Source organism: Streptomyces sp. NPDC051219, from assembly GCF_040682335.1.
GTDB lineage: Bacteria > Actinomycetota > Actinomycetes > Streptomycetales > Streptomycetaceae > Streptomyces.
The window spans coordinates 1-55,235 of the sequence record NZ_JBFBAS010000002.1; the positions used below are offsets into that span (position 1 = coordinate 1).

The 55,235-nt window shown below is 69.9% G+C and carries 58 protein-coding genes and 2 pseudogenes (1 of these 60 running past the window's edge); 27 read left to right on the top strand and 33 right to left on the bottom strand.

Annotated features, from left to right (window positions below; genetic code table 11):
- Positions 1–435: 435 nt before the first annotated feature.
- A pseudogene (locus AB0M62_RS02685) lies at positions 436–792 on the bottom strand (DNA-3-methyladenine glycosylase); the annotation flags it as partial.
- Between AB0M62_RS02685 and AB0M62_RS02690 the strand changes: the two are divergent.
- Positions 722–1,942, top strand: coding sequence for a recombinase family protein (locus tag AB0M62_RS02690; RefSeq protein WP_366072264.1), 1,221 nt, complete (start codon positions 722–724; stop codon positions 1,940–1,942). The pseudogene AB0M62_RS02685 and the gene AB0M62_RS02690 overlap by 71 nt on opposite strands.
- Before the next feature lie 88 nt (positions 1,943–2,030).
- Here the strand turns inward: AB0M62_RS02690 and AB0M62_RS02695 are convergent, their stop codons facing one another.
- Positions 2,031–2,282, bottom strand: a complete 252-nt coding sequence (locus AB0M62_RS02695) for a hypothetical protein (protein WP_366072265.1) — start codon at positions 2,280–2,282, stop codon at positions 2,031–2,033.
- 194 nt (positions 2,283–2,476) lie between these two features.
- Here AB0M62_RS02695 and AB0M62_RS02700 point away from each other — a divergent pair, with 194 nt between their 5' ends.
- Positions 2,477–2,656, top strand: a complete 180-nt coding sequence (locus AB0M62_RS02700; RefSeq protein WP_366072266.1) for a hypothetical protein — start codon at positions 2,477–2,479, stop codon at positions 2,654–2,656.
- A 221-nt stretch (positions 2,657–2,877) separates the two neighbouring features.
- Here the strand turns inward: AB0M62_RS02700 and AB0M62_RS02705 are convergent, their stop codons facing one another.
- The gene (locus AB0M62_RS02705; RefSeq protein WP_366072267.1) at positions 2,878–3,489 is read right to left on the bottom strand and encodes a DNA-3-methyladenine glycosylase; all 612 of its coding nucleotides are present in this window, start codon (positions 3,487–3,489) and stop codon (positions 2,878–2,880) included.
- A gap of 20 nt (positions 3,490–3,509) precedes the next feature.
- Positions 3,510–3,677, bottom strand: a pseudogene (locus AB0M62_RS02710) (DNA-3-methyladenine glycosylase); the annotation flags it as partial.
- 135 nt (positions 3,678–3,812) lie between these two features.
- Here AB0M62_RS02710 and AB0M62_RS02715 point away from each other — a divergent pair.
- From AB0M62_RS02715 to AB0M62_RS02725, 3 genes are all read left to right on the top strand, one after another.
- On the top strand, positions 3,813–4,595 hold the full coding sequence (locus AB0M62_RS02715; RefSeq protein ID WP_366072268.1) for a sporulation protein: 783 nt from the start codon (positions 3,813–3,815) through the stop codon (positions 4,593–4,595).
- 48 nt (positions 4,596–4,643) lie between these two features.
- Entirely contained in the window at positions 4,644–5,180 is a 537-nt protein-coding gene (locus AB0M62_RS02720) for a YbhB/YbcL family Raf kinase inhibitor-like protein (RefSeq protein ID WP_366072269.1), read from the top strand.
- A 191-nt stretch (positions 5,181–5,371) separates the two neighbouring features.
- Positions 5,372–5,875: an HNH endonuclease gene (locus AB0M62_RS02725; protein WP_366072270.1), complete on the top strand. Its 504-nt coding sequence runs from the start codon at positions 5,372–5,374 to the stop codon at positions 5,873–5,875.
- 89 nt (positions 5,876–5,964) lie between these two features.
- On the opposite strand, the gene AB0M62_RS02730 is transcribed toward AB0M62_RS02725, so the two are convergent.
- The 6 genes from AB0M62_RS02730 to AB0M62_RS02755 all read right to left on the bottom strand — a co-directional run bounded on the left by AB0M62_RS02730 (position 5,965) and on the right by AB0M62_RS02755 (position 10,952).
- The gene (locus AB0M62_RS02730) at positions 5,965–6,732 is read right to left on the bottom strand and encodes a sulfite exporter TauE/SafE family protein (RefSeq protein WP_366072271.1); all 768 of its coding nucleotides are present in this window, start codon (positions 6,730–6,732) and stop codon (positions 5,965–5,967) included.
- Between the two features lie 84 nt (positions 6,733–6,816).
- Complete coding sequence (locus tag AB0M62_RS02735; RefSeq protein WP_366072272.1) at positions 6,817–7,770, bottom strand: SPFH domain-containing protein; 954 nt, start codon at positions 7,768–7,770, stop codon at positions 6,817–6,819.
- Positions 7,771–7,863: 93 nt separating this feature from the next.
- Positions 7,864–8,292 (bottom strand): NfeD family protein, encoded by a 429-nt coding sequence (locus tag AB0M62_RS02740; protein ID WP_366072274.1) that lies wholly within the window; start codon positions 8,290–8,292, stop codon positions 7,864–7,866.
- A 99-nt stretch (positions 8,293–8,391) separates the two neighbouring features.
- Entirely contained in the window at positions 8,392–9,183 is a 792-nt protein-coding gene (locus AB0M62_RS02745) for an ABC transporter ATP-binding protein (RefSeq protein WP_366072275.1), read from the bottom strand.
- A gap of 179 nt (positions 9,184–9,362) precedes the next feature.
- Entirely contained in the window at positions 9,363–9,962 is a 600-nt protein-coding gene (locus AB0M62_RS02750; protein WP_366072276.1) for a helix-turn-helix domain-containing protein, read from the bottom strand.
- Positions 9,963–10,199: 237 nt separating this feature from the next.
- Positions 10,200–10,952 (bottom strand): SDR family oxidoreductase, encoded by a 753-nt coding sequence (locus AB0M62_RS02755; protein ID WP_366072278.1) that lies wholly within the window; start codon positions 10,950–10,952, stop codon positions 10,200–10,202.
- A 146-nt stretch (positions 10,953–11,098) separates the two neighbouring features.
- Between AB0M62_RS02755 and AB0M62_RS02760 the strand changes: the two genes are divergently transcribed.
- Together AB0M62_RS02760 and AB0M62_RS02765 are read left to right on the top strand one after the other, a co-directional pair.
- Positions 11,099–11,689, top strand: a complete 591-nt coding sequence (locus AB0M62_RS02760) for a TetR/AcrR family transcriptional regulator (RefSeq protein WP_366072279.1) — start codon at positions 11,099–11,101, stop codon at positions 11,687–11,689.
- Between the two features lie 99 nt (positions 11,690–11,788).
- The gene (locus AB0M62_RS02765) at positions 11,789–12,577 is read left to right on the top strand and encodes a hypothetical protein (RefSeq protein ID WP_366072280.1); all 789 of its coding nucleotides are present in this window, start codon (positions 11,789–11,791) and stop codon (positions 12,575–12,577) included.
- Between the two features lie 296 nt (positions 12,578–12,873).
- On the opposite strand, the gene AB0M62_RS02770 is transcribed toward AB0M62_RS02765, so the two are convergent.
- The 3 genes from AB0M62_RS02770 to AB0M62_RS02780 form a co-directional block, all read right to left on the bottom strand.
- Positions 12,874–13,119: a chaplin gene (locus AB0M62_RS02770; RefSeq protein ID WP_366072673.1), complete on the bottom strand. Its 246-nt coding sequence runs from the start codon at positions 13,117–13,119 to the stop codon at positions 12,874–12,876.
- A gap of 139 nt (positions 13,120–13,258) precedes the next feature.
- Positions 13,259–13,903, bottom strand: a complete 645-nt coding sequence (locus AB0M62_RS02775) for a response regulator transcription factor (RefSeq protein WP_366072281.1) — start codon at positions 13,901–13,903, stop codon at positions 13,259–13,261.
- Positions 13,896–15,041 (bottom strand): GAF domain-containing sensor histidine kinase, encoded by a 1,146-nt coding sequence (locus AB0M62_RS02780; protein WP_366072282.1) that lies wholly within the window; start codon positions 15,039–15,041, stop codon positions 13,896–13,898. Before AB0M62_RS02780 ends, AB0M62_RS02775 begins: the two co-directional genes overlap by 8 nt.
- Positions 15,042–15,222: 181 nt before the next feature.
- Here AB0M62_RS02780 and AB0M62_RS02785 point away from each other — a divergent pair, with 181 nt between their 5' ends.
- The 3 genes from AB0M62_RS02785 to AB0M62_RS02795 all read left to right on the top strand — a co-directional run bounded on the left by AB0M62_RS02785 (position 15,223) and on the right by AB0M62_RS02795 (position 18,145).
- On the top strand, positions 15,223–15,930 hold the full coding sequence (locus AB0M62_RS02785; protein WP_366072283.1) for an SDR family oxidoreductase: 708 nt from the start codon (positions 15,223–15,225) through the stop codon (positions 15,928–15,930).
- Positions 15,927–17,048 carry an S-adenosylmethionine:tRNA ribosyltransferase-isomerase gene (locus AB0M62_RS02790; RefSeq protein WP_366072284.1) on the top strand — a complete coding sequence of 374 codons (1,122 nt, stop codon included), beginning with the start codon at positions 15,927–15,929 and terminating at the stop codon, positions 17,046–17,048. The genes AB0M62_RS02785 and AB0M62_RS02790 overlap by 4 nt, the downstream gene beginning before the upstream one ends.
- Before the next feature lie 299 nt (positions 17,049–17,347).
- Positions 17,348–18,145 carry a transglycosylase SLT domain-containing protein gene (locus tag AB0M62_RS02795; RefSeq protein ID WP_366072285.1) on the top strand — a complete coding sequence of 266 codons (798 nt, stop codon included), beginning with the start codon at positions 17,348–17,350 and terminating at the stop codon, positions 18,143–18,145.
- A gap of 116 nt (positions 18,146–18,261) precedes the next feature.
- Here AB0M62_RS02795 and AB0M62_RS02800 read toward each other — a convergent pair whose 3' ends face one another.
- Positions 18,262–20,826: an FHA domain-containing protein gene (locus AB0M62_RS02800; protein ID WP_366072286.1), complete on the bottom strand. Its 2,565-nt coding sequence runs from the start codon at positions 20,824–20,826 to the stop codon at positions 18,262–18,264.
- 233 nt (positions 20,827–21,059) lie between these two features.
- Between AB0M62_RS02800 and AB0M62_RS02805 the strand changes: the two genes are divergently transcribed.
- Both AB0M62_RS02805 and serB read left to right on the top strand, forming a co-directional pair.
- Entirely contained in the window at positions 21,060–22,775 is a 1,716-nt protein-coding gene (locus AB0M62_RS02805; protein ID WP_366072287.1) for a streptophobe family protein, read from the top strand.
- Between the two features lie 203 nt (positions 22,776–22,978).
- Positions 22,979–24,184: a phosphoserine phosphatase SerB gene (gene serB, locus AB0M62_RS02810; protein ID WP_366072288.1), complete on the top strand. Its 1,206-nt coding sequence runs from the start codon at positions 22,979–22,981 to the stop codon at positions 24,182–24,184.
- A 79-nt stretch (positions 24,185–24,263) separates the two neighbouring features.
- Here the strand turns inward: serB and AB0M62_RS02815 are convergent, their stop codons facing one another.
- The 4 genes from AB0M62_RS02815 to AB0M62_RS02830 form a co-directional block, all read right to left on the bottom strand.
- Positions 24,264–24,782 (bottom strand): histidine phosphatase family protein, encoded by a 519-nt coding sequence (locus AB0M62_RS02815; RefSeq protein WP_366072289.1) that lies wholly within the window; start codon positions 24,780–24,782, stop codon positions 24,264–24,266.
- Positions 24,783–24,908: 126 nt separating this feature from the next.
- Entirely contained in the window at positions 24,909–25,112 is a 204-nt protein-coding gene (locus AB0M62_RS02820) for a hypothetical protein (RefSeq protein ID WP_366072290.1), read from the bottom strand.
- Between the two features lie 148 nt (positions 25,113–25,260).
- Positions 25,261–25,377, bottom strand: a complete 117-nt coding sequence (locus AB0M62_RS02825; protein WP_366072291.1) for an SGM_5486 family transporter-associated protein — start codon at positions 25,375–25,377, stop codon at positions 25,261–25,263.
- Positions 25,378–25,381: 4 nt separating this feature from the next.
- Positions 25,382–26,668 (bottom strand): MFS transporter, encoded by a 1,287-nt coding sequence (locus AB0M62_RS02830; protein ID WP_366072292.1) that lies wholly within the window; start codon positions 26,666–26,668, stop codon positions 25,382–25,384.
- Positions 26,669–26,749: 81 nt separating this feature from the next.
- Here AB0M62_RS02830 and AB0M62_RS02835 point away from each other — a divergent pair, with 81 nt between their 5' ends.
- Entirely contained in the window at positions 26,750–27,427 is a 678-nt protein-coding gene (locus tag AB0M62_RS02835) for a FadR/GntR family transcriptional regulator (RefSeq protein WP_366072293.1), read from the top strand.
- Here the strand turns inward: AB0M62_RS02835 and AB0M62_RS02840 are convergent.
- The 4 genes from AB0M62_RS02840 to AB0M62_RS02855 form a co-directional block, all read right to left on the bottom strand.
- Positions 27,399–27,806, bottom strand: a complete 408-nt coding sequence (locus tag AB0M62_RS02840) for a hypothetical protein (protein ID WP_366072294.1) — start codon at positions 27,804–27,806, stop codon at positions 27,399–27,401. The two genes, AB0M62_RS02835 and AB0M62_RS02840, sit on opposite strands and share 29 nt — an antisense overlap.
- 153 nt (positions 27,807–27,959) lie before the next feature.
- On the bottom strand, positions 27,960–28,727 hold the full coding sequence (fabI, locus tag AB0M62_RS02845) for an enoyl-ACP reductase FabI (RefSeq protein WP_366072295.1): 768 nt from the start codon (positions 28,725–28,727) through the stop codon (positions 27,960–27,962).
- 5 nt (positions 28,728–28,732) lie between these two features.
- Positions 28,733–29,437: a 3-oxoacyl-[acyl-carrier-protein] reductase gene (gene fabG, locus AB0M62_RS02850; RefSeq protein ID WP_366072296.1), complete on the bottom strand. Its 705-nt coding sequence runs from the start codon at positions 29,435–29,437 to the stop codon at positions 28,733–28,735.
- A gap of 128 nt (positions 29,438–29,565) precedes the next feature.
- A complete protein-coding gene (locus tag AB0M62_RS02855; protein ID WP_366072297.1) occupies positions 29,566–29,937 on the bottom strand; it encodes a hypothetical protein in 372 nt (123 codons plus the stop codon).
- 200 nt (positions 29,938–30,137) lie between these two features.
- Between AB0M62_RS02855 and AB0M62_RS02860 the strand changes: the two genes are divergently transcribed.
- The 3 genes from AB0M62_RS02860 (at position 30,138) to tyrS (ending at position 34,388) form a co-directional block, all read left to right on the top strand.
- On the top strand, positions 30,138–31,661 hold the full coding sequence (locus AB0M62_RS02860) for a TldD/PmbA family protein (RefSeq protein ID WP_366072298.1): 1,524 nt from the start codon (positions 30,138–30,140) through the stop codon (positions 31,659–31,661).
- A complete protein-coding gene (locus AB0M62_RS02865; protein WP_366072299.1) occupies positions 31,658–33,049 on the top strand; it encodes a metallopeptidase TldD-related protein in 1,392 nt (463 codons plus the stop codon). The genes AB0M62_RS02860 and AB0M62_RS02865 overlap by 4 nt, the downstream gene beginning before the upstream one ends.
- A gap of 70 nt (positions 33,050–33,119) precedes the next feature.
- Positions 33,120–34,388: a tyrosine--tRNA ligase gene (gene tyrS, locus AB0M62_RS02870; RefSeq protein ID WP_366072300.1), complete on the top strand. Its 1,269-nt coding sequence runs from the start codon at positions 33,120–33,122 to the stop codon at positions 34,386–34,388.
- A 59-nt stretch (positions 34,389–34,447) separates the two neighbouring features.
- On the opposite strand, the gene AB0M62_RS02875 is transcribed toward tyrS, so the two are convergent.
- Positions 34,448–34,726, bottom strand: a complete 279-nt coding sequence (locus AB0M62_RS02875) for a GlsB/YeaQ/YmgE family stress response membrane protein (protein WP_366072301.1) — start codon at positions 34,724–34,726, stop codon at positions 34,448–34,450.
- Between the two features lie 211 nt (positions 34,727–34,937).
- Between AB0M62_RS02875 and AB0M62_RS02880 the strand changes: the two genes are divergently transcribed.
- Positions 34,938–35,312: a DUF3099 domain-containing protein gene (locus AB0M62_RS02880; RefSeq protein WP_366072302.1), complete on the top strand. Its 375-nt coding sequence runs from the start codon at positions 34,938–34,940 to the stop codon at positions 35,310–35,312.
- A 185-nt stretch (positions 35,313–35,497) separates the two neighbouring features.
- Positions 35,498–35,722 carry a hypothetical protein gene (locus tag AB0M62_RS02885; protein ID WP_366072303.1) on the top strand — a complete coding sequence of 75 codons (225 nt, stop codon included), beginning with the start codon at positions 35,498–35,500 and terminating at the stop codon, positions 35,720–35,722.
- A 48-nt stretch (positions 35,723–35,770) separates the two neighbouring features.
- On the opposite strand, the gene moaA is transcribed toward AB0M62_RS02885, so the two are convergent.
- The 3 genes from moaA to AB0M62_RS02900 form a co-directional block, all read right to left on the bottom strand.
- Positions 35,771–36,760: a GTP 3',8-cyclase MoaA gene (gene moaA / locus AB0M62_RS02890; protein ID WP_366072304.1), complete on the bottom strand. Its 990-nt coding sequence runs from the start codon at positions 36,758–36,760 to the stop codon at positions 35,771–35,773.
- 154 nt (positions 36,761–36,914) lie between these two features.
- Entirely contained in the window at positions 36,915–38,537 is a 1,623-nt protein-coding gene (locus tag AB0M62_RS02895; protein WP_366072305.1) for a cation acetate symporter, read from the bottom strand.
- A complete protein-coding gene (locus AB0M62_RS02900; RefSeq protein WP_366072306.1) occupies positions 38,534–38,902 on the bottom strand; it encodes a DUF485 domain-containing protein in 369 nt (122 codons plus the stop codon). The genes AB0M62_RS02895 and AB0M62_RS02900 overlap by 4 nt, the downstream gene beginning before the upstream one ends.
- Before the next feature lie 236 nt (positions 38,903–39,138).
- Here AB0M62_RS02900 and AB0M62_RS02905 point away from each other — a divergent pair, with 236 nt between their 5' ends.
- Entirely contained in the window at positions 39,139–40,659 is a 1,521-nt protein-coding gene (locus AB0M62_RS02905) for a S8 family serine peptidase (protein ID WP_366072307.1), read from the top strand.
- A gap of 40 nt (positions 40,660–40,699) precedes the next feature.
- Positions 40,700–42,244, top strand: coding sequence for a S8 family serine peptidase (locus tag AB0M62_RS02910; RefSeq protein WP_366072308.1), 1,545 nt, complete (start codon positions 40,700–40,702; stop codon positions 42,242–42,244).
- A 54-nt stretch (positions 42,245–42,298) separates the two neighbouring features.
- Here AB0M62_RS02910 and AB0M62_RS02915 read toward each other — a convergent pair whose 3' ends face one another.
- On the bottom strand, positions 42,299–43,342 hold the full coding sequence (locus AB0M62_RS02915; protein WP_366072309.1) for a zinc-dependent alcohol dehydrogenase family protein: 1,044 nt from the start codon (positions 43,340–43,342) through the stop codon (positions 42,299–42,301).
- 123 nt (positions 43,343–43,465) lie between these two features.
- Positions 43,466–44,353: a sterol desaturase family protein gene (locus tag AB0M62_RS02920; protein ID WP_366072310.1), complete on the bottom strand. Its 888-nt coding sequence runs from the start codon at positions 44,351–44,353 to the stop codon at positions 43,466–43,468.
- A gap of 145 nt (positions 44,354–44,498) precedes the next feature.
- Between AB0M62_RS02920 and AB0M62_RS02925 the strand changes: the two genes are divergently transcribed.
- The 6 genes from AB0M62_RS02925 to AB0M62_RS02950 all read left to right on the top strand — a co-directional run bounded on the left by AB0M62_RS02925 (position 44,499) and on the right by AB0M62_RS02950 (position 52,577).
- Positions 44,499–47,642 carry an NACHT domain-containing protein gene (locus AB0M62_RS02925; protein WP_366072311.1) on the top strand — a complete coding sequence of 1,048 codons (3,144 nt, stop codon included), beginning with the start codon at positions 44,499–44,501 and terminating at the stop codon, positions 47,640–47,642.
- Between the two features lie 145 nt (positions 47,643–47,787).
- Positions 47,788–48,762, top strand: coding sequence for a DEDDh family exonuclease (locus tag AB0M62_RS02930; protein WP_366072313.1), 975 nt, complete (start codon positions 47,788–47,790; stop codon positions 48,760–48,762).
- 64 nt (positions 48,763–48,826) lie between these two features.
- On the top strand, positions 48,827–49,060 hold the full coding sequence (locus AB0M62_RS02935) for a hypothetical protein (protein WP_366072314.1): 234 nt from the start codon (positions 48,827–48,829) through the stop codon (positions 49,058–49,060).
- Between the two features lie 116 nt (positions 49,061–49,176).
- Positions 49,177–49,974: an SURF1 family protein gene (locus AB0M62_RS02940; protein WP_366072674.1), complete on the top strand. Its 798-nt coding sequence runs from the start codon at positions 49,177–49,179 to the stop codon at positions 49,972–49,974.
- A 46-nt stretch (positions 49,975–50,020) separates the two neighbouring features.
- Entirely contained in the window at positions 50,021–51,817 is a 1,797-nt protein-coding gene (locus AB0M62_RS02945; RefSeq protein ID WP_366072315.1) for a glycoside hydrolase family 15 protein, read from the top strand.
- A gap of 4 nt (positions 51,818–51,821) precedes the next feature.
- Positions 51,822–52,577, top strand: a complete 756-nt coding sequence (locus AB0M62_RS02950) for an SDR family oxidoreductase (protein ID WP_366072316.1) — start codon at positions 51,822–51,824, stop codon at positions 52,575–52,577.
- A 153-nt stretch (positions 52,578–52,730) separates the two neighbouring features.
- On the opposite strand, the gene amaP is transcribed toward AB0M62_RS02950, so the two are convergent.
- Genes amaP through AB0M62_RS02975 form a run of 5 tightly spaced genes read right to left on the bottom strand, consistent with a single transcriptional unit; the run spans position 52,731 to position 54,991 of the window.
- Positions 52,731–53,345: an alkaline shock response membrane anchor protein AmaP gene (gene amaP / locus AB0M62_RS02955; protein ID WP_366072317.1), complete on the bottom strand. Its 615-nt coding sequence runs from the start codon at positions 53,343–53,345 to the stop codon at positions 52,731–52,733.
- A complete protein-coding gene (locus AB0M62_RS02960) occupies positions 53,317–53,955 on the bottom strand; it encodes a DUF6286 domain-containing protein (RefSeq protein WP_366072318.1) in 639 nt (212 codons plus the stop codon). The genes amaP and AB0M62_RS02960 overlap by 29 nt, the downstream gene beginning before the upstream one ends.
- Positions 53,952–54,311 carry a hypothetical protein gene (locus AB0M62_RS02965; RefSeq protein ID WP_366072319.1) on the bottom strand — a complete coding sequence of 120 codons (360 nt, stop codon included), beginning with the start codon at positions 54,309–54,311 and terminating at the stop codon, positions 53,952–53,954. The genes AB0M62_RS02960 and AB0M62_RS02965 overlap by 4 nt, the downstream gene beginning before the upstream one ends.
- A complete protein-coding gene (locus AB0M62_RS02970; protein ID WP_366072320.1) occupies positions 54,308–54,499 on the bottom strand; it encodes a hypothetical protein in 192 nt (63 codons plus the stop codon). Before AB0M62_RS02970 ends, AB0M62_RS02965 begins: the two co-directional genes overlap by 4 nt.
- Positions 54,500–54,526: 27 nt before the next feature.
- The gene (locus AB0M62_RS02975; RefSeq protein ID WP_366072321.1) at positions 54,527–54,991 is read right to left on the bottom strand and encodes an Asp23/Gls24 family envelope stress response protein; all 465 of its coding nucleotides are present in this window, start codon (positions 54,989–54,991) and stop codon (positions 54,527–54,529) included.
- A gap of 92 nt (positions 54,992–55,083) precedes the next feature.
- Here AB0M62_RS02975 and AB0M62_RS02980 point away from each other — a divergent pair, with 92 nt between their 5' ends.
- On the top strand, positions 55,084–55,235 hold the start of the coding sequence (locus tag AB0M62_RS02980) for a hypothetical protein (protein ID WP_366072322.1). Its footprint extends 547 nt past the window's final position; only the first 152 of its 699 coding nucleotides appear in the window; it begins with the start codon at positions 55,084–55,086; the stop codon falls past the right edge of the window.

A 55,235-nucleotide genomic window follows, 5' to 3' on the forward strand; every position in this document is an offset into this window, starting at 1 on the left:
AAGGAACCTCGCCATCCGAAGATGGACGGGGTATCAACATATCTGGCGTTGACTTTTGGCACGCTGTTGAGTTCTCAAGGAACGGACGCTTCCTTCGGTCCCTTTTCACGGGGCCCTCCGGGCGCTTCCCTTCGGTGTTTCCAAGCTTACCAGATCGTTTTCCGTACCGATTCCGGTTCGGATTCTGATTCTGATTCCAGCGGCCTTTGGAGTGGCCTTTGCCTTTCGGCGTGTTCACTACGTTAGCGGATTTCCCTTGTGGCTCATAATCGAGCCGCTGAGTCAGAATTCGGGCACGCCGAATTCATCCCCGCCAGGGTGAATCGTAGGTAGTTGGCCGCTTCGAGTTGCCTCTGGTCCGGCCCGATGGGCTGTACCGACAGCAGTGCCCGGTCCAAGCGGCTCGGGCTACGTTAGGCGTCCCGCAGGGCCGAGTCAAGTCGCCCGGCGCCTCGGTACGCGGGCCCTGTACGGACTGACTGTGGGGTCGTCCGAAAACCAGAAGCGCCAGGGGCGATGGGCGCCGTCGCCGGCCACCCCTGTCCGGGGGCCGTTCCTCACCAGGTCAGGAAGTACGGGCGTCCCCTGGAGCAGGGACAGCGGGGCGTCGGGGCCGGCGCACACGTCCGTTCCGACGAGGGTGCGGTCGACGTCTAGGGCCGTCGCGAGGCGTGCCGGGCCTTTGGCCAGTTCCGTGTCCCTGCGGGCCGAGAGTCGTCGTTTGCGCGCCAGTTCTTGGCCGATGGTCACCTCGCCCGCTCTCAGCAGCACACCGCTTGCCGTGCCCTTGGGGGCCGAGGAGACCGGCGTTCATCTGGCCGCCGCACAGGCTCAGGGCGTCCTGGACTTGGCGACCCCTTCCGGTCGTCTGGCTGCTCGCATCGGCGCTGCAGTGGCCGAGAACGAGACCGAGATGCGAGTAGAGCGTCAAGTGCTCGGTCATCAGCGCCGCAGGGAGTCGGGCAGGCCCTTCTGGAGCACTCGCCCCTTCGGCTTCGAGCGCGACGGCACGCATCGCGACGAGGAGGCGGAAGCCCTGCAGCAGGCGTACCGGGATGTCCTGGCCGGTGTCTCCCTGTGGTCCATCGCGAAGGACTGGAACGCTCGCGAGCCGCTCTCGCCGCACGGCAAGGAGTGGCGTAGCTCGAACCTCCGGGGCGTCCTCTTGAAGCCGAGGAACGCGGGCATCCAGACGTACTCCCAGTGGGTCGAGAAGCCGGATGGGAGACGCGTACGCGTGACCGAGGAGACCGGCACAGCCAATTGGGAGCCGCTCGTCTCCGAGGGCATGTTCCGGGCCCTGGCGCGCTACCTGAGCGACCCTGAGCGCAACACGGGCGGCGGAGGGAAGCGCAAGGCTCTGTTCTCCGGCGTGGTCCGCTGCTCGAAGTGTCAGGCCGTCGTGACGCAGGGGTGGAGCAAGAAGAACGCGACAGGCGAGCGATACAGGATCTACACCTGCTCAGGTGGCCGGTGCATCACATGCCCGGCAGACCCCCTTGACTCCTTCGTGGTCCGCAAGGTCATCAACAGGGCCGAGGAGTGGAACCAGGCTCCGGCCACGGATGCCGCAGACGAGGAGCGCGAGGCCGAGCTACTGGCCGAGGAGGTGGCCACATCCGAGAGGCGTACCGCCCTGGCGGAGATGTTCGCCGTAGGGGACATCGACGCATCGACCATGCGTGCAGGCATCGGCAGGTGTGATGCCGACCTGGCGAGGGTCCGGACCGAGCTGGCAGACCTGGCAGCGAAGCGGGTGCGGGTAGATCTGGGGGACGTCGAGTACCTGTGGGAGGAGCTGGACTACGAAGACCCCGACCGGATCGACTACGTGCGGACGGTCGTCATGCAGGTCTGCGAACTCGTCGAGCTGATGCCGAGAGGTCGAGGAGTCCGAGGGTTCAAGCCGGACCACTGCCGGATCAGCTTCCGGAACCCGTGAGCGATGCGCGACGGCTGGCCGAGCGGACGGGTAGCCAACGACAGGGGCGCCGCCCTACGGGGGCGCCCTTCTGTGGACGATCACGTCGTTATTCCCCAGGGCGTGACCGTGTGAGGCTCGTTCCGATCCGGTCCAGCATCTGACCGAGCAGGTGGAGAGCTCGGGCTCGTGTCGGTGCTCCGCGGGAGGTGGCCCGCCAGTAGTCGTCGGTGAACGTTTCGAGGGTGACGAGGGTCTGGTGTTCGTCGTCTGCGGCCAGTACCAGGACGAACCGCACATAATCGCCGATGTCGGTGCCCCGTGGATGCTGCTCGACGAAGCCCCGAAGCCGTGGAGTCAAGGCGGGCAGCGTGCGGGTGGTAGGGAACACCACAGCGAGACCCGCGAGGGCCAGCCGGACACCCGGACATTCGGCTGCCCATCGGGCGAGCAGTACCGGACCGCCTCTCGGGCCCGCTTTTCGCTCTCCGGATCTGTATGCCGCGGAGCGTTGGGCCAGCAATCGGCCAAGTGCCGGCCTGCGACAGTGGCGGCGTGGAGCAGCAGGTCAACCGCTTCGAACCGCTGCTGTGGTGGCACCCGGTCATCGACGGCCAGGGTCGCCAGCAGGGGGACGCCGTCGGCGGTGTCCGGCTGGCAGGTGTCCTGGTGGAGGATCTCGTTGTAGAAGTCGCCGAGGAAGAACCTGTCGTCCGTCCAGAACGGGTCAACTGAGGACTGGAACAACATCGCGGCCTGCGGCGGCTGCGGGCCCGCCAGACGATCGGTGATGACGTCCCGGAAGAGCCGCCTGATCGGCGGCTCGACGACGCGACCGGTTCTCCAAGCCTCGTAAAGCTCGGTGCCGGTCGCGCCACGCTCGCGAGCGGTCACGCATCTTCGGGCCCAACTCCGCGCCGACTCATCGGCGAGCCGCGAGCGAGGCGCACAGCGGCTCAGGCTCCGGCGGACGGCTTGGCTCTCGGGCTCAGTCGGTACGCCGAGACCGTTGGATCCCCCGCGAGGTAGAAGCGGTGCTGCCAGTCGTGGGCTTTGCTCACGCCTACCCGAGGACCAACCCGGATGAGTGCGGCGGGTACTGGCTCGCCCTCGGACAGCGCGACCGAGGCGCCTGTCAGTAGGTCTGTGCCGTTGTGCTCTGCCGTGATGCCGAGCGCTTGGCAGAAGTTCCCCGGACCCTGCGCGAGACGTGGGCTCTCGACCTTGCCCCCTCGCCGCTTGCGTGCCAGGTCTTCCCCTTCGATGACCCTGCCTGCCCGGATGAGGACAGCTGTAGCGATGCCGTCTGCCCCGGTGACGATGTTGGCGCACCAGTGGAGACCGTGGGACCGGTAGACGTACAGGTGTCCCGCGGGTCCGAACATGACGGCGTTTCGGGGTGTCCTGCCTCGGTAGGCGTGGGAGGCAGGGTCGGCCGAACCGGAGTACGCCTCGGTCTCCGTGATGGTGATGCTCACGGTTCCCTCGGGGGTCTCGTGGGTGAGGATGGCACCGAGCAGCTTGGGGGCGACTTCTTCAGCGGGGTGAGCAAGATCCATGACGGTCATGCTGACCGCCTTGACATGGTCACCGCGTTGCGTGGCGTCCGGCCGCGGAAGGCGTGGGAGCCGGGGTCGCCCGGGCCGTCGTATGCCTCTACCTCTGTGATGCGGCCGAGGAGATCAGGGGCGACGGCAAGGACCGGCCGGTCGAAGAAGGCGTGGGTGAGAGGCGTACGGTCGGGGCTCGCGATCATCCGTACGAGCGTACTGGAACCCATAGGTACGGGTAGGTGGTCAGCGGTCACCCGGTTTGCCAGGGTGAGAGCGCGGAACCGGGCAGGTCTGTTCCGCGTTTGTAGAGGTCAGGATCGAGTGATGGGGAGAGACGCATGGGCTTCAAGAGGCTGCTTGCGAGCATGGGTGCCGGTGGCGCGTCGGTGGAGACGGTGCTGACGGAGGTCAACGTCGTACCCGGTGGTGTCGTCCAGGGCGAGGTGCGTATCCAGGGCGGGTCGGTGGACCAGCAGATCGAGGGGCTCTCCGTCGGTCTGCAGGCGCGCGTCGAGGTCGAAGGCGGTGACCAGGAGGTCAAGCAGGACATCGAGTTCACCAAGCAGCGTCTGGGCGGTGCCGTCGAGATCAAGGCCGGGGCGGTGCACGTCGTGCCGTTCGGGCTTGAGATTCCCTGGGAGACGCCGGTCACGAGCTTCGCCGGGCACCAGCTGCCCGGGATGAACATCGGGGTCACGACCGAGCTGGAGATCGCGCGTGCGGTCGACGCGGGCGACCTGGACCCCATCAACGTGCACCCGCTGCCGGCGCAGCAGGCAATTCTGGACGCCTTCGGGCAGCTGGGCTTCCGGTTCAGGAGTGCGGACATGGAGCGGGGTCACATCCGCGGTACGCGTCAGCGCCTCCCCTTCTACCAGGAGATCGAGTTCGTGCCTCCGCAGCAGTACCGCGGGCTGAACCAGGTCGAGCTCACCTTCGTCGCCGACGACCGTGAGATGGACGTGGTACTGGAGATGGACAAGAAGCCGGGGCTCTTCTCGGAGGGCAGCGACTCGTACCGGGCGTTCAAGGTGGGGCTCAACTCCTTCCAGGACACCGACTGGGCCGCCTACCTCAACCAGTGGCTCGCCGCTGTCGGTGGCAAGCGGAACTGGGCGTAGGGCCTAGGCTCGCGTCCGTAGCCACTCTCGCGATCAGGAGGTTCCGTCGTGACCGAGCTCAACAGGCCGCCACTCCCCCATGACTTCCTGCCGCCGGTGCCGTCGTTCACAGTGGTGAGCGAGGACGTCGCGCCGGAGGCCGGCCTGGGTCAGGCGCAGGTGAAGTCGGGTGGGAACAGTTCGCCGCACCTGCGGTGGGAGGGTTTCCCGGCCGGGACGAAGAGCTTCGCCGTGACCTGCTTCGACCCCGACGCCCCCACGGGCAGCGGGTTCTGGCACTGGGTGCTGTTCGACATCCCCGCTTCTGTCACCGAGCTGTCACCCGGTGCGGGCGGCGGGAAGTTCGAGGGGCTGCCGGCGGGCGCCGTCCATGCGCGGAACGACTACGGGACCAAGGACTTCGGCGGGGCGGCTCCGCCGCCCGGCGAGCGGCACCGCTATGTGTTCACCGTGTATGCCCTGGACCGGGAGAAGCTGGGCCCGGACGAGGACGCCTCACCAGCGGTCGTCGGTTTCAATCTGCGCTTCCACACCCTTGCCCGCGCACAGCTGATCGGTGAGTACGAGTCGCCCGCCCACAGCTGAACGTTCGTCGGTTGTTTGCCCTGCCCTGGTCTTGGAGAGATCAGGGCAGGGCAATTTTTATGCCTGGGTCCGGTGGCGGGCCCGGGAAGGCACAGATATTGCGTTGTCCATCTCGGCGCGCCCGGCCAGAGTTGATCCAAGCCCAAGCCCGCCGACAGGGGTGGGGGGCCGGCACACGGGAGGTGGGCGATATGCGGGACACGCTGGTACTGAATGCGAGCTTCGAGCCGCTGTCGACGGTGACACTCAACCGCGCAGTGGTGCTTGTCCTGCAGGACAAGGCCGTTGTCGAGCAGGCCCACCCCGGACTACGTATGCGCGGCGCCGCCGTCGATCTTCCGGTACCGCGGGTGATCCGGCTCTGCAGGTACGTACGCGTGCCCTTTCGAAGACAGGCTCCGTGGTCGAGGCGGGGTGTGCTGGTCCGGGACCAGCACCGGTGCGCGTACTGCGGGCGGCGGGCGTCGACCGTGGACCACGTCGTGCCGCGGGCTCAGGGCGGTCAGGACACTTGGCTGAACACGGTTGCCTCGTGCGCGGAGGACAATCACCGCAAAGCGGACCGCACTCCGGAGCAGGCGGGGATGCCGCTGCTTCGCAGGCCATTCGTGCCGACGCCCGCCGACGCGATGCTGCTGGCGCTCGGTGCGGGTGACCGTCAGGCTCTGCCGGAGTGGCTCGCGCAGTCCGCGTAATCTCGCACGGTCCGCGTGGTACCCAGTCGCACGCTGTGAGGCCCGCCTTCCGACGGAGGCGGGCCTCGTTCAGTTCGGCACAGCGGTGTTCAGCCCGTCACAAGCTGGATGATCGCGACGATGCCGACGGCGACGATCACCGCGCGCAGCGCCGCCGGTGGCAGGCGGCGGCCGACCTTGGCGCCCAGCTGGCCGCCCAGTGCCGAGCCGACGGCGATCAGCAGGACCGCGGTCCAGTCGAATTCGGCTACGAAGAGGAAGAAGGCGGCGGCCACGCCGTTGACGATCGCGCCGAGGACGTTCTTGACGGCGTTGATGCGCTGGAGGTCGTCGTTGAGCAGCAACCCCATCAGGGAGAGGTAGAGGACGCCCTGCGCCGCGCCGAAGTAGCCGCCGTACGCGCTGGACAGGAGCAGGCCGGCGAGAAGTACCGGCCCGCCGTCCGGGTGGGTGTCGGCGTCCTTGCGCGCGCGTCGGCTCTGGATCGCCCGGGACAGCCGGGGCTGGGCGATGACGAGGACCAGGGCGATGCCGATCAGTACGGGGACGATCGTGTCGAAGGCGTTCGAGGGCAGGGCGAGCAGCAGGATGGCGCCGCTCAGTCCGCCGATGAGGGCGGTGAGGCCGAGGCGGAGCACGCGGGGCCACTGGCCGCGCAGTTCCTTGCGGTAGCCGATGGCGCCGCTGATCGAGCCGGGTACCAGGCCCAGGGTGTTGGAGACGTTCGCGGTGATCGGCGGCAGGCCGGTGGCGAGGAGCACGGGGAAGGTGATCAGAGTGCCGGAGCCGACGATGGTGTTGATCGTGCCGGCGCAGATGCCGGCCACGAGCACCGCGAGTGATTCCCAGATGGACACGCCATCTCCTTCACCTTCAGTGAGATGCCTCCCCGCCATGAAGGTCGAGGGGCCTCACTGATCATGCATGAAGGTGCCTGGCCGTCAGTCGATGGGGGGCTGTTCGCGGCGCTCTGTGCCGGTGGCCTGACGGCCAATGGTACTGCCGCCTCCACCGCCGCCCAGGGGCCCGAAGTTGCCCATGGCGCCGCTGAGTCCCTTGAGCGCGTCGCCGATCTCGCTGGGCACGATCCAGAGCTTGTTGGCGTCGCCTTCGGCGATCTTGGGGAGCATCTGGAGGTACTGGTAGGCGAGGAGCTTCTGGTCCGCGTCACCGGCGTGGATGGACTCGAAGACCGTACGGATGGCCTGGGCCTCGCCCTCGGCGCGCAGCGCGGCCGCCTTGGCCTCACCCTCGGCGCGGAGAATCGCCGACTGCTTCTCGCCCTCGGCGGTGAGGATGGCCGACTGCCGGATGCCCTCCGCGGTGAGGATCGCGGCACGCTTGTCGCGGTCGGCACGCATCTGCTTCTCCATCGAGTCCTGGATGGAGGTGGGCGGCTCGATCGCCTTGAGCTCGACACGGTTGACGCGGATGCCCCACTTGCCGGTGGCCTCGTCCAGGACGCCGCGCAGGGCCGCGTTGATCTCCTCGCGGGAGGTGAGCGTCCGCTCCAGGTCCATGCCACCGATGATGTTGCGGAGCGTGGTGACGGTCAGCTGCTCGATGGCCTGGATGTAGCTGGCCACCTCGTAGGTCGCGGCGCGGGCGTCGGTCACCTGGTAGTAGATGACCGTGTCGATGTTGACCACCAGGTTGTCCTGGGTGATCACCGGCTGGGGCGGGAAGGGCACGACCTGCTCGCGGAGGTCGATGCGGTTCCGGATGGAGTCGATGAACGGGACGACGATGTTTAGGCCCGCGTTGAGGGTGCGGGTGTAGCGCCCGAAGCGCTCGACGATGGCGGCACTGGCCTGCGGGATGACCTGGATCGTCTTGATCAGGGCGATGAAGACGAGCACCACCAGAATGACCAGGACGATGATGATCGGCTGCATCGTGTTCCCGTGCCCTTCATGCTTCGAGAGAGTGGACCCCGAGGCCCGAAGATCGAGTTTCGCAGAACCCGGGCCGTGCCGTGGGGCGTTCGGTCACATGACGACTGCGGTCGCTCCGTCGATCTCGACGACATCGACCTGCTGGCCCGGTTCGAAACTGCGGTCCGTGTCGAGGGAGCGTGCCGACCAGACCTCGCCGGAGAGCTTGATTCGGCCGCCGCTGCCGTCGACCCGTTCCAGAACGACGGCTGATCTGCCCTTCAACGCGTCGACGCCGGTGGCGTGTTGGGGGCGTTGGGCGCGGTGCCGGTTGGCGATCGGACGAACGACGGCGATCAGCGCGACTGACATCCCCGCGAAGACGAGCACTTGGGTCACGATGCCGGTGCCGAGGGCGGCGACCACCGCGGCGGCTATCGCTCCGGCGGAGAACATGCCGAACTCGGGCATCGCCGTGAGGACGAGCGGGATGCCCAGCCCGACCGCTGCGATCAGCCACCACACCCATGCGTCGATTTCCACATGGTCATGTTAGGTGTGCCGGTCCCGCTCGGGACAGGGGGCGATTCGAGGTCGTCGGTTCGGTTCGCGTTGGGTCGGTTCGGGCCGCGTTACGCCGCATCAGGCGAGCGGAAGTCCCTGCGCCGTCCAGCGGTCGCCGTTCTGCTCGACGACGAGCGGCAGACCGAAGCACCGGGAGAGGTTGCGTGAGGTCAGCTCGAGTTCGAGCGGTCCGGCTGCGACGACCTTTCCCTGACGGATCATCAGGACGTGGGTGAAACCGGGGGCGATCTCCTCGACGTGGTGCGTGACCATGGCCATCGACGGGGCGTACGGGTCGCGCGCCAGGCGGCCGAGGCGGCGCACCAGGTCCTCGCGGCCGCCGAGGTCGAGGCCTGCGGCAGGCTCGTCAAGGAGCAGCATTTCGGGGTCGGTCATCAACGCGCGGGCGATGAGGGTGCGCTTGCGCTCGCCCTCGGACAGCGTGCCGAACTTCCGGTCGAGATAGTCGGTCATGCCCAGGCGGTCGAGGAAAGCGCGGGCGCGCTGCTCGTCGACGTCCTCGTAGCTCTCCTGCCAGGTGGCGGTCATGCCGTACGCGGCGGTGAGCACCGTCTGGAGGACGGTCTGCTGTTTCGGCAGCTTGTCGGCCATGGCGATACCGGCCATGCCGATGCGCGGGCGCAGCTCGAAGACGTCCACCTTGCCGAGGCGGTCGCCGAGGATCGTGGCGGTGCCACTGGACGGGAAGAGATAGCTGGACGCGACGTTGAGCAGGGTGGTCTTGCCGGCGCCGTTGGGGCCGAGGATGACCCAGCGCTCCCCCTCCTTGACCGACCAGGAGACCTGGTCCACCAGAGCCCGGCCGTCGCGGACCACGGATACGTCCACCAGCTCCAGTACATCGCTCATGAGCGCGTTGTCTCCCATTGCAGTCTCGGATGTCGCGTGCGCCTGTGGGCGCAGCCCCCAGGGAAAACCTACGCCACGTCTCGGGCGGGCCCTCCCTTAGGTCATTGCTAAGGCCACTGCCTGGGTCCGGTCCCGCGCGAGTCCTTAGTGGTTGGCTCCGGAAGTCCTTCGGGGGTTGATCAGGCAGCCAGGGGGCCAGAGGATACTTGGTGTCGGTCGGTGCGTGTGTGCCGGTCGAGCCGGGCCGGCAGGTCGTCCAGGTCCGGGTCCCGGATGAAGATCCACGACCGATACTGCCAGGGGTTGAGTGCGTCCTCGCGCAGCTGGCGGCGCACGGTGGACGCCGAGACGGTGTCGGTGATGCCGCGCGCGATCAGCTCGGCGGCCAGTTCCTGGCATGAACAGCGCGACAGCGGCACCCCGGTCTCGGCCGGGAGCCGGCAGGCCAGTGCCTTCGCCTCGGCGACCTGCACGGGAGTGAGTCGGGCCGGGCGCCCGCTGCGTCGGCGGTCGGCCAGGGCCAGCAGCCCGCCGTCGGCGAACCTGCCCCGCCAAGTCCGCACGGTGTCCAGGTGCAGGCCGCTGTCGCGGGCGATGCGCGCATTGGAGCGTCCCCGGGCCGCATGCAGCACGACCTGCGCGCGCATCCGGGCCTGGTAGCCGGTCTTGTGGCCGTAGGCCGCCTTCTTCAACCGGTGGCGTTCGGCGGCGGTCAACACGATCGGAAGAGCGGCGGCGACAGGCATACAGGGCAGGCCGATCACGAGATGCGTGACCATTCAGCGCGGACGCGTTGTGTGACGGCTTCAGGTGTGGGGTTTCGGCCGGTGCACCGGTGGTCAGCGGCTGGCGGGGCCGCCGTCACAGTAGAAGGGAATCGCAGCCTCAGGGCTCTCGACTTCGACGTCTGCGATCATCGCTCGAATATCGCTGTTCACGCGACTTTTCCCTTCGTAATTCCGCGGTGCCGTCAAGCTCACCGGCGGGCGGGGCGGGCGGCACCTCCTCGCAGTTGGTCAGACCTGGATCTGTCCGCCGTCGACGAAGTGCTCGGCACCGGTGATGAACGAACTCTCCGGCCCGGCAAGGAAAGCGGCCAGCGCTGCGACCTCCTCGGGGCGGCCCATGCGCTGCAGCGGAAGGTGCGAGGCCAGCGCGCCGTGGAAGTCCTCAGTGCTCTGGCCGAGCTTGTCGGCCAGGCGTTCGATAGCGGGTGTGGCGATGGGGCCGGGCGTGATGACGTTGACACGCACGCCGCGCGGGGCCAGCTCCGCGGCCCAGGTCCGGCCCAGGCTGCGCACGGCTGCCTTGGATGCGGCGTAAACGCCCATTCTGTCGGCGCCTCGGTGGATGGTGGAGGACGCCAGCAGGATCACCGACGCGGGCCGGGCGAGCAGGGGCAGCGACTTCTGCACGGTCAGCAGGCTGCCCTTGGTGTTCACACCGAAGACGAGGTCGAACTGTTCCTCCGTGACGTCCGCGAGAAGAGCCCCGTCGCCCACGCCGGCATTGGCCACGACGGCGTCAAGCTGCCGTCCGTCGCCGCGGATGACGTCCATGACTCGGTCAAGGTCGGCGGCCCGCGCGACGTCGCACGGCAAGGCGACCGCGTCGGGGCCGACGTCCTCGGCTGCGGCTTCGAGTTCGTCCTTGCGCCGGCCAGTCAGGTAGACGCGGGCGCCGTCATCGGCAAAGCGCTTCGCGATCGCCCGTCCGATACCACTGGAGGCACCGGTGACCAGGGCTGTCCTTCCGTTCATGGGGCGCATGACACCCATCCTTTCGAGATCACTATGTCGTTCACGCTACTCGTCGCCGTGGCACGGCCTGACGGGCTGCCGATTTTTCTTGACCACCTCGTCCAGAAACGTACCCGATTCTGGACGAGTCAGTCAAGAATGGGTATTGTGGAGCCATGGCACGATCCCGAAGCTTCGATGAAGGCGAGGTCCTGCGCGCCGCCAGGGACCAGTTCTGGTCCACCGGTTACGCAGCGGCGAGGGTGGACGACATCGCCGCGGCCACCGGTCTGGGCAAGGGCAGCCTCTACGGCGCCTTCGGCGACAAGCACCACCTGTTCCTGCGCACCTTCGACGACCATTGCGCCGAACTGATCGAGGCCGTGCGCCGGGCGCTCGACGGCCCGGATGTCGGTGCCTGTGAACGGCTGCGCGCGCATGTACTAGCGGTGGCCGACGCCACCGCTTCGGACGTCTGTCGGCGTGGCTGCCTGCTCGCCAAGGGCACCGCCGAGCTGTCGGAGCAGGATCCGGCCGTCGCGGCAACGGCCCGCCGGACGTTCGCAGCCATCGAGGAACTGCTCACTTCCTGCATCGCGGGAGCGCAGCGGGCGGGCGACATCAAGCAGGACGAGAACCCCACTCGACTTGCCGGACTCCTGCTGGCTGTGCTGCGCGGGATCGAAGCGTTGGGTAAGGGTGGAAGCAGCCCCGACTCGCTGCGCGCGATCGCCGAAACGGCCTTGGCCGTCCTGCCCCGGCCCTAGGACAGCTGCGGTCCGGACCGGAGCGGAAGATCCTCCGTCGCCCTGGCGGCCTGATCAACCCCTGAAGGACTTCCGGAGCCAACCACTTAGGCTGGATCCATGCTCTCGGAACCACGTTCAGGACGGCTGGCCGCATGGGGAAATGCCCTGCTGGCCGGATCTGTGTCGCCGGATGATGCCGCGCTCTCCATCGTCGGGGAGGACGCCGTACACCGCGTCGACGGGCTTCCTGGTGAGCCCGGGCCGGTCGGGCTCACGCTCGCGCTGGGGCGGCTGCGGGCGCTGGGGGTGACCGGCCTGCGGGTGGCACTGCCCGCCCCAGGGCATCCGCTGGGGCTCAGCGGGCCGCCGGAGTTCAATGCGCGGGCGATGGAGACCGAGGAGGCGGTCGTCGCGGTGGGCGCCGCGCTCGGGCTGGTACCGGAGGTGTACAAGGTCGGGCCCGAGGGCGATCTGCATGCCGAGGTCGTCTGGCATTGCTTGCCGGTACGAGAGGCTCCGCCTGCGGATGTGCCCTCGCTCGGGGAGGCCGAGCGCGAGCTGGCCGAGGCGCTGAGGGACGCGACGGCGGTTCTGACGAGGCTCGACGTGGCGGGGTCGGGGCCGGTGTCGGAGGCGGCGATCGACGCATACCGGGCGCGGGCGGAGCGCGGGCGCGAGGTGCTGGCCCCGGGATATCCGCCGCGGGCGGTGCGGGTGCTGGAGCTGGCGCAGCGGGTCGGGCTGCTGATCTCGGTGGCGTACGAGAGCGGGCACGGCGGCGCGGTGAGTGCGGCGGAGATTGCGGCACGGGCGGAGACACTGCGCCCGGTGGAGCGGGTGGCGCGGCGGGCGCAGGTGGCGGCGTACAACGCGTATGTGGAGGACCGCGAGCGGGGGCTGCGGTGACGCGGTGACGCAGAGGCGGCGACCGGTGGCGATGGCGCGGTGGCGGCGACCGGTGGCGATGGCGCGGTGGCGGTGACCGGTGGCGATGGCGATGGCGCTTTCCGGGTGCGGGTCCGGGAGCGGCTCCCTTCGCTGCGCGGAGGGGCGCCTCCCACCCGCCCGTCCGTTCGGCGGAAGGCCTTGGCTACCCGCGCGCCGGAGCGAGCCGGGCGCAGGTCTCGCGCGGGTTGTCCGTATGGGGGTGCGGCCCCCAGGGTGTGCCTGGGGGCCGGGGATCCTGCTTGACCCTCAGGTCGTCAGTTGTTGATCCCGGTGTTACCGAAGGCCGGGTTGAGCAGGCCGATCACGTTCACGGAGTTGCCCACCACGTTCACCGGCACGTGGATCGGGGCCTGAACGACGTTGCCCGAGATGACGCCGGGCGAGTGGGTGGCAGCACCGTGGGCGTGGGCGCCGTCGGTGGCGGAGGCGGCACCGGCACCGGCTGCGACGAGGCCGCCCGCGATCATGGTGATGGCAGCGGCCTTCTTGATGTTCTTCACTTCTAAATCCTCCTGGGTAATCGCTGCGGCCAGCCGCCGCAGCACGCCATGGAGAACGGCCGGGAGCCGGACAGGATGCGCCGTGTGGGGGACATACACCCGACAGTATGAATCTCGGTCCGGAAGAAGACGGTCCGCTTCAGTCGGTAACCCCATGTCGTACGGCCCAGAGCGCCGCCTGCGTCCGGTCGGAGAGATCCAGTTTCATCAGGATGTTCGAGACGTGGGTCTTGACGGTCTTCTCGGAGAGGACCAGGGCACGGGCGATCTCGCGGTTGGACCGGCCGTCCGCGATCAGGCCGAGGACTTCCCGTTCCCGCTCGGTGAGGGTGCTGCCTCGGCCCGTGCCGCCGCTGCTCTCCTCCTGTGCCAGCAGCGCCTCCGCCACCTCCGGCTGGAGCAGGACATGGCCGGCGTGGACCGACCGGATGGCGCCGGCCAGCGCGTCCGGGTCGACGTCCTTGTATACGTACCCCGACGCACCCGCGCGCAGGGCGGGGACCACAGTGCGCTGCTCGGTGAAGCTGGTGACGATCAGCACCCGCGCGGGGTTCGCCAGCTCGCGCATTTTGCGCAGCGCCTCGATGCCGTCGGTGCCGGGCATCTTGATGTCCATGAGCACGACGTCGGGGCGCAACTCCTCGGCGCGGGCGACGCCCTCGGCGCCGTCGGAGGCCTCGCCCACGACCTCTATGTCGTCCTGCACCTCCAGGAAGGTGCGCAGGCCGCGGCGGACCACTTGGTGGTCGTCGACCAGCAGTACACGGATCGTCCTGTCAGCCACCGGGCACCTCCATCTCGATCGTGGTGCCCTCGCCGGGCGCCGACTGCACGCTGAGGCTGCCGCCCACTCCGCTCGCCCGGTCCCGCATCGACACCAGGCCCAGATGCCGGCCCGCCCGCCGTACGGTCCTCGGGTCGAAGCCGCGCCCGTCGTCGGTTATCCGCAGCACCGCGCCGTGCTCGCGGCGGCTGAGCCTCACCTCGATCTTGTCCGCTCCGGAGTGGCGCAGGGCGTTGTGGAGGGCTTCCTGGGATACCCGGAGCAGGGCTCCCTCCTGGGCGGCGGGGAGGGCGCGTACCCCCGCGCTGTCGAAGGTGACGCTGGCGGTGTGGGCCCGGTCGAGGACCTGGATCTGGGTGCGCAGGGTGGCGACCAGGCCGTCCTCGTCGAGGGCTGCGGGGCGCAGCTCGACGACGGCGGCGCGCAGTTCGTCGGCCGCCTCGGCGGCCAGCGCCGCCACCTGCTGGAGCTCGTCCTTGGCGCGTGCCGGGTCCCGGTCGACCAGGGCGGCCGCCGCCTGGGCGGTCAGGCGCAGCGAGAAGAGCTTCTGGCTCACGGCGTCATGCAGCTCGTGGGCCAGGCGGGAACGTTCCTCCGCGATGGTGAGCTCGCGGCTGCGCTCGTACAGCCGGGCATTGGTCAGGGCGATGGCCGCGTGCTGGGCGAGGATGCCGAGCAGGTCCTCGTCGTCCTGGGTGAAGCCGCAGCCGCCGGCCGGCTTGGGGCACCGCTTGTTGGCGAGGAACAGCGCGCCCATGACCTCGTCGCCGTCCCGGATGGGCAGGCCGAGGAAGTCGGACATCTCCGGGTGCGCGGCCGGCCACCCCTCGAAGCGCGGGTCCTTGCGTACGTCCGCGAGGCGCTCCGGGGCGGCGTCGTGAAGCATCGCCGCGAGGATGCCGTGCTGTCTGGGAAGGGGGCCGATGGCCTTCCACTGTTCGTCGCTGACGCCGTCCACCACGAACTGGGCGAAGCCGCCGTGGTCGTCGGGCACGCCGAGGGCGGCGTACTCGGCGTCCAGCAGTTCGCGGGCCGAGGCGACGATCGTCTTGAGGACGTCGCGGACCTCGAGGTGCCGGCTCATGGCGAGTAGCGCGGTGCTCACCGCCGACAGTCCGGTGCGGGGGCCATGGCTCATGGGCTCACCGTACCGGCGGGTCCTGCCTGGCCGTATCGGGCAACGGGCCGCCGCCGCGTAGGGCGGAGGGCCTAGGGCAAAGGGCCTTGGCCCGGTGCGGCCGACGGCCGAGGCGGCGGCGTGTCCGCTGTTCCAGGGTTGGGGCCAGGAACGGTGGACCTGTCGACGAGGGGTGGATGTCATGGCTGTGGCGATCATTACGGGGGCGTCCCGGGGCCTGGGGCACGCCCTCGCCCATGCGCTGGCCGGGCGGGGCTGGGATCTGGTGCTGGACGCCCGGACGGCCGCACCGCTGGAGGAGACCGCGCGGGAGCTGGCGAAGTACGGGACGCGGGTGGTGGCCCTCGCGGGGGACGTGACGGCGAGCACGCACCGGGCCGAGCTGGTGGCGGCGGCGCGGGAGCTGGGAGGTGCGGATCTGCTGGTGAACAACGCCGGGATCCTGGGCGCCGAGCCCCTCGTCCCGCTGGACCGGCATCCGGTGGAGGGGTTCCGCGCGGCTCTGGAGACCAATGTGGTGGCTCCGCTGGCGCTGATCCAGGAGGCTCTTCCGCTGCTGCGCGAGGCGCCGGGCGGGGCGGTGGTCAACGTGAGCTCGGACGCCGCCGTGGAGGCGTACGCGACCTGGGGCGCTTACGGGGCGACGAAGGCGGCCGTCGACCAGCTGTCGTCCGTACTGGCGGTGGAGGAGCCGGGGCTGCGGGTGTGGTGGGTCGATCCGGGCGGGATGCGTACGGCCATGCCGGCCGCGGCCGAACCGGACGAGGACCTGACGGGGGTCCCGGTGCCCGAGGAGGTGGCGCCCGCGTTCCTGCGGTTGCTGGACGAGCGGTCGCCCAGCGGGCGCTACGCGGCTCCGGTACTGCTGGAGACGGGGGCCGGACGGTGACGGTGTCGGAGTTCGAGGCGCTGCGGGTGCCGGAAACCCTGTCCGCCCGGGTGCCTGCGGAGCAGCGCGGGCCGGGGCTCGGCCGGGACGCGGTGCGGTTGCTGGTCTCGCGCGGGACGGAGGTGGCGCACCATACGTTCCGGGAGCTGCCGGGGCAGCTGCGGGCCGGTGACGTACTGGTGGTGAACACCTCGGCCACATTGCCCGCCGCGGTCAACGCCCGGCTGGGCGCGCAGCGCCTGGTGGTGCACTTCTCCACTCGGGCGGACGACGGGCGCTGGGCGGTGGAGCTGCGGGAGCCGGACGGCCGGGGCACCACCGGTCCGCGGGCCGGGGGCCCGGTGGGGGCCGTGGTTCGGCTTCCCGGCGGTGCCCATCTTGTACTGGAGGAGCCTCTTGCGCCCGGACGGCACGTCCCGGGAGTGGCCGGGGGCGGGTCGCGGCTGTGGTGGGCCAGGGTGTCCGCCGTCGACGTGCCGGCCCTGCTGCACCGGTACGGGCGGCCCATCCGTTACGCGTACACCGAGCGGGACCAGCCGTTGGCCGCGTATCAGACGGTGTTCGCGCTGCCCTCCCCCAGCGGCTCCCCGGCAGGCGCAGCCTCGGCCGAGATGCCGAGCGCCGCGCGGCCCTTCACCACGGAACTGGTCGCGGAGCTGGTGAGCCGGGGGGTGCAGTTCGCTCCGCTCGCCCTGCACGCGGGCGTGGCGTCCACGGAGGCGCACGAGCCGCCGTACCCGGAACGCTTCGACGTGTCCGCCTCCACCGCGTGGCTGGTCAACGCCGCACGCGCGGGCGGCGGCCGGGTGGTCGCCGTGGGGACGACCGCGGTCCGGGGCCTGGAGTCGGCGGCCGGCGCCGACGGGGTGGTGCGGGCGGCGTCCGGCTGGACGGACCTGGTGCTCACCCCGGAACGCGGAGTCCGCGCCGTGGACGGACTGCTGACCGGTCTGCACGAGCCGGAGGCGTCGCACCTGCTGATGCTGGAGGCGATCGCCGGCCGGGCGGCCGTGTGCCGCAGTTATGACGAGGCCGTACGCCATCTGTACCTCTGGCACGAGTTCGGCGACGTCCATCTGATCCTGCCGGCCGAGGGCACTCACCGTACGAATTGCTGACGCAACTCAAGGTGAGACTGCCACCCGCTCGATGTGAGCCCTCGCATAGGACGCAGATCACTTACGAAGGCGCCTAGTTGCCATACGGGCGATATGACCGGCATGCGAGCCGGTCATTTCCGTGCCCTAGCGGGTGATACGGACATTACGGGTAGCCACGGTCCACTAAGCAGGATCGTACGTCACACCTTTGCCACAGAATTTTGCTGCCGCTAACAATGGCTGCCGTCGCACAGCGCTGCGGATTCAAACCCGCGGCGCTTTCCTGCGGCCCCGCTATTCGAAGAGGTAGTTCATCCATGTCTGTTTTCCGCACCAACGGCAAGAGTCGTATCGCCAAGAAGCACAAGCTGTCGATCGCCGGCGTTGCCGCCGTCAGCACCGCTGCTCTTGGTTTCACCCTCATCCCGGCGTCGGCGTCCTCCGCCCAGACGGAGCCCGCCACGCTGAGCGTCGCCGCTGCCCCGGTGGCCCTGAGCTCGGCCACGCAGAGCCTGCAGGCCGAGACCGTTCACAAGAACCTGACCAAGCAGCACGTCGCCGCGAACCTGCAGGCGAAGGTCGCGAAGGCCGCCGCCGACAAGGCCGCCGCCCAGGCCAAGGCGAAGGCGCAGGCCACCGCCAAGGCGAAGGCGGAAGCCACCGCCAAGGCGAAGGCGGAAGCCACCGCCAAGGCGAAGGCGGAAGCCACCGCCAAGGCGAAGGCGGAAGCCGCCGCGAAGAAGCGCGCCGAGCAGGCGGCCGCCAGCCGTGCCGCTGCCCGCAAGCCCGTCTACGCCAACAACCTGGACGGCTGGATCCGCGAGGCCATGAGCATTATGAAGCGGGAAGGCATCCCCGGCTCGTACGAGGGCATCCACCGCAACATCATGCGCGAGTCCAGCGGTAACCCGCTCGCGATCAACAACTGGGACATCAACGCCATCAACGGCGTCCCCTCCAAGGGCCTGCTCCAGGTGATCCAGCCGACCTTCGACGCCTACCACGTCAAGGGCACCAAGAAGGACCTGTACGACCCTGTTGCCAACATCGTCGCCGCCTGCAACTACGCGGCCGACCGATACGGCTCCATGGACAACGTCGACAGCGCCTACTGAGCCGACTCCGGACCGGCGGCAGGCCGGACACCTTGACGAACGGCAGAAGGGCGGCACCCCATACGGGGGTGCCGCCCTTCGGGCATCTTCCGGTTCCGGGTCGGGGCCCGGGTGGACTACTTGCGCATGACCTCGGGCTCATGACGACGCAGCAGGCGCGCCACCGCGAAGCCGCAGGCGATACCGATGAGCAGCAGGATGGTCACGTTGAGGCCCCACTGGCCGGCCGTGTGCTCCCACAGCGGGTCCAGGTTGTCGGGGTTCTTCTGGTCCCACGGCGGCATCAGGTGGCCGAGGTCGAGTGTCGCGCCGGTGGCCGCGATCGCCCACCGGGACGGCATCAGCCACGCGAACTGCTCCAGGCCGGGCGAACCGTAGACCTGGAAGAGCACACCGGTGAAGACGACCTGCACGATCGCGAACATGACGAGCAGCGGCATGGTCTTCTCGGCGGTCTTCACCAGCGAGGAGATGACCAGGCCGAACATCATCGAGGTGAAGCCGAGAGCGATGATCGCGACACACAGCTCGACGGCCGGCGGCATGATCAGGCCCTCTTCGGGCAGCTCGCGGGTCGCGAAGCCGATGCCGCAGATGATGACGCCCTGGAGGGCGGTGATCATGCCGAGTACGATCACCTTGGACATCAGGTACGCCGAGCGTGACAGGCCGGTGGCCCGCTCCCGCTCGTAGATGACCCGTTCCTTGATCAGCTCTCGTACGGAGTTGGCGGCGCCCGAGAAGCACATGCCGACCGCGAGGATCAGCATGATCGTGCCGGCGTCACCGTTGAACCGGGACGGCGGTGTGGGCGGCGCCAGGCCGAAGTCGGCCGGAATGACGACGCTCACCACACCGAGGACGGCCGGCAGGATCACCATCAGACCCATGAAGCCCTTGTCGGACGCGATGACCGACACATAGCGGCGGATCAGCGTGAACAACTGCGCGCCCCAGCCCTGCGGCTTCGGCGGGCGCATCTGGTTCGGCGGCGGCATGTGTACGGACTGCGGCGCGACGGCGTCGATGTCCGCGGCGTACATCTGGTAGTGCTGCGAGCCGCGCCAGCGGCCGGACCAGTCGTAGTCGCGGTAGTTCTCGAAGGCGGAGAAGACGTCTGCCCATGTCGTATATCCGAAGAAGTTGAGCGCCTCCTCGGGCGGGCCGAAGTAGGCGACCGAACCGCCCGGAGCCATCACCAGGAGCTTGTCGCAGATGGCCAGCTCGGCGACGGAGTGGGTGACCACCAGGACCGTACGGCCGTCGTCCGCGAGACCGCGGAGCAGCTGCATGACATCGCGGTCCATGCCCGGGTCGAGACCGGAGGTCGGCTCGTCCAGGAAGATCAGCGACGGCTTGGTGAGCAGCTCCAGGGCCACGGACACGCGTTTGCGCTGACCACCCGAGAGCGAGGTGATCTTCTTGTCCTTGTGGATGTCGAGCTTGAGCTCGCGCAGCACCTCGTCGATACGGGCTGCGCGCTCGGTCTCCGCTGTGTCGCCGGGGAAGCGGAGCTTGGCCGCGTACTTGAGCGCGGTGCGGACGGTCAGCTCCTTGTGCAGGATGTCGTCCTGCGGGACCAGACCGATGCGCTGACGCAGCTCGGCGAACTGCTTGTACAGATTGCGGTTGTCGTAGAGGACGTCGCCCTGGTTGGCAGGACGGTAGCCGGTGAGGGCCTTCAGCAGCGTCGACTTGCCGGAGCCGGACGGACCGATGACCGCGATCAGCGACTTCTCCGGAACGCCGAACGAGACGTCCTTGAGGATCTGCTTGCCGCCGTCGACCGTCACCGTCAAGTGGCGGGCGGAGAAGGAGACCTCGCCGGTGTCGACGAACTCCTCGAGGCGGTCGCCGACGAGGCGGAAGGTCGAGTGGCCGACGCCCACGATGTCGTTCGGGCCCAGCAGTGCGCTGCCGGCCTTGGCGAGCGGCTGACCGTTGACATAGGTGCCGTTGTGGCTGCCGAGGTCGTGGATCTCGAAGCGGCCGTCGGGCGTCGCGCGGAACTCGGCGTGGTGGCGCGAGACCTGGAGGTCGGAGACGACCAGCTCGTTCTCCAGGGCACGACCGATGCGCATCACGCGGCCGAGAGCCATCTGGTGGAACGTGGTCGGGCTGCGGTCTCCGTACACCGGCGGAGCCCCCGCGGCACCGCCGGATCCAGGGGCCTTCTGGGCGTACCGTTCGGCCGGCCCCTGCTGGTGCGGGACCTGCGCCTGCTGCGGAGTCTGCTGCCAGCCCTGCTGTTGCGGAACCTGGTGCTGCTGGGGGCCCTGGTGCTGAGGGGCCTGTGCCTGGCCCTGACCCGCCGCCCAGCCCTGCTGCGCCTGCCCGCCCGCCGCGCCCTGTGCGCTGGGCACCGAAGCGCCCGCCGCCGAACCGGACAGGCTCAGACGGGGCCCGTCGGTGGCGTTGCCGAGATGGACGGCCGAGCCGGGGCCGATCTCCATCTGATGAATCCGCTGGCCCTGCACGTAGGTTCCGTTGGTGCTGCCGTGGTCCTCAATGACCCAGCTCCGGCCGCCCCAGCTGATGGAGGCGTGCCGCCACGAAACCCTGGCGTCGTCGATGACCATGTCGCCCTGCGGATCGCGTCCGAGGGTGTACGACCTGGACGGATCGAGCGTCCAGGTCCTTCCGTTCAATTCCAGTACGAGTTCCGGCACTCCATGCCCCACTAGTTGTCCCCCGAGGTACCCCCATCAGAGGGAGTCTAGGGATGGTGAACATCGTGGGGAACTATTTCAGGCCCGGTCCCCAAACTGAAAGTCGGGCCGTGTGAAGAGTGCGCACCGGGCGCCGTTGACTCCGCCGAAACACCCCCGGAGAGTAGTAAGCGCCCATGAGTGCGTACGGATCATGCGCGAATGCGGCCAAGCGGGGCATACCCAGCAGAGATCGGGGGGTCCTCATGGGTGAGAAGCGAAGTACGGGCATTCGCTGGGGTGATGTGCTCGTCGCCGCGGTCGCCGCGGTGAGCTGGGCGCTGATCGCGATGGCCGGGACCGCCGCTCTCGGGCTGCATCTGCTCGGGGCGGACTCCGCCGGATCGCTCGGTCCCATGGCGGCGGCCGTGGTGGCGCTGGCAGTTGGCGGTTCGGTCCGCCCGTCGGGTGAGGTGTCCGCGTTCGGCCTCGAAGGGGCGGAGGCACAAACAGCCATCGATATCGCGCCATTGGGGGTGGGGCTGGTCGGGGCACTGGTGCTGTCGCTCATCTTCCTGAGGTCCTTACGCGGCGCCGGGGTTGCGATATCGGGCGGCGAACTGGCCGCCCGAGCCGGCGCCTTGGCCGCGCTGTTCGTCGCGATGGTCGGCGGCCTCGCGTGGGTGGGCCACGACGTCATCACGATCGACGGCGGTGCGCTCGGACTGGACGACGTACCGGGCGGAGGCGGGCTGGGGGACATCCCGGGCGGGGCCGGGCTGCCGGACGGCATAGCGGACCGGCTCCCCGACGGACTCGGGGACATCGGCGGCCTGCTGCCCGACCGGCTTGGGGATCTGGTACAGGCCGAGGCCTCGGTGGGCTTCACCGTCAACGCCGCGGAGTCCCTGTCCGGCGGGGCCGGCTGGGTGCTCGGGGTGGTGACCATCGCACTGCTGACGTCGCGCCGCGCGCCGCTGCCACGCGGCTGGGACGTCCTGCACCGAGTGGTGCGGCCGGCCGCGTCGGCGCTGGTCACTGTGGTGCTCGTGGCGGTCCTCGCCGGGCTGGCGGCCGCCGCGTACGCCGCCGTCGGCGACGGCGACCCGAAGCGGATCGCGGGCGCCGCGCTGCTCGGCGCCCCGAACGGCGTATGGATGGCTGTCCCAATCGGGCTCTTCGTGCCGTGGGAGGGCGCGGCCACGGGTGAGCTGGCGAAGCTGCTGCCCGATCCGCTGGACGAGCTGCTGCGGGTCTCCGCCGAGAAGCCGGTCACGGTGGGCCGGCTCGCCGAACTCGACGGCAGGGTCTGGCTGCTCGCCGTCGCCACGGCGCTGTTGATGCTGTACGCGGGCGTGCTGACGGCGGTACGAACGCCGCGGCCGCCGGGGCTCGGCGCCACGCGGTTCGCGGGGGCGTGCGCGCTGCGGGTGGGAGTGGTGACCGCCCTGGCGCTACCGCTGCTGGTGTGGCTGACGGGCGTTTCCGTCGGCGCGTCGCTCTCGGTGCTCGGCTTCGACGCGTTCGGCGCCGGCATCGAGCTGCACGGGAGCGCGGGGACAGCGCTGCTGCTGGGAGCGGTGTGGGGTGCTGGGGCGGGCGCGCTCGGCGCGCTGCTGGCGTGCGCGACGGGGGCGGCCGGTGGACGGGTCGCGCCGCTCGCCCGGGGCGGGAGGTCGGGGTGGGGCGACCGTACGTACCCGGGCCTGGCGTATCAGCCGGGTCCGTACACGCCGTCGCCCGGCTACCGCCCGTCCCACGACGAGACGAACCCGTACCTGCGGGCGCCGGACGACTGGTACGGGGCACCGACGGCAGCCGGCCCGGCCCTGCCGCCGTCCCCGCGGGCGCGGCGCACCATTCCTCCCCCTGCTCCGGGTCCGCAGGACGGCCACGCCCCGCCGGGACGGCCCCGGCCGCGCACGGCCGCGCCCGGGGAGGAGGGCCCTCCCCCGCCCGGCACCCCTCGCGACCCGCGCTGAGGGCCGTCGGGTGCGGGACGGGCGGGCGGCGTCCCCCGGCGCGCCTCCGCGGCCTCCGGGGTCGGGTGCCACCCGCTCTGCCTCCGCAGGACGGGCATCGCGGCAGGCGCGCCCGCCGGGCCGCCCGCCGGGCCGCCCGGCGGCGTCCGGTGGGCGGGACGGGGGGTCCTGCCGCGGAGCCCGCCCTATACGGTGGGAACACCATGAGCGCTTCGCAGACCTCCGAGTTCCCTACTCTCCTCGTCAAGATCTTCGGCAAGGACCGTCCCGGGATCACCGCCGGACTGTTCGACACCCTCGCCGCCTACTCCGTCGATGTCATCGACATCGAGCAGGTCGTCACCCGGGGCCGCATCGTGCTGTGCGCGCTCGTCACCCTGCCCACCGCCGGCGGCACCACCGAGGGCGACATGCGCGCCACGGTGCACAACTGGGCGGAGTCACTCAAGCTTCAGGCCGAGATCATCTCCGGCACAGGCGACAACCGGCCCCGCGGCAGCGGTCGCTCGCACGTCACCGTTCTCGGGCACCCGCTCACCGCGGAGTCGACCGCCCAGATCGCCGCGCGCATCACCGCCACCGGCGGCAACATCGACCGTATCTTCCGGCTGGCGAAGTACCCCGTCACCGCCGTCGAGTTCGCGGTGTCCGGTGCGGAGACCGAGCCGCTCAGGACCGCTCTGGCGACCGAGGCGGCCGAGATCGGCGTCGATGTCGCCGTCGTCTCCGCCGGACTGCACCGCCGTGCGCAACGGCTGGTCGTCATGGACGTGGACTCGACCCTCATCCAGGACGAGGTGATCGAGCTCTTCGCGGCGCACGCCGGCTGCGAGGACAAGGTCGCCGAGGTCACCGCGCAGGCGATGCGCGGCGAGCTGGACTTCGAGCAGTCGCTGCACGCGCGTGTGGCCCTGCTGGCCGGGCTGGACGCGTCAGTGGTGGACAAGGTGCGGGCCGAGGTACGGCTCACCCCCGGCGCTCGCACCCTGATCCGTACGCTCAAGCGTCTCGGATACCAAGTCGGTGTCGTGTCGGGCGGTTTCACCCAGGTCACAGATGATCTGAAGGACCGGCTGGGGCTGGACTTCGCCTCGGCGAACACGCTGGAGATCGTCGACGGGAAACTGACCGGGCGGGTGATCGGCGGTGTCGTGGACCGGGCGGGCAAGGCCCGGCTGCTGCGCAGCTTCGCCGCGGAGGCCGGGGTCCCGCTGGCGCAGACCGTGGCCATCGGTGACGGTGCCAACGACCTGGACATGCTCAACGCGGCCGGTCTCGGTGTGGCTTTCAACGCCAAGCCGGTGGTACGCGAGGCCGCCCACACCGCCGTGAACGTGCCCTTCCTGGACGCCGTTCTCTACCTGTTGGGCATCACCCGTGAAGAGGTCGAGGCCGCGGACGTGGAGTGACCTCCGAGACGACCGAGGGCCCCCGGCATTCGTGCGGCGCCGGGGGCCCTTTGACGTAAGAGGACGGAGGTGAAGGGGGTTACTTGTGCGGGGCCCAGTACTCCAGCAGCGTGCCGACCCCGTGCTCCACGGACTTCCAGGAACCGGCGAAGCCGACGACGGCGAGCGCCGAGGTAGGGAATCCGCCCTGGTTCATGCGGGTCAGCGCATCGCCTTCCGCGCGGCCGGCGAGGGCGTCGGCCAGCGCGTGCATACCGGGGTTGTGGCCGATGACGAGCAGATCGTTCACCTCGTCCGGGGTCTCGTTGAGCAGGGCGATGAGCTCGCCCAGGGAGGCCTCGTACAGCCGCTCCTCGTACACCGTCTTGGGCCGGTGAGGCAGGGCTTGGACGGCGAGCTTCCAGGTCTCGCGGGTCCGTGCGGCGGTCGAGCAGAGGGCCAGATCGAAGTTGATGCCGGTCTCGGCCAGCCGGAGGCCGGCGGCGGGGGCGTCCTTGCGGCCGCGCTCCGCGAGTGGCCGCTCATGGTCGGACACCTGCGGCCAGTCGGCTTTCGCATGCCGGAGTAGGGCGATCCTGCGGGGTGTATCGACGCTCATGCATCCCAGCTTCGCATGAATTCAGCCACGGGGCGCAGGGTGTTGAGCGGCTTCTCCCGCCAGGGGTGAACGGCTTCGGGAATGCCCACCGGCCGGTCCGAAGGGGCGCGTCGTGGCCTTGGGACCCTAGTGCGCCAGCGTCCGCCGGATGCGCTCGAGCAGTTCCGCGACGGCGGGATCGCCGCTCGCGGCGTGCGCTTCGCCCGGCCCGACGATGAGCAGGAGCAGTACGGCGAAGGCGATGGCGGGCAGGGCGACGGCCCACCACGGCAGCCGGACCTCGACGCCGCCGGCCGGCGGGATGGACCGGGTGTGCGTACGGGCCGACATGGCCGCCTCCGTGGGTCTTCGGTTGGTGTACCTAGAACCTACGGATGGCCGCGGGCGGTTCCCATCCGGTGATCCACCCACTTGACCCTGACCCTGGCCCCCTAGGGGATGGTGGGGCCAGCCCCACCATCCCCTACGTCGGCGCGGGTCAGGGGGAGGCGATGGACGCGATGATTCCGATGATCACGCTGATGGCCAGCATCGCGCCGAGCACGATGAGCAGTTTCTTCTGGCCGTTCTGGGGATTCGGGTCGAGCACGGGCATGCGGTCAGTCTCGCATGCCGCATTCGTCCTCGATCGTGCGGTCCCGCCCGGCCAGCGTTCCGGCGACGATCTGCGGCACCATCAAGCCCGCCATCAGCGCGATGGGCAGCTCCCAGCCGCCGCTGTGCTGGTAGAGCGCACCGACGACCAGTGGTCCGGGGATGGAGATGAGGTAGCCGGTGCTCTGCGCGAAGGCGGACAGCCGGACCACTCCCGGACCGGAACGGGCGCGCATCCCGATCATCGTGATGGCGAGCGGGAAGGCGCAGTTGGATACGCCGAGGAGGAGCGCCCACAGCCAGGCGCCGGCCGCGGGAGCGAAGTACAGGCCCGCGTACCCGGTGAGGCCGAAGAGGCCGAGGGCGACGACGAGCAGGCCCTGGTTCCTCATACGGCCGGCCAGCCTCGGGATGACGAAGGCGAGCGGGACGCCCATCACCATCGTCACGGCGAGCAGTACACCGGCCGTGCCCGGCGGGACTCCGGCGTCGCGGAAGATCTGCGGCATCCAGCCCATGGTGATGTACGCGGCGGTGGCCTGTAGGCCGAAGAAGCAGGCCAGGGCCCAGGCGGTGCGACTGCGAGTGATGCGTACGACCGGGGTGTCCGGGTGGCGGACCGCGGTCGCGACGACCGCAGCGGTGCGGCGCTCCCGGGCCACCGGCAGCCAGACCAGGAGAGCCAGGGCGGCGAGCACCGCCCACATGGCGAGGCCGGTGCGCCAACTGCCGCCCAGCGCTCTCGTCATGGGCACGGTCGCGGCGGCCGCGACGGAGGTGCCCAGAGCCAGGGCCATGGAGTAGAGGCCGGTCATCGTGCCGAGGCGGTCCGGGAACCAGCGCTTGATGACGGCCGGCATCAGGACGTTGCTGAGCGCGATGCCCGCGAGCGCGAGGGCGCTGGCGGCCAGGAAGCCGGCCGTGCCGCCGGCGAAGGGACGGATAACCAGTCCCGCGGTGACCGCGGCCATGCCGGCGCAGAGGATCGCGGCGGGTCCGAAGCGGCGGGCGAGACGGGGTGCGGTGACGCCGAAGACGGCGAAGCACAGCGTCGGTACGGAGGTGAGGAGTCCGGCGGTGGTGCCGCTCATTCCGAGGCCGGTCCGCGTCTCTTCCAGCAGCGCGCCGAGGCTGGTGATGGCGGGGCGCAGATTGAGGGCCGCCACGACTATGCCGACGACGAGGAGCGGGGCGAGCCAGGCGGGCGACGCCGGTGGGCCGGCCGGGGCCGAACGGGGGGCGGTGCGGGCCGCGGTGGGGCGGTTCAGGGTCTGAATGTCGTCGTCGGCCATAGTGCCATCATAGAATCATGGGATGATTGGTTGTCCAATCCGCAGCCTGCCCCCAGGGCCCGCCCTCGACCAAGGAGCACCATGCCGCTCTCCTCTCCCCGGCGTTCCGCACTCGCCGACCAGGTGATCGCCGAGCTGCGCAAGCAGATCGCCTCGGGCGAGTGGCCGGTCGGTTCCCGCATCCCCACCGAACCCGAACTCGTGGAGCAGCTGGGGGTGGCGCGCAACACCGTCCGGGAGGCGGTCCGCGCACTGGCGCACAACGGGCTGCTGGACATCCGCCAGGGCTCGGGCACGTATGTGATCGCCACCAGTGAGCTGGCCGGGGTGATGCACCGTCGGTTCGCCGACGCGGACCCGCGGCACATCGCCGAGCTGCGCTCCACGCTCGAGTCCTCGGCGGCCCGGCTGGCGGCCCAGCGGCGGACCGAGAAGGACCTGAAGCAGCTGGACTCACTGCTCGCGAGGCGCGAGGCGGCGTGGGCCACGGGTGACGCGGAGCGGTTCGTGGCGGCGGACACCACGCTGCACCTGGCGGTGGTGGCCGCCTCGCACAACGAGGTGCTGACCGGGCTCTACGCCGACCTGGGCGACCTGCTCCGGGACTGGCTGCGGGGGGACGTGGGCCAGGATCTGCGCCCGGAGGCCCACATGGACCACTCCCGGCTGGTGGAGGCGATCCGTCGCGGCGACGCGGACACCGCCGCGACCGAGGCCGCGGGTTATCCGTTCATGTGCCTTCGGGGGGCTGGTGGCTGATCCACACCGCGCGGATCTCCTTCCAGCAGCGGTCGGACAGCTCGGCGTAGCCGGCCGGGCCGATGACCACGGGCGCACTGTCGCCGTCGATGTCCCACCAGCGGTCGCACTCGACGTGCAGCCGGACGAGGTCGGTCTCCGGGTAGGGGTTGTGGCAGAAGGCGCTGACGCGCGAGCCGTCGATCATCGTACGGCATTCGGCGCCGAAGCGTTCGGGCTCGGGGGTTCGGCCGGAGGGGGGAGCGGCGCCGCCGGCTTTCGCGGTCGTGAGGACGTGCGCGCCGGTGACGGCTTGCGCGGTGGTGGCCGGTACCGGGAGACCGGACAGGACGACTGACGTCAACAGCAGGGATACCGCTCGGCTCCGCCTCGGTCGCACGCCCGTACCTCCTCCCCGCAGCACGCCGGGAAGATCCCGGTTTGACCAGTTTGCAGGGAGTCGCCGGGCTTTTCGACTCGAGGGCGCACGCACGACGGCCGCGTGCCGTCCGCCCGAAGGCGGACGGCACGCGGCCGCAGAGGCCCGTACGGGTCAGGCGCCCATCATGTGCACGCCGCCGTCGACATGGACGATCTCGCCCGTCGTCTTCGGGAACCAGTCCGAGAGCAGGGCGACGACTCCGCGTCCGGCCGGGTCGGGGTCGGCCATGTTCCACTCCAGCGGGGAGCGGTGGTTCCACACGTCCGCGAGCTCGGAGAAGCCCGGGATGGACTTGGCGGCCATGGAGCCGATCGGGCCCGCCGAGACCAGGTTGCAGCGGATGTTCTGCTTGCCCAGGTCGCGGGCGAGGTAGCGGGAGGTGGCCTCCAGCGCGGCCTTGGCCGGGCCCATCCAGTCGTACTGCGGCCACGCGAACTGCGCGTCGAAGGTCAGGCCGACCACCGCGCCGCCCTCCTGCATGAGCGGCAGGCAGGCCATGGTGAGCGACTTCAGCGAGAACGCCGAGACGTGCATGGCCGTGGAGACGGACTCGAACGGCGTGTTGAGGAAGTTGCCGCCGAGCGCGTCCTGCGGGGCGAAGCCGATGGAGTGGACGACGCCGTCCAGGCTGCCGAGCTCGTCACGGACCAGGTCGGCCAGGCGGTCGAGGTGCTCGGTGTTGGTGACGTCCAGCTCGATGACCTTGGCCGGCTTGGGCAGCTTCCTGGCGATGCGCTCGGTCAGGGTGGGCCGGGGAAAGGCGGTCAGGATGACCTCGGCGCCCTGTTCCTGGGCCAGCTTGGCGGTGTGGAAGGCAATGGAGGACTCCATCAGCACACCTGTGATCAAGACGCGCTTGCCGTCGAGAATTCCACTCATGGCGATCAGTGACCCATGCCCAATCCGCCGTCAACGGGAATGACGGCTCCGGTGATGTACGAGGCGTCGTCGGAGGCGAGGAACCGCACCGTGGCGGCGATCTCCTCCGGCTGCGCGTAACGGCCGAGCGGCACACCGGCGACGATGCCCGCGCGCTGCTCGTCGGTGAGCACCTTCGTCATGTCGGTGTCGACAAAGCCGGGTGCGACGACGTTGAAGGTGATGTTGCGCGAGCCGAGCTCACGGGCGAGGGAGCGCGCGAAGCCGACCAGACCCGCCTTGGACGCGGCGTAGTTCGCCTGGCCCGCCGAGCCGAGCAGGCCGACCACCGAGGAGATGAGGACGACCCGTCCCTTCTTGGCGCGCAGCATGCCTCGGTTGGCGCGCTTGACGACCCGGAAGGTGCCGGTGAGGTTGGTGTCCAGAACCGCGGTGAAGTCCTCCTCGGACATCCGCATCAGCAACTGGTCCTTGGTGACGCCGGCGTTGGCGACGAGCACCTCCACCGGGCCGTGCTTCTCCTCGATCTCCTTGTAGGCCTGCTCCACCTGCTCGGAGTCGGTGATGTCGCACTTGACGGCCAGGAAGCCCTCCGGCGGCTCACCGGACCGGTACGTGATCGCAACCTTGTCGCCGGAATCGGCGAAAGCGCGGGCAATGGCGAGGCCAATGCCCCGGTTACCTCCGGTGACGAGAACCGAGCGGCTCAACGGATCACCCTTTCGATAGCGGTCTGGTTCCCGGAAAACCTATCGGTCCTGTCCGCCTTACGGAGAATCCACCTTTGACAGCGCCGTGATTCAGTCACTGTCGGGTCCCTACAGTTCGGGCAGGCTCGTCAGTCCGCCATACCGGGGGCGAACGCAGCCAGTCCGGCCTCACGGGCCGCGTGGAGTATCCGCTTGTCGTAGGTAATCAAGGAGTCGAGAGCCTCACCGATGGCCGGCGCACTCGCCGCGTGGATGGCGTCCAGGGAGCGCAGGGTCGCCGGACGACCCTGTCGAGCTGCCGGACCACGCCCGGGGCCCGGAAGCAGTATGGCGATGACGTTTCCGGTCGCCAGGTCCCTGACCTCCTCGGTGAGGAGGATCTCGGTGACCATGGTGTCCAGATCAGCCGGAGCGCCCGGAAACGAGCCGCGCGCCACCTGGACCGCCTCGCCCTTTTTCGACGCGTGCGAAGACGCCGCTGGGGTTGTAGGAGAACTCACGGACCGAGATGGTGCCCATCGGGGGACTCCCTCGGCATGGCCGACGTGACCCGCACTCCCTGGATTCTACCTACATCCCTGAGGCCGTCCGGCGAAGCCGCCCGGGCTGTGCAAACCCAGGAGATCCCGGCCTGCAGACGTGATTCACTGCCGCAGACGTACCAGGGCAGAGCCATTGTGAAGCGAAGGGAAGGGCACCCGTGCCCCACGATATCGATCAGGCGTTCACCGCCCTGCCGCTGCGGGCGCTCGCCGACGCGGCGCTCGCCCGCGCCCGCGCGCTGGGCGCCGAGCATGCCGACTTCCGCCTCGAGCGGGTCCGCAGTGCCTCCTGGCGGCTGCGCGACGCCAAGCCGTCGGGCTCCTCGGACACCACCGATCTCGGCTACGCGGTGCGGGTGGTGCACGGCGGCAGCTGGGGCTTCGCGTCCGGGGTGGACCTGACGATGGACGCGGCGGCCCGGGTGGCCGGCCAGGCGGTGGCGATGGCCAAGCTCTCGGCGAAGGTGATCGCCGCGGCCGGCTCCGACGAGCGGGTCGAACTCGCCGACGAGCCCGTGCACGCCGACCGGACCTGGATCTCCGCCTACGAGATCAACCCGTTCGACGTTCCGGACGAGGAGAAGTCGGCACTGCTCGGTGACTGGAGCGCGCGGCTGCTGGCGGCGCAGGGCGTCGCGCACGTGGACGCCTCGCTGCTGACCGTGCACGAGAACAAGTTCTACGCGGACACCGCCGGCACCGTCACCACGCAGCAGCGCGTACGGCTGCATCCGCAGCTCACCGCCGTCGCGGTGAACGCGAACTCGGGAGAGTTCGACTCCATGCGGACCCTCGCGCCGCCGGCCGGCCGCGGCTGGGAGTACCTCACCGGCACCGGTTGGGACTGGAACGCCGAGCTGGAGCAGATCCCGTCCCTGCTGGCGGAGAAGATGCGCGCGCCGAGCGTGGAAGCGGGCACGTACGACCTGGTCGTCGACCCGTCGAACCTCTGGCTCACCATCCACGAGTCGATCGGCCACGCGACCGAGCTGGACCGGGCACTGGGTTACGAGGCGGCGTACGCCGGGACCTCGTTCGCCACCTTCGACCAGCTCGGCAAGCTGGCGTACGGCTCGTCGATCATGAATGTGACGGGCGACCGGACCGCCGAGCACGGCCTGGCGACCGTCGGGTACGACGACGAGGGCGTCCAGGCGCAATCCTGGGACCTGGTCAAGGACGGCACTCTCGTCGGGTACCAGCTGGACCGGCGGATCGCGAAGCTGACCGGCCTCGGGCGGTCGAACGGCTGCGCCTACGCCGACTCCCCCGGCCATGTGCCGGTCCAGCGGATGGCGAACGTGTCGTTGCAGCCGGACCCGGGCGGCCTGTCCACGGAGGATCTGATCGGGGGTGTCGAGCGCGGCATCTACGTGGTCGGCGACCGGTCGTGGTCGATCGACATGCAGCGCTACAACTTCCAGTTCACCGGGCAGCGCTTCTTCCGGATCGAGAACGGCCGGCTTGCCGGCCAGCTGCGCGACATCGCCTACCAGGCGACCACCACCGACTTCTGGGGTTCCATGGAGTCGGTCGGCGGCCCGCAGACGTACGTCCTGGGCGGGGCCTTCAACTGCGGCAAGGCGCAGCCCGGCCAGGTGGCCGCCGTCTCTCACGGCTGCCCGTCCGCGCTCTTCCGCGGAGTAAACATTCTGAACACCACGCAGGAGGCCGGACGATGAGCCGCACGACCAAGCCGCACGAGGTCGTCGAACGCGCCCTCGCGCTGTCCCGCGCCGACGGCTGTGTCGTCATCGCCGACGAGCACTCCACCGCCAACCTGCGCTGGGCCGGCAACGCCCTCACTACGAACGGGGTCACGCGCGGCCGCACCCTCACCGTCGTCGCGACGGTCGACGGCAAGGAGGGGACCGCTTCCGGTGTGGTCTCCAGGTCGGCAGTCACCGCCGACGACCTCGAGCCGCTGGTCCGCGCGGCCGAGGCCGCCGCACGTGGGGCAGGCCCGGCCGAGGACGCGCAGCCGCTGGTCACCGGGGTGTCCGCGTCCGACGACTTCACCGACGGCCCTGCCGAGACCTCCTCCGAGGTCTTCGCGGAATTCGCGCCCTCGCTCGGCGAGTCGTTCGCCCGGGCCCGTGAGGGCGGTCGGGAGCTGTACGGCTTCGCCAACCACGAGCTCGTGTCCACCTATCTGGGCACGTCCACGGGGCTGCGCCTGCGGCACGACCAGCCGACCGGGACCCTTGAGCTCAACGCCAAGTCACCCGACCGCACCCGCTCGGCCTGGGCCGGCCGCTCCACACGCGACTTCAAGGACGTCGACCCGGCGGCGCTGGACGCCGAGCTGGCGCAGCGGCTGCGCTGGGCCGAGCGCCGGATCGACCTGCCCGCCGGCCGGTACGAGACGCTGCTGCCGCCGACCGCCGTGGCGGATCTGCTGATCTACCAGCTGTGGTCCGCCGCTGCCCGGGACGCCGCGGAGGGCCGTACGGTCTTCTCGAAGCCCGGCGGCGGAACGCGGGTCGGCGAGACGCTGTCGGAGCTGCCGCTGACGGTGCGCAGCGACCCGTACGAGCCGGGCCTGGAGTGCGCGCCGTTCGTGATCGCGCACAGCTCCGGCGACGACGCGTCGGTCTTCGACAACGGCCTGCCGCTGTCGGCCACCGACTGGGTACGGGACGGCAAGCTCACCCACCTGCTCACCACCCGCCACAGCGCGGCCCTGACGGGGCTGCCGGTGGCGCCCGCGATCGGGAATCTGGTGCTCGACGGGGGTGGCGAGCGTTCCATGGAGGAGATGGTGGCCTCCACCGAGCGGGGCCTGCTGCTGACCTGCCTCTGGTACATCCGCGAGGTGGACCCGGCCACGCTGCTGCTCACCGGACTGACCCGGGACGGTGTCTACCTGGTGGAGAACGGCGAGGTCGTCGGCGAGGTGAACAACTTCCGCTTCAACGAGTCACCCGTCGACCTGCTGTCCAGGGCATCGGAGGCCGGCCGTACCGAGAAGACGCTGCCGCGCGAGTGGAGCGACTGGTTCACGCGGTCCGCGATGCCCGCGCTGCGCATCCCGGACTTCAACATGAGCTCGGTCAGCCAGGGAGTCTGACCCGCCTAGACTGGCGGGGGTCAACGGACATCGTTCACATCGTTCACATCGTTCAAGGAGACACAAGACCGTGACGGACATCGTCGACGAGCTGAAGTGGCGCGGGCTGTTCGCCCTGTCCACTGACGAGGACGCATTGCGCAAGGCTCTCGCGGACGGTCCCGTCACGTTCTATTGCGGCTTCGACCCCACGGCGCCCAGCCTGCACGTGGGGCACCTGGTACAGGTTCTCACCGTCCGCCGGCTGCAGCAGGCCGGTCACCGGCCGCTCGCGCTGGTGGGCGGTGCGACCGGCCAGATCGGTGATCCCCGGCCGACAGCCGAGCGCACGCTGAACGACCCGGAGACGGTCGCCGGCTGGGTGCAGCGGCTGCGTGGCCAGATCGAGCCGTTCCTCTCGTTCGAAGGCGAGAACGCGGCCGTAATGGTCAACAACCTGGACTGGACGGCGGGCATGACCGCCATCGAGTTCCTGCGGGACATCGGCAAGCACTTCCGAGTGAACAAAATGCTGACCAAGGACTCGGTCGCCCGCCGGCTGGAGTCCGACCAGGGCATCAGTTACACCGAGTTCAGCTACCAGCTGCTGCAGGGCATGGACTTCCTGGAGCTGTACCGGCGGTACGGCTGCACCCTGCAGCAGGGCGGCAGCGACCAGTGGGGCAACCTCACCGCCGGTCTCGACCTGATCCACCGCCTGGAGCCGCACGCGAACGTGCACGCGCTCGCGACGCCGCTGATGGTCAAGGCGGACGGCAGCAAGTTCGGCAAGACCGAGGGCGGGGCGGTCTGGCTCGACCCGGAGATGACCACGCCGTACGCGTTCTACCAGTTCTGGCTGAACGTGGACGACCGGGACATCTCCACATACACGCGCATCCTCAGCTTCAAGTCCCGCGAGGAGATCGAGGAGCTGGAGAAGCTGACCGAGGAGCGTCCCCAGGCCCGCGCCGCGCAGCGCGCGCTGGCCGAGGAGCTGACGACGCTGGTGCACGGCGCGCAACAGTGCGCCGCGGTCGTCGCCGCCTCCAAGGCCCTCTTCGGCCAGGGTGAGCTGTCCGGTCTCGACGAGCCGACGCTGCGCGCGGCGCTCGCCGAGCTGCCGCACGCCGCCGTCGGCGGGCTCGCCCCCGTGGTGGACCTGCTCGTGGAGGTAGGCCTGACGCCCAGCAAGTCGGCGGCCCGCCGCACCGTGAAGGAGGGCGGCGCGTACGTGAACAACGTCAAGGTGACCGACGAGGAGGCCGTACCGGCCAAGGAAGACCTGCTCCACGGGCGCTGGCTCGTGCTCCGGCGGGGCAAGAAGAACCTCGCCGCCGTCGAGGTCGCCGGGCAGTAGTCCGCGCTCTGCGCACGGCGAAGCGGCCGGTATCGGTGGATGCCGGCCGCTTCCGCGGTTCAGGCTCTGGTTCTCCTGCGGCCCCTGATCGAGGCCCACAGCATGTCACCGACCCCGACGACGGCGACAGCTCCGGCCAGCTGCAACAGGTGGCGGATCCAGTCGATCCCCTTGGTGTCCGCGACCCCGATCCAGGCGGCGACGGCGTTGCCGAGGATGCTGCCCAGAATGCCGAAAATGACCGTCAGCCAGAGGGGGATCTGCTGCTTGCCCGGAATGATGGCCTTGGCTATCAGGCCGAGTACCAGACCCACGATGATGGCCCACAACCAACTCATGTCGCCTCCTGATGCGGCGCGATCTGCGCATGTGCGCCCAGTCTCGGCCGACAGGCCGTACGTCGCATGTCGGACAGCTCCATACGCGGTACGGCCGGTCCGATCTGCCCAGGTGCGGCAGCCCCGCTCTCGAATGCGGCGGAGCCGGGGCGTACCGTGGAACAGGTCCGGACCGGGAGCGTCCGGCGTGGAAATCGGGTGGTGGAACGTGATGCGGAAGAAGAACCATGCCGAGGTCTTCCGGATCACCGGTGCGCGGCAGGGCCTCGCCGACGATGTGCGCGGCCGGCAGCGCCGGTACGTGATCTCCATGTCCGTACGGACGGTGTCGGTGGTCCTCGCGGCGGTGCTGTGGAACGTGGAACGGCATGTGGCGGTCGTGGCCCTGGTGCTCGGCCTGGTCCTCCCCTACATCGCCGTCGTGATCGCCAACGCGGGCCGTGAGAACGCGCCTTCACTGCCGTCGACCTTCGTCCCGCCGCCGGTCCGCCCGGCGCTGGGACCGGCTCCGGTGGGCGGCGCGGCGGAGGCTCAGCCGGAAGCCGGAGCAGGGGACGGGGAGTCCCCGTCGCGCGAGCGGAACTGATACACCACCGCCCGCGAAGCTCAAGAAAAGCTCAGATCAATCATGCAGTTCCAGTGCACTCCACCGGGCGCTGCGTGACATACTGCGTACGCGCTCCGCATCCCCCGTCGGAGCGACGGACCGACGCCGGGCAGCTCCCCCCGTGGCTGCTCGGCGTCGCCTTTGTCTGACCTAGGGTTGAGACCGTGAACTCCCCTGAACCCCTCACCATCTGCTCCGCCAAGGGCTGCCGTGCCGACGCTGTCTGGGTGCTCGCCTGGAACAACCCGAAGCTGCACACGCCGGAGCGCCGCAAGACCTGGCTGGCCTGCGACGAGCACCGTGAGTACCTGTCGCAGTTCCTCGGGCTGCGCGGATTCCTGAAGGACGTGGTGACGCTCGAGGAGTGGTCCGCCGCCGAAGGCGGCTGATCAGCGCGGCGGCGGGACGGCGTCGTGGCGGGCGACGCGGTGGCGCGGTCAGCCGCCGATCGCCGACATCGGGCGGTCGGGTTGCAGGAAGGACGGGTCGTCCAGACCGGATCCCGCCTTCTTGCCCCACATCGCCAGCTTCCAGAGGCGGGCGATCTCCTCGTCGGGGGCGCCGGACCGGAGCGCGCCGCGCAGGTCGGACTCCTCGCGGGCGAAGAGGCACGTACGCACCTGTCCGTCGGCGGTGAGGCGGGTCCGGTCACAGGCCCGGCAGAACGGCCGGGTGACCGAGGCGATCACACCCACGCGATGCGGGCCGCCGTCGACGAGCCAGCGCTCGGCCGGTGCGGAACCGCGTTCGTCCTCGCCCTCGGCGGTGAGCGCGAAGCGCGTGCGCAGCGATTCCAGGATGTCACCGGCGGTGATCATGCCGTCACGCTTCCAGCCGTGCTGCGCGTCGAGCGGCATCTGCTCGATGAAGCGCATCTCGTAGTTGTTCTCGACGGCCCAGGCGAGCAGGTCGGGGGCCTCGTCGTCGTTGAGGCCGGGCATCAGGACGGCATTGACCTTGACCGGGGTGAGGCCGGCTTCGCGGGCCGCCGCCATCCCGTCCAGGACGTCGTGGTGCCGGTCACGGCGGGTCAGGGTCTTGAAGACGTCGGGGCGCAGCGTGTCCAGCGAGACGTTGACCCGGTCCAGACCGGCGGCCTTGAGTGCGGTCGCGGTGCGCTTGAGTCCTATGCCGTTGGTGGTCAGGGACATCATCGGGCGCGGTTCCAGCGCGGCGCACCGCTCGACGATGCCGACCAGGCCGGGCCGCAGCAGCGGCTCACCGCCGGTGAAGCGGACCTCGTCGACCCCGAGGTCGGTCACGGCGATACGGATGAGGCGGACTATCTCGTCGTCGGTGAGCAGGTCCGGCTTGGCGAGCCACTGCAGGCCCTCTTCCGGCATGCAGTACGTACACCGCAGATTGCAGCGGTCCGTGAGTGAGACTCGCAGGTCAGTGGCCACTCGGCCGTAGGTGTCGATGAGCACTGTGGGCCCCCTCCCCTGTCCGGATCAGTAGTTGATTTCGAGCCTACGCGACGCGTGTGACATCCAGGGGTGCCCGAAAGAACGAGACGCGACGCGGCCGCGTCGTAGAGTCCTACGACGCGGCCGGCAGGGCACCGAGTACGGCTGCGCGGGATCAGTGGGCCCCGGTTCCGGTGAGCGAGCGGACCTCCAGCTCCGCGTACTTGCCCTTGTCGGCCTCCTCCTTCGTCAGGACGGTGCCCAGCCAGCCGAGCAGGAAGCCCAGTGGGATCGAGACGAGGCCGGGGTTCTCCAGCGGGAACCAGTAGAAGTCGGCGTCCTTGAACATCGAGGTGGGCTTGCCGGAGACGACTGGCGAGAACAGGACCAGCACCACGGACGAGATCAGACCGCCGTAGATGGACCAGAGCGCGCCCTGGGTCGTGAACTTCTTCCAGAACAGGCTGTAGAGGATCGTCGGCAGGTTCGCGGACGCGGCCACCGCGAACGCGAGGGCCACCAGCCCGGCGACGTTGAGATCGCGGGCGAGGGCGCCCAGGGCGATGGCGGCGGCGCCGATGAAGACGGTGGCCCAGCGGGCCGCGCGGACCTCTTCCTTCTCGGTCGCCTTGCCCCTGCGGATGACGTTGACGTACAGGTCGTGCGCGAACGACGACGAGGACGCCAGGGTCAGTCCCGCGACCACCGCCAGGATGGTGGCGAACGCGACCGCGGAGATGACGGCGAGCAGGATCGCGCCGCCCGCCGAGTCGGGTCCGCCGCCGATGGCCTGGGCGAGCAGCGGGGCCGCGGTGTTGCCCGCCTTGTTGGAGGCGATGATGTCCTCGCGGTTGAGCAGCGCCGCGGCGCCGAAGCCGAGCGCGATGGTCATCAGGTAGAAGGCGCCGATGATGCCGATCGCCCAGTTCACCGACTTACGGGCGGCCTTGGCCGTGGGGACGGTGTAGAAGCGGATGAGGATGTGCGGCAGGCCGGCCGTGCCCAGTACGAGTGCGATTCCGAGGGAGATGAAGTCCAGCTTCGAGGTGGCGTTGGCGCCGTACTTGAGGCCGGGCTCGAGGAACGACGCGCCCGCACCGCTGTTCTCGGCGGCCTTGCCCAGCAGGTCCGAGACGTTGAAGTTGAACTTCAGCAGCACCAGGAAGGTGATGAGCAGGGTGCCCGCGATGAGGAGCACGGCCTTGACCATCTGGACCCAGGTGGTGCCCTTCATGCCGCCGATGGTCACATAAAGAATCATCAGAACGCCGACCAGCGCGACGATGGCGACCTTCCCGCCGTCGCTGGTGATGCCCAGCAGCAGCGAGACCAGTACGCCTGCGCCCGCCATCTGCGCGAGCAGGTAGAAGATGGAGACCACGATGGTCGAGGTGCCGGCCGCGGTACGCACGGGTCGCTGCCGCATCCGGTACGCGAGGACGTCGCCCATGGTGTACCGGCCGGAGTTGCGCAGTGGTTCCGCGACGAGCAGCAGGGCTACCAGCCAGGCGACCAGAAAGCCGATGGAATACAGGAAGCCGTCGTAGCCGAAGAGGGCGATGGCGCCGGCGATGCCGAGGAAGGACGCGGCGGACATGTAGTCGCCGGAGATCGCGAGACCGTTCTGGAAGCCGGTGAACTGGCGGCCGCCGGCGTAGAAGTCGGCGGCGTCCTTGGTCTGCCGGCCGGCCCAGACCGTGATGATCAGCGTCGCGACGACGAACAGCCCGAAGAGGGTGATGATCAGCGGCCGGTGCTCGCCGGCGCCCGTCGCGGCGAGGTGGAACGTGGAACTCATACGTCGGCCTCCATACGGGACTTGATCGCTTCGGCCTTCGGATCGAGCTTCGCGGCAGCGTGCCGCGCGTAGAACCAGGCGATGAGGAATGTGGTGGCGAACTGGGCCAGACCGAAGACCAGCGCGACGTTGATGTTGCCGAAGAGCTTGGTGCCCATGAAGCCGCCCGCGTAGTTGGACAGCAGGACATAGAGCAGATACCAGGCGATGAACGCCACGGTCAGGGGAAAGGCGAAGGAGCGGTAGGAGCTGCGCAGTTCGCCGAACTCCGCGCTCTCCTGCATCTCGACGAACTGTGCTGTCGTGGGTGCTGCGGGACTGGTCGCCGTACCGCCGACGGGCGGCGGCGCTGCATCGGTAGCCACGGGCTCTCCTTGCGACGCGGGTGCTGTGGGACTGGACAAGTCGACCTCCGTCGGGGGTGTCAGGGTGCAACTCCCCCTGTCAACGGCACGGGCCGGATCACGGGACGGTTCAACAACCGATTTTTCTTTCGGAATTCGTTGCTGGGGCGGGAAGATCGGCGCTAGCTTCACTCGTCATGTACCCGTCCACGCGCAACCCGCGTGTGGACGGCTGTCACGGATGATGTGGAGAACCCATGGCTCAGCCACGCACCAGACGCCGTCGTGCCCTCGCGGTACCCGTCGGCCTGGCGCTGACCGCGTCGCTCGGTTTCCTGCCGGGCACCGCATCGGCCGAATCGCAGGACACCCCTGCGGCGGTGGTCACCGACGGTCCCAAGCTGTCGTACGTGGTCAACACCAAGACGGACCACCGCACGATCGCGTCCGTCAAGAAGGCGATAGCCAAGGCCGGCGGCACCGTGGTCGTCGCCCACGACAAGATCGGCGTGATCGTCGTCCACTCGACGAACCCCACCTTCGCCCAGCAGATACGCACCGTCCGCGGTGTGCAGACCGCGGGCGCGACTCGGACCGCGCCCCTCAAGGCCGCGGGCACCACCGAGATGGGCGCCCCGGAGTACGTCGACGCCGCCAAGGCCGTCACCCCGGCCGCCGCCGGTCCGGACACCGAGCCGCTCGAGGCGGACCAGTGGGACCTGCGCGCCATCGGCGCGGACAAGGCCGCCAAGATCAACCCGGGCAGTGGGAAGGTCACCGTCGCCGTGATCGACACCGGCGTCGACGACACCCACCCGGACCTCACGGCCAACTTCTCCAAGAGCCAGTCGGCCAACTGCGTTGGCGGGGTCGCGGACACCAGTGAAGGCGCCTGGCGCCCGTACACCGCCGACGACTACCACGGCACGCATGTCGCGGGCGAGATCGCTGCCGCCCGCAACGGCGTCGGTGTGGCCGGTGTGGCCCCCGGCGTCAAGGTCTCCTCGATCAAGGTGAGCGACCCGGAGACGAGCCTCTTCTTCCCGGAGAGCGTGGTCTGCGCGTTCGTCTTCGCCGCCGACCACGGCGTCGAGATCACGAACAACAGCTACTACATCGACCCCTGGCTCTACAACTGCCTCGACGACCCCGACCAGGCGGCCATTGTCGACGCGGTCAACAGGGCCTCGAAGTACGCGCAGCGCAAGGGCACTCTGCACCTCGCGTCGGCCGGCAACTCCAACCACGACCTCGCCTCGGACGCGATCGTCGACGACTCCAGCCCCGACGACACCACCCCGGTCGAGCGCACCATCGACCCGTCGGAGTGCTGGGACATCCCGACCCAGCTGCCCGGCGTGTTCACGGTCACCGCGACCGGCGTGCAGAACCTGAAGTCGTACTACTCCAGCTACGGCCGCGGTGTCGCCGACATCGCCGCACCCGGCGGAGACAAGTACCAGATCCCGGACACCCCGTCGAAGAACGGGCGAATCCTGTCCACCATGCCGAACAACGGCTACGCGTACCTGCAGGGCACCTCGATGGCGAGCCCGCACGCCGCCGGCGTCGCGGCGCTCCTCAAGAGCACCCATCCGTGGGCCGGTCCCGAGGCGCTGCAGGCGCTGCTCAAGGCGCAGGCGGACAACCCGGGTTGCCCGACCGGGCTGTACGACCCGGACGGCAACGGTGTCCAGGACGCCACCTGCGAGGGACCGAACCGCGTCAACGGCTTCTACGGCTTCGGCATCGTCAACGCCCTGGACGCCGTCAAGTAGGGACGCCCGCAGCTCATTTCGCGAACGAAGTGGAGATCCCATGACGCCGCACCCCATGCGGCCCCGTCGCGCCGCCGTCATACCCGCCGGCATGGCGTTGGCCACGGCCCTCGCGTTCCTTCCCGGCACCGCGTCGGCGACCTCGGCCGACGCCACCGCGTCACCGGCGGCGGGCGCAGCGCGGACCAGCGGTACGCCGCTGAGCTATGTCGTCAACGTGCGCCCCGGCAACGGGCACGCGAAGGCGGTGAAGAAGGCCATCGGCAAGGCCGGCGGCAGCATCGTCCAGTCGTACGACCGGATCGGTGTGATCGTCGTCCACTCCTCGAACCCCGACTTCGCGAAGACGATTCGCACGGTCAGGGGTGTGGAGTCGGCCGGTTCCACCCGTACGGCACCGCTGCCGGCGCAGTCCACCACGGATGTCGGCGCACCGCAGGCCCTGACCGCCGAGCAGGTGGAGGCCGCGACGGAGGCTGTGCCCGCCGGTCAGGACCCGCTCCAGCCGCTGCAGTGGGACCTGCCCGCCATCAAGGCGGACCAGGCGCACGAGAAGTCGCTGGGCAGCAGCAAGGTCACCGTTGCGGTGATCGACACGGGTGTCGACGACACCCATCCCGACATCGCACCGAACTTCGACCGTGACGCGTCCGTCAACTGCGTGACGGGCAAGCCCGACACGGCGGACGGCGCCTGGCGCCCGTCGGCCGCGGAGAGCCCGCACGGCACGCATGTCGCGGGCGAGATCGCCGCCGCGAAGAACGGCGTCGGCGTTACGGGTGTCGCTCCGGGCGTCAAGGTGTCGGGCATCAAGGTGTCCACGCCGGCCGGCTTCTTCTACACCGAGGCCGTCGTCTGCGGCTTCATGTGGGCCGCCGACCACGGCGTCGACGTGACGAACAACAGCTATTACACGGACCCGTGGTACTTCAACTGCAAGGACGACCCGGACCAGAAGGCGCTCGTCGAGGCCATCACCCGGGCCTCGCGGTACGCGGAGTCCAAGGGCACGGTCAATGTCGCGGCCGCCGGCAACGAGAGTTACGACCTGGCCTCCGACGCGATCACCGACCCGTCGAGCCCGAACGACACCACACCGGTGCCGCGGACCGTCGACCCGAGCGAGTGTCTGGACATCCCGACCCAGCTGCCGGGTGTCGTCACCGTCGCCGCGACCGGTGCGAAGGGCCTGAAGTCCTCGTTCTCCAACTATGGCCTCGGTGTCATCGACATCGCGGCCCCGGGCGGCGACTCCACGCGTTACCAGACGCCGGCGCCGCCGGCCGTCAGCGGCCTGATCCTCGGCCCGCTGCCCGGTGGCAAGTGGGGCTACATGGCCGGTACGTCGATGGCTTCCCCGCATGTCGCGGGCGTCGCCGCGCTGATCAGGTCGACGCACCCGCACGCCCCGGCGTGGAAGGTCAAGGCGCTTCTCAAGGCGCAGGCGGACGACGCCGCCTGCCCGGTGCCGTACGACATCGACGGCGACGGCACGGCCGACGCCGTCTGTGAGGGCGGCACGGGCTACAACGGCTTCTACGGGGCGGGCATTACCGACGCCCTGGACGCGGTCACCAAGAAGTAGCGTGCGCGAGGGGGCCGGGCGGGGTTCTCCCCCGGCCGGCCCCTCTTCCCTTGCTTACGGCTGGACCAGGACCTTGAGGGCGGTGCGCTCGTCCATGGCCTTGTAGCCGTCCGGCACGCCTTCGAGGCCGACCGTGAGGTCGAACACGGGCGAGGGGTCGATGGTGCCGTCCAGTACGTCGGGCAGCAGCTGCGGGATGTACGTACGGACCGGTGCCACACCGCCGCGCAGAGCGATGTTCCGGTCGAACATCACGCCGAGGTCGAGGCCCGTTCCGCTGCCGTGCGGCACACCGACGAAGCCGATCGCTCCGCCGTCGCGGGTGATCTCGACGGCCGTACGCATCGACTGCTCGGTGCCTACCGCCTCGATCACCGCGTGCGCGCCCTGACCGCCGGTCAGCTCGCGGACAGCCGCCACCGCGGCCTCGCCGCGGTCCGCGACGACGTCCGTGGCGCCGAATCGCCGGGCGATGTCGGTACGCACCTGGTGGCGGCCCAGCGCGATGATCCGCTCGGCTCCGAGCCGCTTGGCGGCCAGTACGCCGCACAGTCCGACCGCGCCGTCGCCGACGACGGCGACGGTCGCGCCGGGGCGGACGCCCGCGCCGAGCGCCGCGTGATGCCCCGTGCCGAGCACATCGGAAAGTGTGAGCAGGGCCGTCAGCAGGTGGTCGTCGGAGGCCGCCTCGGCCGGGAGCTTGACCAGGGTGCCGTCGGCGTACGGAACACGCACGGCTTCGCCCTGGCCGCCGTCGTGGCCGACCGCGCCCCAGAAGCCGCCGTGCTCGCAGGAGGTGGTGAGTCCCTCGGCGCAGAAGTCGCAGACGCCGTCGGACCACATGAAGGGCGCGACGACCAGGTCACCGGCGGCGAACCCGGACACCGCGGATCCGGTTTCCTCGATCACGCCGAGGAACTCGTGCCCGATGCGCTGCCCCGGCTGCCGGGCGGCCTCTCCGCGGTACGCCCACAGGTCGCTGCCGCAGATACAGGCACGCAGGACCCGGAGGATCGCATCGGTCGGCTGCTGGATCTCCGGGTCCGGCACCTCCTCCACACGGATGTCGTGCGGGGCGTGAATGACGGTGGCGCGCATGGTGCGGTCCTCGGAAGCCGACGGTATGTGACCTGCATACGGTACGCCCGGCCGACGGCGGGCATCCAAACGTCACCGCCACGCGCCCGCTCGCAGCGGCCGGTCACCGCGGTGGGTACGCCGTCATGCCGCGCTCTCCGGAACCGGGGCCGGCGCGGGGGCGGGCTGTGGCGGGGCCGCGGGCGCCGGCTGCCAGCCGGGGCCCGCGAGGACGCGGCCCGCGCGCTCGCGCCAGCTGCGGGCGGTGCGTACGTCCCGGGCGATCGTCGCGTACTCATGGGTGGCCACGCGCAACGGGTTGTACGTGCTGATGTTCTTCGTCAGGCCGAAGATTGGCCGCTCGGTCTCGGCGGCGAAGGACCGGAAGAGCCGGTCCCAGAGGATCAGGATTCCGCCGAAGTTCCGGTCCAGATATCCCCCTTGGGAGGCATGGTGGACGCGGTGGTGGGAGGGGGTGTTGAACACGTACTCGAAGGGGCGCGGCAGCTTGTCGATCCGCTCGGTGTGGATCCAGAACTGGTAGACGAGGCTCGTGGAGGAGCAGAACGCGAGCGCCACCGGGTGTACGCCCAGCGCGATCAGCGGGACGTAGAACGGCCAGGCGGTCAGGGACGTCCAGGGCTGGCGGAGCGCGGTGGTGAGGTTGAACTTGCGGCTCGAGTGGTGGACGACGTGGCAGGCCCACAGGATGCGGACGACGTGGTGGCCGCGGTGGGACCAGTAGTAGAAGAAGTCCTGCGCGAGCAGCATCAGCGGGATCGTCCACCACAGGACGGGCACACGCAGCGGGGTCAGCTCGTGGATCGCCGTGTAGATCGCGACGACCGGGATCTTCCACAGCAGATCGAAGCCGAGACTGCCGAGCCCCATGCCGACGCTGGTCGCGGCGTCCTTCGCCTCGTATCCGGCGGCGTCCTCGTCGGGATGCAGCCGGTAGCTCACCATCTCCACGACGGTGAGCACGACGAAGGCCGGTATCGACCACAGCACGACATCGGGCAGGTTCGGCATGCCCGCACCATAAAGGCGCGTTCGTGGTCTGCGCCAGAGGTTGTTACCGATCGGTATTGGGCAGGGTTACCCGGCGTTCTGCCTGCGGAGGCGGGTCGCGCCCGCCGATACTGGGCGGTCGGGTCCGGATGGGGGAGGTACACGGATGCAGGGGTTCGAGACAGTTCTGCTGCGGCTCGCGGGAACGGTCGTCGGCGCGCTGGTCAAGCCGATGCTGAGCCGGCAGCCGGGTGCGGGACTGGTCGCGGACCCGAAGCGGCCGGGACCGCGCTGGCGGCGCCCGGTGGAGCTGGGGGAAAGGGAGCTCGACAGCCTGGCGGAGGGCCTGGCCGCGCGGCTGGCGGTCGCGGCCGGCCGACTGCCGGAGCACGAGCGGCTCGCTGCGGTCGACGCGGTACGGGACGCGTTCACGGCGACCGGGGTGCTGGACCAGGACGTCCTGTTCGCCCAGGACCTCGACCCGGACCGGCTGACGTCGGCGGTTCTCGACCGGGCCCCCAGGGCGGCCGGTCTCGGCGACGCCGGGACGGCCCTCTTCGAGGAGCTGACCGGGCTGTGCTGCCGCCACATCGTCGAGTATGTGACGACGCTGCCCGGGTTCTCGGCGCGGGCGGATGTCGAAGTCGTACGCCGGACCGGCAAGTTGGAGAGGACGCTGGAGGACGTAAGGGACCGGCTGGGGCCACCGCCCGGCTCGCTGGCCGCTCGCTTCGAGCAGCGGTACGCGGACTTCGTGGCCGCGACGTACGGGCGGCTGGAGCTGTTCGGGCTGACGCTGAACCGGGAGCGCAACGAGTGGCCGCTCGACACGGCATACATCAGCCTGGGCGTCAGCAGCGACCGTGAGAACAGCGCGCACCAGGAGGGCATGGGTGTCCCCGCCACGGAAACGGTCGCGGTGAAGACCGAGCAGGCCATGTCGGGGGGCCGCCGACTGCTCCTGCGCGGTCCGGCAGGATCGGGCAAGAGCACTCTCGTCCAGTGGATCGCCCTCAATGCGTCCCGGCGCACCTTCGGCCAGGATCTCGACGCCTGGAATCTGTGCGTGCCCTTCGTCCTGCGCCTGCGCTCCTTCAATTCCCCGGACGCGCTGCCGATGCCGGAGGACTTCCTCCGGGCGGCCAGGGTCCCGCTCCACGGATCGGCGCCCGCGGGATGGGCCGAGGACCTGCTGAGCAGCGGCAGGGCACTGGTTCTCGTCGATGGGGTCGACGAAGTCCCGCAGCGGCTGCGCAACCGGACCGAGGCATGGCTGCGGTCCCTGATCACAGCCTTCCCGAAGGCACGATACGTGGTCACCACCCGGCCGTCGGCGGTCCCGGAGGAGTGGCTGGCGGGCCTGGGCTTCGGCGCGCACTCGCTGCTGCCGATGGAACGGGACGACATCCGCGCGTTCATCGCGCACTGGCACGACACGGCACGCAGGGAGAGCCTCTCCACCACCGAGCGGGAACGTCTCGACACCTACGAAAAAGCCCTCACACACGCGGTCACGACCCGGCGGGACCTGGGCCGGATCGCCACCAACCCGCTGATGTGCGCGCTGCTGTGCGCCCTGAACCGCGACCGGCGGATGCAGCTTCCGCGAGCGCGGAAGGAGCTGTTCGACGCCGCGCTGGATCTGCTGCTGGTTCGACGCGACACGGAACGGGAGATCAGGGGCGCCGAGGGGGTCTACCTCACACGCGACGAGCAGATGCTGCTGTTGCAGCGGCTGGCGTATTGGCTGATCCGCAACGGCCAGACGGAGGCGGCCCGGGAAGATGTCGTCGAAATGGTCGACGAATGGCTGGACGCCATGCCGCAGGTGCGCGCGCAGGGCAGTACACAGCAGGTGTTCTCGCACCTGTTGATCCGCAGCGGTCTGTTGCGGGAGCCGGTGCGTGGCGCGGTGAACTTCGTACACCGCACGTTCCAGGACTACCTGGGAGCAAAGGCGGCCGTCGAGGCAAGGGATTTCGGCGTGCTGGTCCGCAACGCTCACGACGACCAGTGGGACGACGTGGTCCGCATGGCGGTCGGCCATGCGCGACCCGATGAACGATCCCGGCTGTTGAGGCAGTTGCTGCGCAGGGCGGACCGGGTCAAGAGCCACCGCCACCGCCTGGTGCTGCTGGCCGCGGCCTGCTTGGAGCACGCGCCGGAGCTCGATCCCGGAATCCGGACGGAAGTGGAGACACGGACGGCAGAACTGCTGCCGCCCCACAGTGTCGCGGAGGCCGAGGAACTGGCGAGGGTGGGCACGCTGGTTCTCGAACTCCTGCCCGGCCCGGAGGGGCTGGATGATCAAACAGCTGCGGCCGTCGTGCGCACCGCCGCCCTGATCGGCGGTGACGCGGCGCTGCGGGTCATCGCGCAGTTCCGCGAGAGCACCACTCTCCAGGTCGCCCACCAGCTGGCCCAGGGCTGGGCCGGTTTCGCCGCGCAGGAGTACGCGGACGCGGTGCTCTCGGGCGCGTCGCTGCCCGACACGTTCGTTCAGGTCAGCACCCGGGAACAGATCGCCGCGCTGCCCGGCCTGCGTCATCTCAGGAAGATCCGTCTGGAGGGCGACCACGCCATTCCACGGGAGATATCCGCGCGCGCAGACATGGAGCGGCTGTTCATCGCGAAGAACAGCGAACTGCGGGACCTGTCACCTCTGGCGGGCTGCCACCAATTGGCCGGGCTCGGCATCGACGAGTGCCCACTGGTGACCGATCTCGGTCCGCTCGGCGGACTGCCCATCCGAGATCTCTACCTCTACCGGCTCACCGAAGGTCTACAGCTGACGCCACTGGCCGATTTGGCCGTCCTGGAGACACTCATTCTCGACGTCGCGGCGGGAGTGGCATCTGTGGGCGACATCCCCATCCGGTCCGAACTCACTTCCTTCGGACTCCATCGCCTCGCCCGGAACATCGATCTGGCGGGGCTGGAACGCTGGCCCGAGCTGGCGTACTTGACGGTGTCCGGGGAGTGGCAGGCACAGCAGCTGGCGCGCCACGAGCACGTGTTTCCACTGGTAATCCTGCAGATACTCGATCACCCCGCCGTCGATCTGCAGACGGTGGTGCGACACCAAGGTCTGCAGAGGCTGTTCCTGCGGTGGTGCGCGCTGTCCTCGGGACTCGAACCGCTGCGCGCTCTGCCCAACCTCACGTTGCTGTCAATCGTCCAGTGCGACGGACCGATCGATCTCAGCCCCCTCGCCGAGCTGGAACGCCTCGCCATCAACGTCGGCGTCTCGACCAACGTGACCGGTGCAGAGCTTTTCCCGCCGGAGCGGCTCACGTTCACCAACACTTGAGCCCGGAGAAGCTGTTCGCCACGTCCGTACGGGCGCCGGCGGCTGCGCACGCCTGACGCCCCGACATTTCCGGCCTCCCCGGCGTGGCGGAACGGTGAGCCGAACCGGGCCCGGCCGGGGCTGTCAGTCGCAGCCCGTATTCTCTGTGACCATGCTCGACGACCGTACGATTGCAGCAGCGTGGCCGGCCGCGTACCCCCAGGGGTACGCGGTCGTTGACGTGGAGACCACCGGACTCGCCCGCGACGACCGTATAGTGTCGGCTGCCGTCTACCGGCTGGACGCGCAGGGCAATGTCGAGGACCACTGGTACACCCTCGTCAACCCCGAGCGGGACCCGGGCCCCGTATGGATTCACGGTCTCACCAGCGACGTGCTCGAAGGCGCCCCGCTCTTCCAGGACATCGCGTACGAGTTCTCGATGCGGCTCGCGGAGCGCGTACTCGTCGCGCACAACGCCATGTTCGACTGGTCGATGATCGCCCGGGAGTACGCGCGCGCCGAGCGCACCGCCCCCGTCCGGCAGCGGCTGTGCACGATCGCGCTCTCCAAGGAGCTCCGGCTGCCGCTGCCCAACCACAAGCTGGAGTCGCTCGCCGCGCACTTCGGTGTGGTGCAGCAGCGCGCGCACCACGCCCTCGACGACGCGCGCGTGCTCGCGGAGGCCTTCCGGCCGAGCCTGCACGCGGCGGTCCGGGACGGAGTGCGGCTGCCGCTGCTCGAGTGCCGGCCCCTGACCGAGTGGTCGGACGCGCCCGCCACACCGCGGGTGGGACACCAGGCCTCGTACCGGCCGATGAGCTGGCGGCCCTCCCGCAGGCGGCCGGCGTGCCCCTACCCGAACCCGGGTCGGTACGAGGTGGGCAAGCCGCTGAAGCAGGGAATGCGGGTGGCGTTCTCCGGCGACACCTCCGTCGACCGCGAGCTGCTGGAGGACCGGGCCTTCGAGGCGGGGCTGCACATCGCCACGAGTGTGTCCCGGCTCACCAGTCTGCTGGTCACGAACGACCCGGACTCCTCGACGTCCAAGACGCTCAAGGCACGGTCCTTCGCCACCCCGGTGGTCGACGAGGCGGCCTTCACACAGCTGCTGCGGGACGTGGCCCCGGCAGACGGGTGATTGGCGGACGACTCGCCAGCCGCCCGCTCGCCCAGCCGCCGCCGTGCGCCGCACCCTGTGGCGCATGGCACGTTGCGAGGTATGCGGAAACGACTACGGCATGTCCTTCGAGGTGCACGCGCAGGGCGCGGTGCACGTCTTCGACTGCTTCTCCTGCGCCATTCACCGCATGGCGCCCCTGTGCGAGCACTGCAAGGTCCAGATCATCGGCCAGGGCGTCGAGGCCGACGGCCGGTGGTACTGCGGGGCCCACTGCGCCCGCGCCGAGGGGAAGGTGGGCATCGTCGACAAAGTCTGAGACCCCGGACGCCCAGCCCCTGCGGGCCCCGCTCTCACGCTCGTCTCCGTCCGGGTCCGCTCCCTTCAGCCCCCCCTCCCTTCGGGCACCCCATGACCGAGTTGTACGGTCGTGGGGTGTACCGCTTCCTGTTGACCCGGCAGTGGGTGATCCTCACCCTCCTGGCACTCGTTCTCATCCCCGTGATGGTCGAGCTGGGCTTCTGGCAGTTCCACCGCCACGAGCACCGGGTCGCACAGAACCAGCTGATCGCCGCCAATCTGGCCGCGCGGCCGGTCCCGGCCGGCGAGCTGACCTCCCCCGGTCACACCGTTCCGCGGGACGACTACTGGCGCCGGGTGACGGTCACCGGTACGTACGACACCGCGCACGAGGTCGTCGTCCGCCGCCGGACCTCATCCGGCGACCAGGTCGGATTCCATGTCCTGACCCCCCTGGTGATGAAGGACGGCCGCGCGGTCCTCGTCAACCGCGGCTGGGTGCCGTTCGCCTCCGACCAGCAGGCGTTCCCCGAGGTGCCACCCGCCCCCAGGGGTGAGTTGACCGTCACCGGCCGGCTGAAGGCCGACGAGACGACGAGCGCCAGCGGAATCAAGGACCTCGAGGGCCTGCCGGACCGCCAGATCATGCTGATCAACAGCGAGCAGCAGTCGAAGGCCCTGACCCGGCCGGTGCTCGGCGGCTATCTCGAGCAGACCGCTCCCGAGCCCGCCGGTGACTCCCCCGAACCGATCCCGGCCCCCGACCACGACTCCATCGGGGCCCACATGGCATACGCGGTCCAGTGGTGGCTCTTCGCCGCCGGAGTGCCCGTCGGCTGGCTGGTCCTGGTCCGCCGCGAGAAGCAGGACAGGGCCGCGGCCGCCGCCCGGACCGCGGACGACCCGGCCGAAGCCGCTGCCGTCACCGCCTGACCTGCCTGACTGATTGGCCCCTCGGCCTTGCGGGAACACGGATCGGGTGACCCAACGCATCGAGGACTACGCCTTGATCGGCGATCTCCAGACCGCCGCTCTGGTCGGCCGGGACGGTTCCGTCGACTGGCTCTGCCTGCCCCGGTTCGACTCGGCCGCCTGCTTCGCCGCGCTGCTCGGCGACCAGCAAAACGGCCACTGGCGGATCGCCCCGGAGGGCGCGGGCAACTGCACCTACCGCCGGTACGCGGACGAATCACTCATCCTGGAGTCCGTCTGGGAGACCGAGGCGGGCACCGTCAAGGTCACCGACTTCATGCCCCAGCGCGACCGCGCACCCGACGTCGTACGGATCATCGAGGGCCTCTCCGGAGAGGTGGCCATGGGCAGCACACTCCGGCTGCGCTTCGACTACGGCAACATCGTGCCGTGGATGCGCCGCTCCGACGGGCACCGGGTGGCGATCGCCGGCCCCGACTCCGTCTGGCTCCGCAGCGAACCGGCGGTGAAGACCTGGGGCAAGCGGAACGCCACCTATTCGACCTTCACCGTCGCGGCGGGCGAACGGGTCGCCTTCGTGCTCACCTGGCATCCCTCGCACGAGCCGCGCCCCGAACTGGTCGACCCGTTCGAGGCGCTGCAGCACAGCCTGGAGGACTGGCAGGAGTGGTCCGGGCGGTGCCGCTACCGGGGTCCCTACCGCGAAGCGGTCCTGCGCTCACTGATCACCCTCAAGGCCCTGACGTACGCCCCGACCGGCGGCATCGTCGCCGCCCCCACCACCTCGCTGCCCGAGGAGATCGGCGGCGTACGCAACTGGGACTACCGGTACTGCTGGCTGCGCGACTCCACCCTGACCCTCGGTTCCCTGATCTCCGCCGGCTATCTCGACGAAGCCGCGGCCTGGCGGGACTGGCTGCTGCGCGCGGTCGCCGGCGACCCGGCCGACCTGCAGATCATGTACGGGCTCGCGGGCGAACGGCGGCTGCCGGAGACGGAGCTGCCCTGGCTGCGGGGTTACGAGTCGTCCGCACCCGTGCGGATCGGCAACGCCGCCGTCACCCAGCTCCAGCTCGACGTGTACGGGGAGGTCATCGACTCCCTCCATCTGGCGCGCATCGCGGGCCTGGTGGCGGAGAAGAACGCCTGGCATCTGCAGCTCAGCCTGCTCGGCTTCCTTGAGGACAGCTGGCGCAAGCCCGACGAGGGTCTGTGGGAAGTACGGGGCCCACGCCGCCACTTCGTGCACTCCAAGGTGATGGCCTGGGTCGCCGCCGACCGTGCCGTACGCGCCCTGGAAGCCGAGCCGACACTCAGCGGCAGCGTCGGACGGTGGCGCGTGATGCGGGAGGAGGTGCACCGGGAGGTGTGCGAGAAGGGCTACGACCCGGTCCGCAACACCTTCACGCAGTTCTACGGCTCCGAGGAGCTGGACGCGGCGACCCTGCTCATCCCCCGGGTCGGCTTCCTGCCACCCGACGACCCGCGGGTCGTCGGGACCATCGACGCGGTGCGTGACGAACTCGGCCACGGCGGTTTCGTCCGCCGATACAGCACGCAGGGCAGTAGGCCCGGCGCGCCGGTCGACGGAGTGCCGGGCGACGAAGGGACATTCCTGGCCTGCTCGTTCTGGCTGGCCGACGCGCTGCGCATGACGGGCCGGGTGAAGGAGGCCCGCGAGGTGTTCGAGCGGCTGCTGTCGCTGCGCAATGATGTCGGGCTCCTGGCCGAAGAGTACGACCCGCTGTCGGGACGCCAGCTCGGAAACTTCCCGCAAGCCTTCAGCCACATCGGTCTGGTGGGGACCGCCCTCGCTCTGGACTGGGAGGAGACGGCAGGATAGGGCCATGGATCTTGGACTGAAGGACCGCGTCTACGTCGTCACCGGAGCCACCCGTGGCCTCGGCCACGCCTCGGCGGCCGCGCTCGCCGCCGACGGCGCAAAGGTGATCGTCACCGGCAGGGACGAGAAGGGCGCCGCGGAGGCGGCCGCCGCGCTCGGCCCCCGTGCGCTGGGCGTCGCCGCCGACAACGCCGACCCCTCCACCGCCCAGCGTCTGATCAGCACCGCGCGCGAGCGGTTGGGACGCTTCGACGGCATCCTCATCAGCGTCGGCGGACCGGCGCCGGGCTTCGCCGCCGACAACACGGACGAGCAGTGGCAGTCGGCGTTCGAGTCGGTGTTCCTGGGCGCGGTACGGCTGGCCCGCGCCGCCGCGGCGGAACTCGGTGAGGGCGGGGTCATCGGCTTCGTGCTCTCCGGCTCCGTCCACGAGCCCATCCCGGGCCTTACCATCTCCAACGGCCTGCGCCCGGGCCTGGCCGGCTTCGCGAAGTCCCTCGCGGACGAACTCGGCCCGCGCGGGATCCGGGTGGTCGGTCTGCTGCCGGCCCGGATCGACACGGACCGGGTCCGGGAACTCGACGCGCTGTCGGGCGACGCGGAGTCGGCGCGGGCGGCGAACGAGTCCCGTATCCCGCTGCGCCGGTACGGCACTCCGGAGGAGTTCGGCAAAACGGCGGCGTTCCTGCTGTCGCCCGCGGCGTCGTATCTGACGGGGATCATGCTCCCGGTGGACGGCGGCGCGCGCCGCGGCTTCTGAGGCCTGCCGGTCCGCCATTCCCGTCGGTCCATCGGCCCCGGCCGTCCCCACCCGTCCCCTCGTCCCGCGCTCGCCCCGTCGGCCCGCGGTCCGGGTCCGGATCCGGGACGGGGGGGACGGCCGGTCGGGCCCGCAGGGGCCCGGCCCGGCCCGTCAGGACACGCGTTCCGCCCGGTGTTTGGCCGCTCTCATACGGACCTCCGACGGCAGGGCCGCCAGGCCTGCCGAGTCCCGGGCGTGGGCAAGTGCTTCGTCCGTGAGACCCGAGAGGGTCTCCGCCGGTGCCGCGTGTGGCTCCAGCAGGAGGTTCACCCGGGTCGCCGGGGCGCTACGGCGGCCCTGCAGATGTACGTGGGCCCGCGCCACGCCGTCCATCGCCTCGGCCTCGCCGGCCACCACACCTTCCAGTGCCCGCCCCCGCAGCAGCGCCCCCGCCCCGTCGCCGCTGTCCACCAGCACCTCCGCCAGCCGCTGCCGCCGCAGCTGGGCCAGCAGCCACCACAGGGCCAGGATGACGCAGACGGCCAGGGTCGCCAGGACGACAGGCCACCACCAGCCCTCGTCACGCCACCGGCCCCGGTCCGCCCGGCTCAGCAGTACGTCGTCCCGCCCGTCGAAAGGCCACCAGGGCGGTACGCCGAGGCCGAGGCCCGCGGCCAGCACCCCGCCACCGACCGCGATGAGCACCAGTCCCACCAGTCCGAGCAGCACCCGGTTGACCGTACGCAGCACCGCCGCCTCACCCCTTCTTCGCCGGCCGGCCGACATGGACCGACAACCTCGGGGCGCGGGCGAGCCCGAGTTCCCTGAGGCCGGCGCCCAGCGCCGCGTCCAGATCGGCACGTACCTCGTCGAGTTCACGGAAGTGCGAAACAGCGCGGACAGCGGCCTTCGAACGGCCCACCTTCACCCGGGCCGACTGGACGCCGGCCACCTCCATCGCCCGGTCGCGCAGCACGAGCGCGGCCGCGCGCCGGTCCAGCCCCGCCCGTACGTCGGCGGTCCGGCGGCGCATCGGGAGGATGCGGCGCAGCCCCGGAGTGACCGCGAGCACCAGCAGCCACAATCCGAGCGCGATGGCCGCCGCCGCGCCAGCCAGTACCCATGTGTCGTCCAACGGGCGTTCCGCGAGCTCCCGGGCGAGGCTACGGCGCCACTGCATCGCGGGGCGGTCGGCGCGTACCGCCGCGAGGTCGTAGAGCAGCAGGCCTGCGGCCCCCAGCACTGCCAGAGCGGTCAGCGCGGCCGGCACTCTGCGTGCCGACCAGAACCGGCCGGCCTTGCCGTCCTTGCCGTCCCCGGCCCCGTCCGAGGGCGGGACCGGTTCGTACGCCGCGGCGGAGGCCGACTGATCCAGTTCCGGCGACCGAGCACTCATCGGATCCTCCCCTGGGCAACGCCGCGCGAGTGCACCGAGTGCAGCCGTTCCACGTGGACGGCCACTTCGGGCACTTCCATTCCCGCCAACGCGTGTACCCGCTCGGCGACTTGGCGACGCACCGAAGCGCACTGGCCGCCGATGTCGGACGGGTAGTCGAGATCGAGACTGATCCGCACCCGGGCGCTTTCGTGATGAACGGTGACGGACGCGTGCGGCCTGTCGCCCCCCTTCGGGACGGCCGCCAGCGCCTCCTGGGCCGCATGCGCGGCGATCTTGGCGACGACCCGGTCGGCGATGCGGGTGGCCCCCCGTTCAGCCGCCTCGACCGGCTCCGAGAGTGTCACGGGGGTCACCGCCGCCGGTCGTCACGCTCGCGGGGCCGGAAAAAGTCTCCGAGCTCCAGATCGCCGTCGAGGAACCTGCCCCCGACGAAGCCGACGGCCCCGAGCGCCGCCACCAGCAGAAAGGCACCGAAGCCGCCGAAGTATCCGGCGAATCCCAGCGCCATGCCGGCCACCAGGCCGACCACGGCCATGCTCATGTTGAGCTCCTCTGTGGATCTACCGTGCTAGTGCAGCCGTGATTCCGGCTCTTCTTCTTCCTCGTCCGGCAACTTCACGTCGCTGACCGCGATGTTGACCTCGACGACTTCCAGTTCGGTCATGCGCTCCACGGCCGAGATGACGTTTTCGCGCACCGCGCGGGCGACATCCGCGATCGCCACGCCGTAGTCGACGACGATTTCGAGGTCGAGGGCCGTCTGAACCTCCCCCACCTCGGCCTTCACCCCGCGGCTGACCGACTTGGTCCCACCGCCGGGCACCCGGTCCCGTACCGCCCCGAAGGTGCGTGACATGCCGCTGCCCATCGCATGGACACCGGGGACCTCCCGTGCGGCGAGTCCGGCGATCTTCTCCACGACGCCGTCGGCAATGGTGGTCCGGCCCCGGCTCGCGGGATCGCCGCCACCCCTTCTGGTGGCTCCAGTGCCGGTCTTCCTGATCTCCCCGCCCGGCTGTCCGCTTTCAGTCATGACTAAAAGTCCCTTCAAGCGCGATTGGGCTCTATTGCCTACATTAGGTGCGCTTTCCGCTCAGCGCGCCGGAAATACGGCAGTCTGGAGGAATGACGGCTGACAGATGGGTGGCGCGGACGGTGCGGGAGCGCCTCGGGCTGGGCAGGCTGGTGCCCCTGGGCGAGGCCGCGGACGGAGCCTGGCTCGCGGAACGGGCGGCGGACCCCGTACTGCGGCGGGCCGCGGCCGCGGTACCGGCGGT

Bases quoted from the DNA above. Each gene is read 5' to 3' on its own strand.
- AB0M62_RS02875 (WP_366072301.1), bottom strand. From the start codon at position 34,726: ATGAGTTGGTTGTGGGCCATCATCGTGGGTCTGGTACTCGGCCTGATA.
- AB0M62_RS02895 (WP_366072305.1), bottom strand. From the start codon at position 38,537: ATGAGTTCCACGTTCCACCTCGCCGCGACGGGCGCCGGCGAGCACCGG.
- AB0M62_RS02815 (WP_366072289.1), bottom strand. From the start codon at position 24,782: ATGAGCGTCGATACACCCCGCAGGATCGCCCTACTCCGGCATGCGAAA.
- AB0M62_RS02750 (WP_366072276.1), bottom strand. From the start codon at position 9,962: ATGGTCACGCATCTCGTGATCGGCCTGCCCTGTATGCCTGTCGCCGCC.
- AB0M62_RS02865 (WP_366072299.1), top strand. From the start codon at position 31,658: ATGAGCCGCACGACCAAGCCGCACGAGGTCGTCGAACGCGCCCTCGCG.
- fabI (WP_366072295.1), bottom strand. From the start codon at position 28,727: ATGAGTGGAATTCTCGACGGCAAGCGCGTCTTGATCACAGGTGTGCTG.
- AB0M62_RS02765 (WP_366072280.1), top strand. From the start codon at position 11,789: ATGCTCTCGGAACCACGTTCAGGACGGCTGGCCGCATGGGGAAATGCC.
- AB0M62_RS02795 (WP_366072285.1), top strand. From the start codon at position 17,348: ATGTCTGTTTTCCGCACCAACGGCAAGAGTCGTATCGCCAAGAAGCAC.
- AB0M62_RS02715 (WP_366072268.1), top strand. From the start codon at position 3,813: ATGGGCTTCAAGAGGCTGCTTGCGAGCATGGGTGCCGGTGGCGCGTCG.
- AB0M62_RS02745 (WP_366072275.1), bottom strand. From the start codon at position 9,183: ATGAGCGATGTACTGGAGCTGGTGGACGTATCCGTGGTCCGCGACGGC.
- AB0M62_RS02950 (WP_366072316.1), top strand. From the start codon at position 51,822: ATGGATCTTGGACTGAAGGACCGCGTCTACGTCGTCACCGGAGCCACC.
- serB (WP_366072288.1), top strand. From the start codon at position 22,979: ATGAGCGCTTCGCAGACCTCCGAGTTCCCTACTCTCCTCGTCAAGATC.
- AB0M62_RS02825 (WP_366072291.1), bottom strand. From the start codon at position 25,377: ATGCCCGTGCTCGACCCGAATCCCCAGAACGGCCAGAAGAAACTGCTC.
- AB0M62_RS02785 (WP_366072283.1), top strand. From the start codon at position 15,223: ATGGCTGTGGCGATCATTACGGGGGCGTCCCGGGGCCTGGGGCACGCC.
- AB0M62_RS02960 (WP_366072318.1), bottom strand. From the start codon at position 53,955: ATGAGTGCTCGGTCGCCGGAACTGGATCAGTCGGCCTCCGCCGCGGCG.
- AB0M62_RS02880 (WP_366072302.1), top strand. From the start codon at position 34,938: ATGCGGAAGAAGAACCATGCCGAGGTCTTCCGGATCACCGGTGCGCGG.
- AB0M62_RS02835 (WP_366072293.1), top strand. From the start codon at position 26,750: ATGCCGCTCTCCTCTCCCCGGCGTTCCGCACTCGCCGACCAGGTGATC.
- AB0M62_RS02905 (WP_366072307.1), top strand. From the start codon at position 39,139: ATGGCTCAGCCACGCACCAGACGCCGTCGTGCCCTCGCGGTACCCGTC.
- AB0M62_RS02920 (WP_366072310.1), bottom strand. From the start codon at position 44,353: ATGCCGAACCTGCCCGATGTCGTGCTGTGGTCGATACCGGCCTTCGTC.
- AB0M62_RS02760 (WP_366072279.1), top strand. From the start codon at position 11,099: ATGGCACGATCCCGAAGCTTCGATGAAGGCGAGGTCCTGCGCGCCGCC.
- AB0M62_RS02820 (WP_366072290.1), bottom strand. From the start codon at position 25,112: ATGTCGGCCCGTACGCACACCCGGTCCATCCCGCCGGCCGGCGGCGTC.
- AB0M62_RS02705 (WP_366072267.1), bottom strand. From the start codon at position 3,489: ATGACCGTCATGGATCTTGCTCACCCCGCTGAAGAAGTCGCCCCCAAG.
- AB0M62_RS02970 (WP_366072320.1), bottom strand. From the start codon at position 54,499: ATGAGCATGGCCGTGGTCGGCCTGGTGGCCGGCATGGCGCTGGGATTC.
- AB0M62_RS02910 (WP_366072308.1), top strand. From the start codon at position 40,700: ATGACGCCGCACCCCATGCGGCCCCGTCGCGCCGCCGTCATACCCGCC.
- AB0M62_RS02830 (WP_366072292.1), bottom strand. From the start codon at position 26,668: ATGGCCGACGACGACATTCAGACCCTGAACCGCCCCACCGCGGCCCGC.
- AB0M62_RS02805 (WP_366072287.1), top strand. From the start codon at position 21,060: ATGGGTGAGAAGCGAAGTACGGGCATTCGCTGGGGTGATGTGCTCGTC.
- AB0M62_RS02780 (WP_366072282.1), bottom strand. From the start codon at position 15,041: ATGAGCCATGGCCCCCGCACCGGACTGTCGGCGGTGAGCACCGCGCTA.
- AB0M62_RS02725 (WP_366072270.1), top strand. From the start codon at position 5,372: ATGCGGGACACGCTGGTACTGAATGCGAGCTTCGAGCCGCTGTCGACG.
- AB0M62_RS02975 (WP_366072321.1), bottom strand. From the start codon at position 54,991: ATGACTGAAAGCGGACAGCCGGGCGGGGAGATCAGGAAGACCGGCACT.
- AB0M62_RS02755 (WP_366072278.1), bottom strand. From the start codon at position 10,952: ATGCGCCCCATGAACGGAAGGACAGCCCTGGTCACCGGTGCCTCCAGT.
- AB0M62_RS02735 (WP_366072272.1), bottom strand. From the start codon at position 7,770: ATGCAGCCGATCATCATCGTCCTGGTCATTCTGGTGGTGCTCGTCTTC.
- AB0M62_RS02915 (WP_366072309.1), bottom strand. From the start codon at position 43,342: ATGCGCGCCACCGTCATTCACGCCCCGCACGACATCCGTGTGGAGGAG.
- AB0M62_RS02925 (WP_366072311.1), top strand. From the start codon at position 44,499: ATGCAGGGGTTCGAGACAGTTCTGCTGCGGCTCGCGGGAACGGTCGTC.
- amaP (WP_366072317.1), bottom strand. From the start codon at position 53,345: ATGTCGGCCGGCCGGCGAAGAAGGGGTGAGGCGGCGGTGCTGCGTACG.
- AB0M62_RS02935 (WP_366072314.1), top strand. From the start codon at position 48,827: ATGGCACGTTGCGAGGTATGCGGAAACGACTACGGCATGTCCTTCGAG.